Source organism: Bacillus paramycoides (assembly GCF_001884235.1).
Lineage (GTDB): Bacteria > Bacillota > Bacilli > Bacillales > Bacillaceae_G > Bacillus_A > Bacillus_A paramycoides.
Genome location: NZ_MAOI01000025.1, coordinates 1 through 57,671, shown reverse-complemented (window position 1 = coordinate 57,671; position 57,671 = coordinate 1). Strand labels below are relative to the sequence as shown.

The following is a 57,671-nucleotide window of genomic DNA, read 5'->3' as shown; positions in this document are numbered from 1 at the left end:
AAATGAAGAGGAATTAAATCTTCTTAACATTACAATTCGCTACGTAGAAAAGAATGAGAATGCGGTGCTATCTTATGCGAAAGATGATATGTTTGCGCTTGTGCTTCTAATTAATCAAGGACGTTCTGAGGATGAAATAAAGAAAACAAAAGTAGTTATTCAGAAGATGATCGATGTTACTTTAAAGCATAATGGAAGTTATTATTTGCCGTATTATTCTTATCCGGCAAAGGAGCAGCTAAAGAAAGCGTATCCTCGCATAGAAGAATTCCTTCAAAAGAAGAAAGAAGTAGACCCGGGGGAAAGATTTGTGAATTTATTTTATAAGGAGTATAGCAAATGACATATAGAAGATTTGTAGCCTCACAAAGCATTATTATGATGGCTGGTAGTATGGTATTTCCGTTTTATATACTATTGCTTCGGAATGTTGGAAATAGTTTCTCGCAGTTTGGCTGGGCGTACGGCTTATTTGCTTTAACTTCAGCCCTAGTATATCCGTTAGTTGGGAGAATTTCCGATAGAGTAGGTGATAGAAAGTTATTAATTATATACGCTTGGTCTATGGCTATATTGATGCTTTGTTTCCCAATCGCAACAGAAGTTTGGCATGTATATATTCTCCAAATTTTAATGGGTGTTTTAGGTGCTGTGCAGCGTAATACCGAGAAGACGTCGTTAGCACGAAAGGTAGCGCATAAGGAAGCGGGTTATGAAATTGGAAAGTACCATGTATGGACATCAATTGGGGGAGCAGTAGCAATTATCGTAACTGGCTACTTAGTGGATTTCTTTACGATTGGTACAATTTTTTATATTGCCTCAGTGTTGTATATGGTGAGTGGATTTGTGTTAAGTAGTAAAAAAATATAATCATTCCCATTTTTACCTGATTCCCCTTTATTTGTTATACTTATGGAGAAGACAAAAGAAAAGGGGACATTGCCTTTGATGAAATTTTTAGTTTTAGCTATTCTCACTTTGTTTTTGATTCCATGGACAAGAAGCGGTAATAAACTTCGCGCGGTGGATAAAGGGGGAGATGAGAAGGTTGTAAAGGGTAAGAAATCATCTATTTTAGTTATTCCAGTTTTATTTTGGATTGGTATTGCAATCTATGAATATTTTTGGTTAATTGATGATCGGGTAGATTCAATTCTTACTCATTATTCTGTTGCAGTAGCGATTTTGATTGGGATTGTCTTATTTTCACAAGGTAAGATAGGGAAATTAGAAGGTACTTTAAAGGGACTTCTAATGTTTGTGTTACTCGTAAGTTACGGCTATTTTGGTTATTTACATGATATAGTAATCTCGCAAAAGAAATATGATTCTGTCGTGAAGGTAGAGAAAGATATTTCAGAGCCATTTACTGAAAATGATCAACCGTTTACAGTGCCGCCTAAAACAGCGGAAAATAAAATGAAAAAGGTATTTGGTGATATTCCGAAAGTAGCTTATTTTGAGCTAGGGGAATTAACACCACAAATGGTAAATGGTGAAGCCTTGTATGTAGCACCAATTGAAGTATCAGGTTTCTTTAAAGCGCGTAAGGCAGGAACAATACCAGGTTACGTAACGATGTCAGGTACAAATCCTGATGCGGAAGCGAAATTACATCTTGGATATAAAATGAAGTATGTACCAAGCATGTTTTTCGGTAATAAGTTAGAACGTGTCGTTCGAAAAGCAGAGCCAGATTTGATTTTTAAAGGAAAGCCAAAATTTGAAGTTGATGATAAAGGGAAACCGTATTATACAATGACGTACGGTGAGTTTATTTCAGGAAGATCAGGATTTGAAGTAGAAGGCGTTGTCGTTGTTGACGCACAAACAGGTGATGTAAAGCGATATGATAAAGGGAATGCACCTAAATTTGTTGATGGTGTATTAAATCATGAAACAGCATCTACGTTAAATACGTACTTCGGGAAATATATTCACGGATTTTGGAATACGAAATTCTCACAAACTGATATGAAGATTCCGACTGAGTGGGGGACGAAGGAAGGTGTTACACCAATCTTCGGTAAGGATGGAACTCTATATTACTTTACTGATTTCACCTCTCCGAAAGAAGGAGTAGATTCTGCCCTCGGTTACTCATTAGTCGATGCACGTACAGGAAAGCTGTATTATTATAACGGAAAAGAAGTAAAGGGAATTATGGATGGTTCGGCTGCTACAGAAGTAGTGGATAATTCCTTTAAGAGAGAGAAATGGCATGGAACGATGCCGGTTATTTATAACGTATACGGTAAACCTTCTTGGATTGTACCGGTTATTGATGACGGGGGATTAGTACGTGCTCATACTGTTATATATGCTTCTAATGCAAAAGTATTTGCGACAGGTTCGACTCAAAAAGAAGCACTTGAGAATTATAAAAATGCGCTGAGCGGAAGTGGTGACTCATTTAGACCGACTTCAAATGGAAAAGAAGCGCAAAAAGAAGGTACTGTTCAACGTGTATATAAAGAAAAATCAGGTGAAAATACGATTGTGTACGTACTGTTAGAGAATGAACAAAAAGTATTTATGATACCTGTAAAAAAATTCCCATATGCTATGTTTACAGAAGTGGGGGATCCAATTCAAATCACATATTTAGATACAGGAGAGGCGATGTCATCCGTATCTAAATTTACAAATAGCAATTTGAAAAAGTAAAGCGATAGAAATTCTATCGCTTTTTTTACATTATTAAACAGGAAAATACGGGATACTTGACGTATATTTATGTTGTAACTATAATTGTTACGATTCGACATTTATATGAAAGGGTGAATGGAAAAGGTGAATGGAGTTAATCACGAAGTATATAAATCTGTAAAGACAAACAGGTTATGGATGATTCTTGTATTAGGGACACTTACGGCAATTGGGCCATTATCTATTGATATGTACTTGCCCTCTTTACCAAAGTTAACGGATGATTTACAAACGGGAGCATCTCTCGCGCAGCTGACATTAACTGCATGTTTGCTTGGGCTTTCAGTAGGACAATTATTTGTTGGTTCAATTAGTGACATTTACGGAAGGCGCAAACCTCTTATTATCGCTCTTATTATTTATGTTGCTTCTTCCTTACTCTGTGCTGTAGCACCATCTATTTGGAGTTTAGTGCTTTTACGTTTCTTACAAGGTGCTTCAGGATCTGCTGGGATTGTTATATCACGTGCAATGGTACGTGATATGTATTCAGGTTCTGAAATGACGAAATTTTTCTCACTACTTATGTTAGTAAACGGAGCGGCACCTATTTTGGCACCGATTATTGGGGGACAATTATTACAGTTCACATCATGGCGCGGCGTTTTTATCGTTCTTGGAGCAATTAGTGTATTCATGCTAATATCAGCTACTTTCGTATTACGTGAAACATTACCTCCTGAAGAAAGAGAGACAGGTGGATTGTCAGGAACGTTGGCAACATACGGAAAGCTTCTGAAAGACCGTTTGTTTATGGGATATGCATTGTCGCAAGGATTAGTAACGGCTGCAATGTTTGCTTATATATCTGGTTCACCATTTGTGTTGCAAAATATATACGGGGCATCACCGCAAGAGTTTAGTTTGTTCTTTGCGATTAACGGTATTGGTATTATTATTGCTAGCCAAATTACTGGCCGCTTAGCAGGGAAAGTCAATGAGAAAACTTTATTTGTTTTCGGTATTGTTATTGCGGCTGTTGGTGGTCTATCGTTACTACTTACAATCGTATTGGGAATAGGTCTAATTGGTGTTTTATGCTCGTTATTCCTTGTTGTATCAAGTGTTGGGGTTGTATCAACAACTGGCTTCTCGTTAGCGATGAGAAATCAAAAACAAGCAGCAGGAACAGCATCAGCTTTACTAGGTTTATTACAGTTCATTTCAGGAGCACTTGTTGCGCCGTTAGTAGGTATTGGTGGAAGTAATACAGCATTGCCGATGGGGGTTGTTATTGCACTTTGTGAAGTGGGAGCTGTGTTATGTTATTTATTTATGGCGAAACGAAGTGAAAAACAATTTGATTTGCAAAAAGGGTCAAATATAGAAGTATAGGAAAATAAAAAGTGATGACACGTTGTCATTGCTTTTTATTTTAAAATCATAAAACTGATTATTCGGTAATTTTATTGTTTTCAGTTTATTTTTTACTTATAATGGATATTGGGTCTGTCTTATATTCTATAAAGAGTATAGGGGATACAGATAATAGAATGGTATCAATAATAGGGGAGGAATATTTTTTATGTTTAAAAAGGTAAGTGCAGTAACCCTTGTATCACTTTTAGCTTTATCGCCCGTTGTAGCGTTAGCAGCACCGGAAGGTAATAATGTGAAGCAAGTAAATATGGAAAAAGTAGATCAGGGAACTGGAAATGAAAATAAGGATGCGAAATTAAAAGAACCAGAACAAAAGAAAGATCAGAATCAAGGAAATAAAGAAATTTCTAAAGAAATAGAGCAGACTATAAAACCAGAAGAAAAGAAAGAATTAAAAGAGCCAAAACCTAGTATAGAAAAGAAATTGGAACCAGTAGAAGAAAATAAACAAGGACAAAAGAAAGAGAATGTAGGACAAAAAAATGTAACACCTGCCAAACCGGTAACACCGTCAGAGCAAGTTACTAATAAACCGTTAGCGCCACCTTCTTCAAAAATAGGTGAAGATGAGGCAATAGATATATCTAATTTTAGTGGGAATGTAGTAGGAAAAGCGAAATGGGACCCGAAAGAAAATCATTATGTATTAGATATAACAGCAACAGTAACAAATAAATCTCAGGAAAAGGCAATTGACCTTTATCTTGGTATAGCTATACCAAAGGGGTTAGATGGAGATTTTAAAGATGTCCATGGAGTAGAACTTGAGGACGGTTCTAAGGCGATTGCAATTCAATTGCCAGAAATGGATGCGGGCAAAACAGTTACAAAAAATATTAAGATACCTGTTCTAGGAAATGTAGCAGGTGAAAAAGTAAGTAAAGATATCGAATTATATTTAATTGATCATGCGAATAATGAATATGAGCCTCTTGGGAAAATTAAAGGAAGTGCCAATATTGATTTCTCAGAAATGAACAAAGATATACGTTTTGAAGGGAAGGTAAAGGCAACAACATGTGTACAGAATTTAAAGGAAAATCAATTTACACTAGATTTCTTATTAACAACTCAGAATTTAACAATTGAGGACTTAAAGGGATTTGATGTGGAAATTGATGTTCCAAAAGATATTAAATTAACAATTCCTGATCATTATAAGCAAGCGGAAATTCCTGACTATTTAAAGGATGCTTCTTTACAAGAAGGGCTTCGTGAAGGGGCAATGAAGCTAGATATTAAATGGAACGGAAATATAGCGACAATCCCAGTGCAAGCAATGGAAGCAGGAGAAGGATCTGTATTGTACTTCCAAATTGTTGGTGAAACGGCTAAGAATTTAAAAGATTTAAAAGTGATCTTTACTGCAAAACGTGGAGATCAAACTGTAAAGAAACAAGTAGCGATTGAAAAAGTAGAAAATAAAGATTGTAAAAAGCAAGATGATAAAAATACAGCAGGAAATAATAATGGTGAAGGGAAAGGAACTGGAAATAATACACCTAATACAAAAGGGCCAAATTCAAATCAAGTAATCGATAAACCGAATCAAATTACCCCAACACCAGTAACACCGACACCAGTAACACCAACAAAAGTAACACCAGCACCAGTAAAAGTGAGTGATAAAGTATCTTTGCCAAAAACGGGTGCTTCACAAAATGATAATTTACTTACATTAGTGGGTGTTGTTATGCTGGCGGGAAGTGTTTTCGTATATAAACGTAGTCGTATGAATGTGAATAAATAAGAAGCGGTAAAGATACATAGTAAATTTTCCGTATAAAAAGACCTGGTAAAGTTATTACCGGGTCTTTTTATATCTATATCTATATCTATATCTTTGTTCTCTATATGTGCTTACGGCTTTGTAAGGTGGCATAGTAAAGTGGTGCAAAAGTTACTTGAATAAAGTGACGATACTGTGACAAAAATGTTGGTATATATATTAAGAAATCATCTTGAGTGCAAAATTTAGGATGTTCTCGGTATAATAAAACAAGTGGAGATAAGAGAAACTGTAATTTGTAGTAGATGTAGATAAAAGGAGAATAAGAGATGAAGAAGATTTTCGGTATTGCAATGCTTGGGAGTATGCTCCTTCTAGCAGGATGTAATGGAAATAAAGACACGAAAGATACGAAAGAACCGAAAGAAAAGGTAGAGCAATCTGCTGAACAGACAGAAGATATGAAAGTGTATCGCGAGGTACATGAAAAGTATGATGTGAAGATGAACAAAGAAATTAATAAAGCGTTACAGTTATTTGAAGTGGCAAAAGAAAAGGGCGGTAAGGAAATAACTACTGCTAAATATAAGGAAGACGTGCAAAAGGTAACAACGGGCATGTTAGAAGATATTGATCATATGCGTAAAGAAATTCGTGTACCGAAGTCGAAAGAACAAGAACATGAATTATATGTTGGCTTCTTAAATGAGTCAGAACAAGCAATGAAAAAATTGCAGAAGTTAGCAGAAGAAGAAGACTCATCGCTAATTCGTGATATAGAAATTAATTTTTCAACAGCATCGACATACTATAAACGTTTTCAAACAGAAACGGAAAAATAACCTTGCATGCGCAAGGTTATTTTTTCTTCTTATCATCTCCTTCTTCATCCCCGCATACTAATACTTTCTGCTCTTCGTGAAATTCTGAAATTGTTTGGTCGGTTCTCTTTTAGATCCAATCACTAAACTAGATTTATATGCAGGTGATGGCCCGAATAACTATGCAAAATGGCATAATAAAGAATTTGACGCTTTAGTAAAAGAAGCAGAAGCTGAACAAAATGAAGATAAACGCTTTGATTTATTGCACAAAGCAGAAGATATCATGTTTACAGATTCACCGTTAATCCCAATTATATTCCCTTCTAATTCCTACTTACAAAAGGGATCAGTACCGGGACTTCAATATTATGTTGGATCCAAGCCAGATTTAAGATATGCAAAAATAAAGAAGTAGGCAACCGCCTACTTCTTTATTTTACTTCTTTTTTATATTCTTTTTTCGTTCCATCAGAGAAGACAACTTTTAAATCGAATTTTTGATAGTCTTTATCAAGTTTGAATACATTTACTACTTGATCAATTACTTCTTGATCTGGTGTGTTTTTATCAAATTTTAATTCTTGTAGAAGAGGGCTTAATTTTGTAATAGCCTCGTCGCCTGTGAACTTTACATCTGTTTTATGGTCTTCAATTTTTGCTTCCATTTTTTTATCTGCTGCTACATTTTTATAATCAGCTTCGTAGTCTTTCTTCGTATCTTGATAGTCTGCTTTTAAATCAAATTCATTAAAGTTTAGCTTTAAATCTGCAGGAGCTTCATTCTTTGCCTCTTCTGTCGTCTTCTTATTAGAAGTTGTATCTTGTTTTGCAGGAGCTTTACATCCTGTTAATGCAGGTACTAGCATAAGAGCTAATAAAGCTGATAGTAAAATTCTCATCATAAATTCCTCCTTAATGTAACTTCGTTCTATACAAGTTTTTCCCAATTTCATGTAATTATGTATGTGTTGAAAATAAATTATTTTCTCATAGCTTCAAGGATTAATCCGCAATTTAAATCAAATAGGATTTGTATGTATACGGTAAATTGAAGTTGTGAGGAGGTACTGAAATGGATGAAGAGTATAAAGAGTTGATAAAAAAAAGCAATCGAATATATAGAGAATCATTTGCATGAAGAGCTTACGACAGAAAGAGTGGTAGCAGTATCGATGTATCATTTTCATCGTATTTTTCAAAGTTATATCGGGATGAGTGTAACGGATTTGGCAGAAAGCTTTTATGAAACGCTTTTAGAAGAGCCGGCAAATCTGCAATTTGAAGAAGTAGAAAAATAAAAAGTAGGGAGAAAAGATATGCTCAAATGTGTGAAACTGATAAGTATTAGCTTAGTAGTATCCTCGTGTATCATGGGAATCAACTATTTAATTAGTTATCTTTGGTCAGGACATATACCTTCTTTGATATGGAAAACATATTTGATGTTTATATTTATTATGAGTTTTAGTTCAATACAAAAAGAGAGCTGACAATAGTCCTTTTTGTCTTCTTATTATTAAAACAAATGCTTATCACTGTATTTGGAAATACAGGTATACTCTCCGGGATTATTTCCCGCAACATACGCAGCAAAGGGTTATTATACAATAATATTCGGCGGAGTTAGTTTAGAGAAAAATATTATTTCATTATTGTTTATTATTTTAGTTACACAACTGGTAGTAGTAATTGTTATATGTAAAAAAGGTATCCTTCATATGGATACCTTTTTTACTAGGTTTTATTATTTTGCAACTTCTGTCCATTTGTAGTTAAACTCACCGCCGAAGTCAGTTGTTACAAGTCCTTTAATAAATCCGCGTTGTAGGTAAGAACGACCTTGTTGATATAAAGGAGCAACAGCACCATCTTGTAATAAGATTTTTTCAGCTTGTTTCATTGCTTCCCAGCGAGCTTTTTCATCACCGGATAAATCTGTTTCTATGAATTTATTTTTCGATTTTTGCCCACTTGAAGTTTAACTGGCCTGCAAAGTCAACTTGCACAATTCCTTTTACATAAGAACGTTCAAGATAAGATTCTCCTTTTTGATAGAGAGGAGCGATAACAGAGTCTTTAAATAATATTTTCTCTGATGCTAGTAATGCTTCAAAGCGGGCTTTTTCATCACCAGCTAAAGTAGTTTTGACTTTCTCAATTGTGTCATCAAACTCTTTATTAGAGTAATGATCTAAATTGTAAGGATTATTTGTTGTAAATAGTTCAAGGAATGTAATTGGATCAGCAAAGTCAGGGCTCCAACCGTCAATTCCAATTTCATATTCACCTTTCAATAATAATGAAACCTGCTGCTTACGCGGCTGAGGTTTTATATTAATCGTTAAGCCATCTAGGTTTTTTTCTAATTGTCCTTTTAAAAATTCCCCTGTTTTCTTCTCAAGGTCACCATCACTTGTTAATAGTTCTAATGTTATTTTTTCAGATCCAAGTTCTTGTTTTGCCTTTTTCCATAATTCTTGTGCAGATTTTGTATCGATTTTTGTTAAATCGCCGTTTGCAGCACGGAAGTCTGTTCCATCGGGACCTTTTGCAAAATTTTTCGGAATGAGACTATAAGCTGGTATAGAGCCATCATTTAATAACGTATTTACAAAGGATTTCCGGTCAATTGTTTGAGCAATTGCTTGACGTGCAGAGACGTTTTGAAGTACTTTGTTTTGTTGATTCATACGTAGAAATTGTACACCTACGTTTGGACGTTCTTTAAAGTTTCCATCCTTTTTATACTTATCAACGAAATCAGATGTTAATTTTATGCGGTCTAATTGTTTCGATTCGAATAAATTTACTTCCGTTGATTTTTCTTTCACAACGTTGAAATTGATTTCTTCGAGTTTGACATTATCTTTATCCCAATAAGTAGGGTTTTTCTTAAATTTAAAGCTTTGTTCATGCTTCCAATCGCTTAGTGTAAAAGCTCCGTTGTACAAGATTTTATTATCTTCTAAAGCATACTTATCACCTTGTGATTTAAAGAATTCCTCGTTGATTGGTAGAAATGTTGGGAACGCCGTTAAGCTAATAAAGTATGGAACAGGACGCTCTAATTCTACTTCAAACGTATGGTCATCAACTGCTTTTACACCAAGTTGATTGGCTGGAAGCTCTTTGCTATTAATTTTTTTAGCGTTTTTAATATCAAAGAATAAAAAAGCATATTCAGAGGCTGTTGCTGGATCGACAGCTCTTTGCCAAGCGAAGACAAAATCTTTCGCTGTTACAGGTGTGCCGTTCGACCATTTTGAATCTCGTAAATGGAATGTGTATTTCGTTTTATCACCACTTACTTCATGAGATTTTGCAACACCAGGAACAGGTTTATTACCTTCACCAAGATTATATAAACCTTCAAATACGTTTCTCATTACTTGACCAGAATCAGTATCAGTAGCACGAGCCGTATCCATTGTTCGAATCTCGGTAGGGGAAGATAAGTTTAAAACTTGCTTACTAGGTGCCTCATCTTTTGCATTTGCTCCGCTCGCTTCGTTTTTATAACTACCGCAACCAGTTAATAAAATACTTACTCCTACAACTGATGCAATACCGGGTACAAACTTCTTTTTCATTTGATTTTCCTCCTAAATAATTAATAAGATTGGATGATGATGAGGGAATGAAAAATAAAAAATCCCTCTTTTCGTATTGAGAAAGAGGGATTTTTACGTACAAGTTATGCACCCGTATATAAACGAAGTCCCTCATTCTATCTTTCAAGCATAAAGCTTGCAGGAAGTGGCACAGTATTCAAAATGAACCTGTTGCCGAGGTTTCAAAGGGCCAGTCCCTCCACCTCTCTTGATACAATGAGTAAACAAATTGACTATATTCATTTTTTTGTTTCTTTGATAATTCAAAATCTTACACCTTAGAGAATGAGGTGTCAATTGAATGTAAAATAGTTTAAATTTTCAGTTTTTAAAAAAGAACCACTGCATATGTACAGTGGTTCTCCTATTTAGAAGTTAAAGTTATCTGGGTCTGGACCAACGCGATGATTTTCATTTAAAGCTTGAATTGCTTTCATATCATCAGTGCTTAATTCGAAATCAAAGATATTCGCATTTTCAATAATACGGTGTTCTTTAATAGACTTAGGAATTGTTACAACTTCATTTTGTAGATCCCAACGTAAAGTCACTTGTGCAGTTGATTTGTTATATTTTGCAGCAATTTCTTGTAATGTTAGATTATCCAGTAGTTGTCCCTGCATTAATGGTGACCAAGCTTCAAGCTGAATGCCATGCTCTTTACAGAAAGTATGCAATTCTTCTTGCGCTAAACGTGGATGGTATTCTACTTGGTTAACCATTGGCTTAATTTCTGCAATTTCAAATACGTCTTGCAGGTGGTGAATATGGAAATTACTCACACCAATAGCACGAACACGACCATCTTTATAAAGCTTCTCTAAAGCTTTCCATGATTCAGTGTACTTTCCTTTTACAGGCCAATGTACTAAGTATAAATCTAAATATTCTAGACCTAATTTTTCTAATGTAGTTTCAAATGCTTGTAATGTTGACTCGTAACCTTGATCACTATTCCACACTTTTGAAGTGATGAATAGTTCTTCACGAGGGATGCCAGATTCGCGAATTGCTTGACCAACGCCTTCTTCATTTTTATATATCGCAGCAGTATCGATGCTACGGTATCCATTTTTTATAGCTGCTTTTACAGAATCAATTACTTCTGATCCGTCTTCTACTTTAAAAACACCTAAACCGAACCAAGGCATTTTCACGCCATTATGTAATGTTGTGTAGTCGTTTAAACTTGTTAAAGTCATATTAATTCCCCCTAGCTTTTTTATTGGTTGCTTCAATTGCTTGTTGAATGACCTCTGAAAAATTATTTTCATATAGAACTTTTAAGCCTTCGGCGGTTGAACCTCCAGGTGTTGTTACTTGTTCGCGGAGCACAGCTGGATCCTGATTTTGCTGGAGCATAGCGGCAGAGCCAGCAATCATTTGAATGACAAGGTGTTTCGCTGTTTCCTCATCAATTCCATAGCTTTTCGTTGCTTCAATTAACCCTTCAGCAAAGTGGTAGAGAAAAGCAGGTGCACTACCAGTAACTGCGGTAAGTTGGTGAACTTCCTCTTCGGTACAAGATTGCGAGGTACCGATGCCTTTTAAAAGAAGTTGTAACGTTTCTTGATGTGTTTCATCTACGGAATGTCCCGTCGTATATAAGGAGATAGACTTTCCAATTTCAGCAGCTGTATTTGGCATAATCCAGGCAACAGGTGTCCCTTGAGGAAGTCTTTCTTCTAGGTAAGATGGTCCGATTCCAGCAGCAACTGTTACGACAAATTGGTCGGTTAGAAGAGGAAATAACTCCTTTAATAACTGTTCATGTGCAGCAGGCGGCATTGCTAAAACAATTGTATCTACAGATTTAATATGCTGCTTCCAATCCGTTGTAATCGATATATCATATTGAGTTTGTAATTGCGTTAGTTTTTCTACGTTGCTTCGGTTGGAAACGATAATTTCTTCGATGTATTCTTTACTAGTTTTGAGTAATCCGGAAAATATAGCTTCTGCCATACGGCCGGCACCAATAAATAAAATTCGATGTTTATTAGGCATATCCTTTATTCCTTTCTAATGAGAAAATATTATAAAAAACGATACCATTTTTAAGAGCTTCTTGTAAAAAGAAAAGGCTTTTGCTAAGCCGAAAAGTCTTAGAAAATTGGCATTTATGGATTTTGTATAACATAGTTAGCATTGTGATTTATATTTCAACTGGCTTATACGTCATGCTAATATTATCTGTTATTAATCTGTTTTTATATATTGATGGCTTGCTAGAATGGAAGAGAAACTATAAAAACAAAATCATATAAATAATTATATTTAAAAAATAATTGCAATGAAAAACCCCCTGAAGCATATACGCTTCAGGGGGTTTAAATATAGTATAAATTTATGATTTCGTCATACCAAGTAATACAGCGCCGCCGATAATTAAAACACTACCTAGTGCAATAAAGATCAATTGACGTTTTGTTTTCTTTTCACCTAAGAAGACAATCGCACCGAATGTTGAGATAACGATTCCAGTTTGAGATAATGGGAAGCTTGTTGCTACTCCGACACGTGGTAGTGAAAGAAGTAAGAATAAGTTTCCTGTTCCCCATAGTAAACCAGATAAAGCATTACGAATTGCGTATTTGTTAAATGGTTTATGTTTAGATGTCAGTACAACTGCACCAACAAACATACCAACTGCCTGTGGTAAAATAGCAGACCAACCATCAATGTTATACCAACGAATAATAATTACATATACAAGATAGCCGAAAGTAGAAACAATTAAAGTAAGAAGTCCCTTTTTCAATTGTCCTGGTGGCTGTGCATTTTCTTTATCATCTAGTGATGTGAATACAACACCAACTACGATTAATAGGATTGCAATCGTTCCCAGAACGATCGTTGTAGTAGTAGTCCACTCACGAAAAGCGATAACTCCAAAGATAGAAGTTGCAACAAGTTGCATACCAGTGGAAATAGTTACAGTAGTTGAAACACCTAGTTTTTCAACTGTTTTTAATTGGTTTACTTGTCCTAAAGCCCAGAATAAACCTGAAATAAAACCAACAATCAAGATTGTCATTGTTAAAGCTGGTTGAGTAAATACATACATAATTGTTGCGAAGAATAGAGCACCGATTGTCATACCTACCGTTTGGCTATATGCACCACCGCCCATTTTTACGCTTACTAATAAGATGTTTCCCCATGCGATTGCAGGAAGAAGCGCTAATAAAATGTCCATTACAAGACTCCCTTCGGTTTTCTATACCAATATAATTACATATCGTTCTAACGATCGGTAATGCCCCACTAATAGAGTAGAAGATTACCGATCGCTAAAACAGGATGAAGAACTTACGATATAAATGCGTTTTCATTTCTTCATTTTTTGAAACACCTCCATATAATAACAGGAAATTGACTATTTTAGAAAGTAAATTCAAATAGAATGTATATTTTAATAAAAAATAAGATTCAGTTATTTTATAGCGATATATTTTATTTCTTAGGAAATAAAGAAGCAGCCTTTGTCGAAAGCTGCTTTAGGAAGTGGTAATTCGCTTATTAATGAGTTGAATACATAATAAAAATAGAAGTGACATGCTAATCGTTATGATGACAAGTGTCCAAGCGAGTTGCATATTACTTGCATCGATAGCCATATAAATTGCCGTTGGAATCGTTTGTGTTTTGCCAGGTATATTTCCTGCAAACATTAAAGTGGCACCAAATTCACCGAGTGCGCGAACAAAGCTTAAAATCATACCGCTAAGTAGTGCGGGGAATGCAAGCGGGAGTGTAACGTGTAGAAAAACTTGATACTCACTTGCACCAAGGTCGCGCGCGCCATCTTCAATTTGTACATTTGCGATAGAAAATCCTGTTTTTGCTGATTGATACATGAGTGGAAATGCAACGACTGTAGAAGCAATGATAGCAGCAGTAGATGTAAACATAATGGACTGCTGAAATAATGATTCAATCCACTTTCCAATGGGACTGTTATTTCCAAAAATGATAATGAGAAAAAAGCCGATAACAGTTGGTGGAAGTACCATCGGTAATAAAAAGATGGTTTCTAGTAGTACTTTATATCGCCACGAGGAGCGTGCTAACGCCCGTCCAATAATCGTTCCCAAAATCGTAACGATAACGGTGGCGCATGCAGCTACTCGTAAGGATAGAAAGACAGGTGACAAAATTGTATCAAAGCTCATAGTAATTATGGCAGGATTGTAAATCCATATTTCTTAAAGATAGATTGTGCATCTTTTGACTGCAAATACTCATAGAATGAAGTCGCCTCTTTCTTATGCTTAGATTCCTTTATAACACCTAAAGGATAGTGGATTGGCTCATGAGAATCAGCTGCTGCCGCCTCTCCAATTTTTACTTTGTCTGAAACGAGAGCGTCTGTTTTGTATACGATACCGGCATCAACATTACCTGTTTCTACATATGTTAACACTTGGCGAACATCTTTTGTAAATACGATTTTATTTTGAACGTCATTCCAAAGATTTTCATGTGTGAGAGAAGCTTTTGCATATTTTCCTGCAGGTACAGATTCGGGTGTACCGAGTGCTAACTTTTTGATTTTCTCATCTTTTAAATCTTGAAATTTTGTAAGAGAACTATTTTTTGGAACGACTAGAACTAGTTCGTTTCCAAGAAGATTTTTTCCTTCTTTTTCATTAATGAATCCTTTTTTAACGAGGGTTTGGAATTTATCTTCTGCTGCAGAGAAGAATAAATCAGCAGGCGCACCTTGTTCAATTTGTTGCTGAAGTGCACCGGAAGCACCGAAGTTAAAAGAAAGCTTAATAGTTGGTTCTTTCTCTTTATATTGCTTTTCAATTTCTTTTAATGCATCTTGTAAACTTGCAGCAGCTGATATAGTAAGCTCTACTGTTTTTCCTTCTTTAGCAACTGATCTTTCTTTCTTTTCTCCGCTTGAACAAGCTGCACTGAATATAAGAAGAAAAGAAAGTATAAGTACCCCAATGGATCGTAATGTGAATTTGTTCATAAAAAAATCCCCTTTCGTTTACCATATTAATTATAACTAATTATATTTAATTATAAATAGTTATAATTGAACATATTTAGAAATATGTGATTGTTTTTAAAAACTAGGAGAAATATTCTTTTCTTTGTTACAATGAAGGGAGAAAGTGAGGAATCGTCTATGGATCATCATTCCTACACAACGGAAGAAGTAGCAAAGCGATTAAAAGTATCAAAATTAACTGTATACGACTTAATTAAAAAGGGCGAACTCCCTTCTTATAGGGTTGGTAGACAAATGCGCATTGATGCAGCGGATCTAGAACAATATATAAAGCAAATGAAAACAGGTAAGGTACAAGTTACTCCTGTAAAGAAGGACGAAATTAGTAGTTCGAATACACGCATCATTAGTGGTCAAGAACTAACGTTAGATATGCTGGCAAAACATATAGAAAATCGTTTGCCAAATTCTAATATATTAAGGGCGTATCAAGGTAGTTTAACGAGTTTAGTGAAGATGTACCAAGGAGAAGGAAGCGTCGTTAGTTTGCATTTGTTTGATGGTGAAACGGGTACATATAATGTCCCTTACGTAAAACGTATTTTAGTTGGACAACCATGTATTATGATTAATTTATTAGCAAGAAATGTTGGGTTTTATGTGCAAAAAGGAAATCCCAAAAATATAAAAACATGGGCTGATTTATCTCAGTCATCTATACGATTTGTAAATCGAGAAAAAGGTTCTGGTATTAGGGTGTTAGTGGATGAGCAATTGCGAATTCAAAAATTAAATAAAGAAGATATTAGCGGATATGAATGGGGAGAATCAAATCACCTTGGTGTTGCCTCGCAAGTTGCGAATGGAAAGGCTGATGTTGGAGTAGGATCAGAAAAGTTTTCGCAAATTGTAAACGTAGACTTTATTCCGATAAGGAAAGAACAATATGATTTAGTACTTCTGAAGAATAAAGAAAATGAGGAACTTATTGAGGTTATGAAAGAAGTTTTGCAATCTGAAGAGTTTCATAATGAATTAAAAGCAATTGGTGGATATGATATAAGCAAAACAGGCCAAATTATATATGAAACAAACTAAAAAGCTGCTTGTCTATAAGGCGAGCAGCTTTTTCTATATATAAAGGGGTTTGGGGAAACAAATTGTTAAACGAGACTTTGAGCAAGTGCGTAAATGAAAGCCGTAAGAAGAGCTGCTCCACTTGCAAGTCCGATAAAATCTGATTTGTTGAAAGTAATGTTGTTCATCATAATCTCTCCTTATTTGTTTAATGTAGTTGCAACAGCCTTTGCATCGACAAGTGCGGATAGCACCATGCCCATTGTGTTAAAAAAATTGTTTGATTTCATTTTGTTCATCATGTGTATCCGCTCCTTTTCGAATTGTTGTTGCCCTGCTTTCTGTCTTAATTATATGAAATATAGGTAGTTGCAACTATCGAATTAGCTTACGAGAGGATTACACTTTTGTAAGAAAAAAAGACATTCGTGTAAGAATGTCTTTTAAAGCATATTGATATGATGGTACTCCGTAATTGTTTTTAAAAAGCTACGCATCGAATTGGTCATGTAGCTATCTTTACGGCGTATGAAAACAGTTGAAATACTGCCGTATTTTTCGGGAATTGGATGGCAGTGTACTTTACCTGCTGTAGAAAGGTGCTGCACCGCAGATTGGGGGACAAGTGTAATCCCAAGACCGAGCGCCACACTATTTAATATTGTTTCTAATATGTTAAATTCCATAATTCTTTTTGGCAGCAAACCTTCATCTTTAAGCCATCGTTCTAGCTTGGAACGGTATCCACATCCTTGATTAAAAACGAGGAGGGGCGTCGTAGTAAATTCTTCTATATGAAAAGCTTTATTTTGTGTAACAAGCATTAATTTCTCGGTACTAACATCGTATTGTTCAATTAGTGGGTGTTTTATTGGTCCTGATATAAAAGCGCCATCTAATTGATGATCGAGTACTTCTCTAATAAGTTCTTCCGTTAGACCAGCTTGTAATGATAAATCGACATTTGGGTAGCTTTTATAGTAAGAAGATAAGATGGTAGGCAATGTACTGACTGTTTCGACTGTACCGATTTTTAATATACCAGATGGTGTTTCACTATCTAAAAATACTTGTTTTAGTTCTTCGACATCTTGCAAAATTTTATTAACATAAACAAGCATTTTTCTTCCTTCAGCTGTTAAAGTCATGCCTCGTTTATGACGATAAAAGAGCGGTGTTTTCAGCTCATTTTCTAATTGTTTAATGCGTGCTGTTACATTTGATTGTACGTAATTTAATTCTTTTGCTGCGCCGCTTACACTACCGCGATCGGCAACGCTCTGGAAGATTTGTAAGTCTCGTAATTCCATTTTATGCTCCTCCTTGATGCTAACTATCATTATAAATGATAGTTAACATCATTTTGAATCATTTTACGTGATATATTTTTTCTTTTACAATTCTCTTTGTGCAAAAAGAAAGAAGCGGGGGATTGTGGTGAGAAAAGATCAAATGATAATAGGTGCTTTAGCATGTTTAATTGCGAGTATGTCATGGGGAGCGATGTTTCCTGTTGCTGATCACGCACTAGAATACATAGATCCATTTTATTTTTCGTCTATTCGTTATGGGGCGGTAGCAATTGTACTGATTGTATTATTGCTGCTGAAAGAAGGAAAGAAAGCATTTCGCTTAGAAGGAAGAGGGAAGTTACTCGTCTTTTTTGGAACAATGGCGTTTACTGTATATAATGTATTAGTTTTTCTAGGACAAATGTTAATGGGAAAGCCAGGTGTAATGGTAGCTTCTATTATGGAAGCACTTATGCCGATGATTTCAATTTGTATTTTATGGGGATACAAGCATATAAAACCGAAAAAGTATATGATAACGAGCATGATTATCGCGTTTATAGGGGCTATATTTGTTATTACCAAAGGTGACATGAGTTTCTTTTTAACATTGAAAGATAACATGTTTTCACTAGCATTCATATTTATTGGTGTTGTAGGATGGGTTATTTATACGATGGGTGGTCAAACGTGTAGCGATTGGTCAACATTACGTTACTCAACATTAACTTGTGTATTGGGGACAGCAGTTACAGGGGTTATAACAATAATCATTACGGCACTTGGATATGTATCAGTTCCAATTATGGGAACGATTTCTATTGTGAAATATGATTTGTTATTTATGATGACGTTACCAGGTATTGTAGCGCTACTTGCTTGGAACTACGGTGTGAAAATCTTATCATCAATTAATGGGATTTTATTTATTAATTTTGTGCCAATTACTACGTTAGTTATTATGATGATGCAAGGATATAAAATAACAATGTTTGATATTGTAGGAACATTACTTGTTATTACAGCACTTATTCGTAATAACGTTTGTCAAAGAAAAGAAGAAAATATAAGTAAGCAAGTTTCACAAGAAGAGCAATTACGCCAAGCCGTTTAATAGGCAATTGGAGGATTTTACATGTTAGAAAGTTTATTGTTTTTCTTTGCTGTTGGAGTTGCTTGCGAGCTTGCAGCAATTAATCGAAATGGTCGTAAGAAGATAAAGCAACAAGCTGAACTGATACAGCTTCTAAAAGAATTAAAGGAAAGAAAAATTTAAGAAGACGACCGGGCATAGACGGTCGTCTTCTTCTATATAAAGGGGAAAGGGGACACAAAGTTTATATAAGCGTAGCAGCGTAAATAAAAGCAGTAAGAAGAACCGAGCCGCTAGCTAATCCTAAAAAATCTAATTTGTTAAAAGTGATGTTTTGCATAATAAATTCTCCTTACTTGTTTAATGTAGAAGCGACAGTTTTTGCATCGATAAGAGCGGATAATACCATGCCCATTGTATTTAAGGAATTGTTCGTTTTCATTTTGTTCATCATATAGATCCGCTCCTTTTCAAATGGTTGTTGTTACTTTCTGACCTAATTGTATAAGATATTGAAGGGAGTCACTATCGAATTAGCTTACAAGAAAATTACACTTTTGTAAGAATTGAAATTTAACAATAAATACTTATTTTTATTACCAACTCCTAAAACTTAGTGTTATAATCGTTATAAGAAAATGATTATACTTCGGATATTCAGAAAGGAACGAAACAAATGTATAAACCAATTACATTTTCGTTGAAATATATATTTAAAATGGCTGGGAAGGTAGAAGTACAAGGGAGAGAGAAATTACCGGAAGGTGGCCCTTACGTTGTTGCTTGCACACATACAAGTTTTATGGATGTTCTAATGTTAGCGGCAGGAATGTATCCAACCCAAATTCATTACATGGCAAAAAAAGAATTGTTTGAAGGTAAATTCAAAAATTGGTTTTTTAAAAATGTAAATGCATTCCCCGTAGATCGTGCGAATCCAGGGCCAAGTACACTAAAAATCCCCTCACGTTTATTAAAAGAAGGAAAAGTAGTAGGGATTTTTCCAAGTGGGACGAGGTCATCAGAAGACGTTTCATTAAAAGCGGGTGCTGTTACGATTGCAATGCGTTCTAACGTCCCGTTAGTACCAGCGGCTTATATTGGTCCATCGAGTGTAAAAGAATTGATAAAAGGAAAAAAAGCGCGATTAGTTTTTGGGGACCCAATTCAAATCGATGCTGGAGAACAAGTGGATCGAAAAACAGCTATGAAAATGATGACAGATCAATTAAATGAAAAGTTTGAAGAACTAAAGGGAATTTTGCAGACAAATTAAAAATAAGAAAAGACGACCGGGCATAGACGGTCGTCTTTTCTATTACTATTTATATAAAGGGGAAAGGGGACACAAAATTATATAAGCGTAGCAGCGTAAATGAAAGCAGTAAGAAGAATCGAGCCGCTAGCTAGTCCTAAAAAATCTAATTTGTTAAAAGTCATGTTATTCATTGTGAATTCTCCTTACTTGTTTAATGTAGAAGCAACAGATTTTGCATCGATAAGAGTGGATAATATCATGCCCATTGTATTTAAGAAATTGTTCGTTTTCATTTTGTTCATCATATAGATCCGCTCCTTTTCAAATGGTTGTTGCCCTGTTTCTGACTTAATTGTATGAAATATTACGGAGAGTCACTATCGAATTAGCTTACAGGAAAATTACACTTTTGTAAGAAAAACGAATGGAGGTGTAATGATTAGAAGATTTGACATATGTTCATGGGATTCATTAAGTTAAAAGTAGAGGTGAGTGTATGGCTAATATTAAAGATATTGCAAAGATGGCTGGGGTTTCAGTTACGACTGTTTCAAGGGTGTTAAATGATCATCCATATGTAAGCGAAGAAAAAAGGAAAGTTGTTTTAGAAATAGTTGAGAAATTGAATTACTCACAAAATGCAAATGCTGTCCATTTATCAAAAGGGAAAACGAATATTGTTGGTGTGATTTTACCTTATATTAATCACCCATGTTTTGATGCGATGGTGGGTGGAATGATGGAGGTCGCATTGGCTCGCAATTATCGAGTGCTTCTTTGCCAAACGAATTACAACAAAAAAGAAGAAATGAAAAGTTTACATATGTTGAAAACAAAGCAATTAGATGGTCTTATTATTTGTTCGCGTGCAAATGATTGGGAAACGATCGAGCCCTATGCTTCTTATGGGACAATTATTGCCTGTGAAGATAATGATATTCCGAATATCTCAAGTGTATATACAAATCATTCGGCAGCTTTTCAATTAGGAATGAATTATCTTATTGAGAAAAGTTATAAAAAAATTGGTTATTGCACGGGAAGAAAGTTAGGGCCGAGTAGTCAAAAGCGTTTTGATGTTTATAAACAGCAATTGCAATCCATAGATGAGGAAGTCATTGAAGAATGGATTTTTACAGAATGCTTTACATTGGAAGATGGTGTAAGAGTGGCTCATAGGTTAAAGGAGATGAAGAGTCGCCCTGAAGCATTAATAGTAGCAGGAGATGAAGTTGCTATTGGAATCATGACAGAAGTTGAAAAGTTAGGTATAAAAGTTCCTGAAGATTTAGCGATTATTGGCTTTGATAATCAGCCGATCTCACAAGTGCTACAATTAACAACTATTGATCAAAATTTAAAGGAGATAGGTAAAACAGCTTTTGAAATGTTTTATCGGCAAGTGAGCGACGAGAGTTCTAAACAAGAAAAGGTGGAAATTCCGTATGAACTTGTGGAACGCTCAACCGTTTAGCTGGAATCCGTTATGTGTATAATCGCATAACGGATTATTTTTTTGAAATGCCTTTGACAGGAAACGCGTTTCATACTTTATAAAAGAGTTAAACCGGTCTGTAATAATCCATGGATTCTTTTCAAGTGTTTAAAACAATGAATAGAATTTGGAGGAATATGCATGAATGAGCTTTTATCGAGTATGAAAAAATATGTAGAGGATGACGAAAAGATTTTAGCTTTTGTGGTAGGGATATTTGAGAAGGATGATTTCACTTTAGCCTACCGACATGGGATTTTCGCAGCCACTACTAGACGTCTCCTTTTTTACGGGAAATTTTCGTGCTATCCTGCAATAATTGAAGAGTATTCGTATTTGCATATAGATGACATAGATTTCCGTCCATGTTTCGAATTTACTTGTAATCATGAAATGGTTAGAGCTAAGTATATTCAGAAGGGGAACGTGGAGCGATTTGTTCGTACAGTTAGAGTAAATATGAATAATTAATCACCCCCTTGTTTAAACATAATGTCGTGGTCATTATGGGGAAAAACGCGTAATAAAAACCACTTCTAAACCTCTAGGAGATAGTGATACAATGTCAAATGGGGGGAGGTATGAACTATGGTTAATCAACGTGTGAAGGAAATCGCATTAATTACAATCGGTTCATTACTATTTGCAATTGGTATTAATTACTTCGCAATTCCAAACCGTTTATCAGAAGGCGGAATCATCGGTCTAACGGTTGTTACTTATTATTTATTTGATTGGTCACCAGGAATTGTAAATTTTGGTTTGAATGCAATTTTATTAGCTGTAGGTTATAAATTTTTTGATAAGAAAACGATGGTTTACACAATTATAGGTATTGTGGAAACATCTTTGTTTTTATATGTTACAGAGCACATTCAGTATCAAGTGAATGGTGATACATTATTAGCGGCTTTATTTGCTGGTGTATTTGTAGGTATCGGATTAGGATGTATGTTCAAAGCTGGAGGTACATCAGGAGGATCAGCAATTTTAGCACGGTTAGCAAACCAATATTTAGGTTGGAGCGTTGGGAAAGGTGTACTTATTATTGATATCGTTGTAATTGCTGGTTCTGTATTTATAATAGGACAAGAAAAGGCAATGTATACACTTGTTGCTGTATTCATCGGAGCGAAAGTGATTGATTTCATTGTAGAAGGTATGGATACAAAAACAGCTGTTACGATTATTTCGAATCAACCAGACTTAATTCGCGAGACCATTACGAACAACATGACACGCGGTGTTACTGTGTTAGAGGGGCGCGGCGGATATACTGGTAAAAATAAAGAAGTGTTATATGTTGTTATTAATAAGCAAGAGCTTGTTAAGTTAAAGCAAGTTATTAGTCGAGTCGATGAAGATGCCTTCGTTGTCATTCACGATGTACGCGATGTACTTGGCGGTGGCTTTAAAGCGAGTTAGAAGATGAGCGAGAAAATTCGTTCATCTTTTTTTTATTCTTACAAAAATGTAAGGGGAATGTAAGGGGATTGAATGGTAGACTCATTTCCTGCTCTTTAGAATGGATGTATAAGTATCCTGCAGAGGAGGAAGATCAATATTATGAAGAAAAAAATGATTACTACTGTAATAGCGATGATAGCGATAGTGGTATTGTTATTACCTACGAAACTTGGACCAGTTATTGATAAATATAATCCGCTTTATACGACGAAAGAGTACTATACAATTGTAAATACGATTGGTCAGCACGTTGGTGATGAATGGTATGAATATGAATTTATTGCATTTGATGAACGTGGAAGAGAACAAAAAATAAAGAAAACAGTGAAACATATGTTAAAGACAGACGAGGCGTTAAGAGTTTTTGCAAAAGGTCGCTATGGTGAGTCGATTGAAGAGATTGAGACTGCAAGCATTCCAATAAATGCGAAGAGCAAACTTTTGGTGATGAGATAGCAAAATATACCCCCATCTATTTTTTGTCGAAAGGTAAAATACTAGGTGGGGGTATTTTGTTGTGCATAAAAAAATGCCCTAGTTCATATAAACTAGGGCATTTTTTATATAAAGGGGAAGGGGACACACTGAAGTAGCATAAGTGAAAGATATAAGAAGAGTAGGCTACTAGCAATGTAATTTGGTTATGTGAGTGCTCTTCTTATTTGGTTCGCTTTCTAACTTTATTTTACGAAATATACGTAAGAAGAACTATCGAATTACATTACACATATCTTACAAACATGTAAGCCTCCTGTAATGTAATTCGATAGTTAGATGTTAGTAAACTAAATATAATGTAAATATAAAGTTTTAATTTTTTACTTTCTGTTTTGTAATGTTAATGAAGAACGAAAAACCAACTAACTTTGAATAGCCTTCATCTTAGCTTAAGATGAGGCCCTTTTTTTAAACCTTACAATATTGTAAGGTTTACGTAAGTTAATTCGATAGTAATTTTGTCATATTTTTTGCATAATAGATACAAATAGATAAAATAATTAGGGATATAGTAAGAAGGGAGAAGAAAGGGATGCGTAAAGAAGAAGTAGTGAAGTTTCCAATTAAAGATTTCTGTAGCTACTTTACTGTTGCCGTAGTGTGTATTGGATTATTTGATATAATAACAAACTTAGTTGTTAAATAATATAGATGAAAAACAAGAAGGGAGATCCTTTCTTGTTTTTTTTATGGGGGCATAAAGATGAAATGGATTGATAGTCATATACATGTTGATCAATACAAAGATGAAGAGAAAAGCAGATTACTTAAAGATGTGGAGAATAGTAAAGAGATAAAGGGGCTTGTTGCAGTATCTATGAATTATCAATCATGTAAGGAAATTTTATCATTAGCAAAGAAATATCCCTTTATACACCCAGCGATAGGATTTCATCCGGAGCAACCGATTCATAAAGAAGAATGTGAGCGTATATTTAAATTAATTGAAGCTCATGTTGAGGAAATCGTTGCGATTGGCGAAGTGGGACTACCGTATTATTTAAGGAAAGAAGATGCGGGTATTACTATACATTCATACATATCAGTATTGAAAAGATTTATAGAACTAGCTAGTGAGTATGATTTGCCGATTGTATTACACGCAGTTTATGAAGATGCTGACATTGTATGTGACTTACTTGAAGAATATAAAGTTTCACGTGCACATTTCCATTGGTTTAAAGGAAGTGAAGCGACAATGAAACGGATGATGAGGAATGGTTATTATATTTCTATCACGCCGGATGTTTTACATAAGGAAAAAATTAGAAAAATCGTTTCGTATTATCCGCTTGAATATATGATGGTAGAAACAGATGGACCGTGGGAATTTCAAAAAGATGTTATGACGCACCCAAGGATAATTCGAGAGGTACTAGAAGAAATCAGTGTCATAAAAAATATATCCGTTGATAAGGTTGCGGAAACAATATATGAAAATACAATTCAATTTTATCTGAAAGGATAGGAGAGTCACTCTTATCCTTTTTATTATGGATATTTTTTCTAATATTTTCTATAATTTATCATATGCTTAATTTGATGAGGGAAGTAGGGGAGAAAATGGGGCAAGTATATAAAAAAATAGCTATTACGATTATGGCCGGGGCGCTTTCATTTGCAGTGTTTGGATGTGAATCTGAAAAAAAAGTGACTAATACAAACGTAGCACAAGAAAAAAAGGAAGAACAAATTAATCCAGAAGTTGAAAAACAGATGAAAGAAAATGAGAAAAAAGGGAATACGGTTGGAAACAGCTCTAACAAGGGGAAAATGGCAGAAAGTGATGGATGGGTTTATTATGCGGTGAATGGTGATAAAAATACAGGAGGCATTTATCGTACAAAAGATCAATTTCAGACTTCAGAGCTTGTAGTGAAAGGTGTAAATGCTTCTTACATAAATATAAAAAACAAATCTTTATATTTTATTCATACGGATGAAGAGAAGAATGCGGGATTATCTTCTTTAATGAAGTATGATATACCTAGCAAAAAGCTAGATACATTAAAAGCAGATACAAATTATGTTTATATAAAAGACCAAACTTTATTTTATCCGAAAAAATATTCAGAGCATGGTGGTTTTGATATTGTAGGGATTGTAAAAATGGATTTAAAAACGGGACAGGAAGAAGAAGCGGCATTTAAAAATTCTGGTTGGTCCAGGACGATAGACGATAGTATTCTACATTGGAATAAAAATCGTGGAACACAAGTAACAAAAGATAATAAAACTTGGTCAAAAGAAGGTTATGCAACAATATCTAGCGCTACTTATAATAATGAAAAATTATATGCTGTTGTTGACTTTTCGTTACCTTTTGAAACAAATCAAGCTGAGCATGGCATATATGAAATAGACATTCAACAAAATAACGAAAAGTTATTGGTAAAGGATGCCTTGCAGATGAATGTGAAAGGGGATACTTTTTATTATTTAAAAAAGGACGGGGTGTATAAGAAGAAAATTAATGGTGGAAATGAAAAAGTAATTTATAATAAAGCGGTTGAACCAACTAAATCCTATTTATATTTTGTAGCAGGAGATATGTATCTTTATACGGATAATGGAACTATCTTAAATCTAGATACAAAGAAATCAAATGAAGTACAAGATAAGAAGCTAGCAGATGAAGTTATGTTACAGAAAGTATGGAATGCACAGAAGGAACTTACTAATATTCAAATGGCTGCACTAACAGGAAACCCAAAACGAGTAGGGGATTTTTCGTACGGGGAATTAGTGAATCCTGCTTATAATACAAAGGACACTTTAGAGACCACGCTATCTACGTACTTCTCAAAACCATTTATAGCAGAGTATATGAAGAGTAAGTACCTTAAAGAATTAAATGGGAAAATGCACTATGTTATTGGAGACCCAGGGTCAAGAGCAGGAACTAAATTTACAAAAATTATTTCTGCCGAGCTAAAGGATGGAAAAATAAAAGCGCAGGTAGAAACGTATAATGACTATGATAATGTAACGGAAAAAGTAGAAGTTGAATTTATTTATGAAAATAATCAATGGGTTATTAATAACATGCCACGTTTTGGTTTAAGCTAAAAAAACCACCAAGCATTTTGCTTGGTGGTTTTATTTTAGGATTCTAATTTTTTCGCACGTCTTAATAACAATAGAAAGACAATGATAATGAACCCAAGTATAAGGAAGAATCCATATTTTTTTACATAATCAATTACGTCATCCGTAGTGGTTGGCTTGTCGACGTGAATACCGTCTTTATTAGTAGTAATATGAATATCCTTCATTTTTACTTCATTCGTTTCTTTTTGTAAATTAATCCACTCTACGTTTGGAATGCTTTCAAGTTCCTTTAATACTTCTTTTAATGGTTGAACGCCTAAGTAAGGATGATAGAATGCGCCGATAATTCCATCGGATAGTTTAGTAATAGATAAAGCACGTTCTTTCATTTTGGCAATATCTTGTGGCTTACCTTCTTCAATAAATCCAACCGTTTCAGGCATTAATTTCATCCCATGTAAAAATGATGGTGTACTTGTATAAGCTGGTGAATGCATAGATTTCCAAGTTGTATCGTTTAGTTGTAGTTGTCCCACATAAGTAGAGAAATATTGAGAAAGTATCTCGTATCCTTTTTGAGACATTGTATAGTGTGGAGCTTCAAAAGCAACTGGATACAATTTAGCTTCTACAAGCTCTGTAATCCCTTTTTCAATATGCTCTTTAATATACTTTTCTTCAAAAGCTTTTCCGTTTTCCACGTATTTATTATAGTCCTCTGTAGATTGAAAATCGTCTTTTGTTTTTGGCTTTTCATGGTTCGGTTGCCGAATTGGTTGATCAGTTTTTACATCCCAAAATTCAAAACCTTCTCCAGTTTCACTATCATAAAATTGATGGGTGTAACCATGCATAACGATAGAGCCACCATTATCTTGCATAAATTGTAAAACATCAATTAATTCAGAGTTATCATTTAAATGTACTGTTTTTCCTGTGTCTGGATCTTTGTAAACAGGGATAACAGTAATCATATAAGGAAGCTTTTTCTCTTTTAGTAATTCAGCGATTTCTTTTAATTGCTTTACATCTGCAGCTGGATGAACGTCTTCAAGACGTAAATAAGCTGAAGTTTTATTTGTTTTAGGTTTTTGTCCGAAATAAGAAAATAACATTTCACCGACGTAATGGGACATCCAATCAAAAAGGTTTGGAGTTGCAACATAATAAGATGTTCCTTGCTGAATGATTAATGGGTGGGTTCCATTTGAACTGAAAGCATTAGCAAGAACTGTTCCATTTGTATCAAGCGTTTGAATTAACCGTTCTTCTTCTAATATGTTTTTCAGCTTATGTGCTGGATATTCAATTTTATTAACTCGTATATCATCATTTCTCAATGTAATGAAAGAAAAACGATTAGATAATTGTTCAACATTTTGTCCTAAAACTAATACTGGACCTGAGAAATTTTCTAGAAATTGTTTTGCTGCAATAGAAAAATCTTCTTTTTTCTCTCCGATATAAACAATATGTGTATAAGGTGATGATTCGGTACCTTCCTTTACTTCCTTCAAACTTTTTACTGTTATATCATTTGTAAAATGTCCTAACTGAGTATTAAGGATTTGTATATTATTTGTAATTTTATCGTCTTCTGTACTATACAAAATAAGTACTTTTGGTTTTGATGACGTTTGTGCAGAGGTGTGTATAGGGATGAGTAGTAAAATGCTGAACAAGAATATTAGGCATTTTTTCATGTTGTATGCTCCTATTCTATATATGTAATTCAATTTACAATTATATACAAAAAAATAATTGTAGTCTATGTAAGTTACATTTTTGCACGTATTTATCATATGTTTTTTCACAAAATCGGTCTAAAGCATGATGATAATATGTACAATTATTTGCTATGATTAAAGAGTAAGAGAGTGATAGAGTGTGGTAATTGTAAAGGGAAGGCTGAAAGGGGACAAATTTCAGCGGAGAAAGAGGTAGAGGTAGTGAAGAAATTCTTTGTAGGATTTTTAGTTGTTCTTGGAGTGTATTTATATTTCCAAGGTAAGTCTGAAGGAATGGATAAGCTAATGAATGAGACAAGCTATGTTGATTCAGAAGAAGCAAAACAGATGAAACAGATCATTATAGAGGAAGCAAAGAAAGTAAATCTCCCGGAATGGATACCTCTTACAATTGCCGAACATGAAAGTAGGTTAAATCCAAGAAGCGTTGGAGATAACGGGACTTCATTCGGGTTGTTTCAATTACATCGCGGTGGTGGGCTTGCGCCAGATCATTTAACAGATGAAGAGTTGAAAGATCCACGTACAAATGCACAAATTGCAATGCCGCATTTAATGAAAGGGTACAAACGTGGGGTGCAAAAAGGTTTGACTGATTTTGCATTACTAAAATATATAGCGAATACATCTGGATGGCCAGGGAATTTAGGACCAGAGTGGACGGATAACAATATGAAGTATAACGTCGGATTAGAGGATGTATACTATCGAAATAAAGGCGTAATAAAAGAGTAGGTTTTCTATACCTACTCTGTTTTTTTTGAATAGTTTAATCCTTTTGTCTTGTGAAATACTGCGATAGTTGTATTTTCACATTTTCAAGTTTTGTAGAAACTTGCGGTATTTTATATCCTACATACAATGGTGAAACTACAAACCTGGGAACAACTTTACAAATGATTTTTCCATTCAGGTGATAGAAGAATAAATTATAACTACTACACCCTTTATGGAAATCTGTTAATATGTAACATACAGTTTGCTGAATGTAATTTGCCATTTCATCTATAAATGAAATATCTTCAATGATGATGTTAAATTCAGTAAAACCGATAATGGGACGCTCTGAAATATTAAGTTCAATGCGCTCGTTTTTTTGTACAATTACCCCTTGGAAATTTTCCTTTTCTACGTTTTCTAGATAGTCTACATATTTCATTCCGATGATTTGCATATGTGCATGATGCAAACTTCCGCCTGAAAATGGGCCGTGATTTTTATATAAAATAACGGATGTGAATTCATTACTTTCCTGTAAGTCTAACCAATGTTTAATGGAGAAACGAATTAGTGATTTCATATGTTCTTCTGTATATGTTGCGATATGATCATCACAATTATCGGTTTCGATTAGCACAGTTTGAAATGTATCTTTTAATGTAGGGAATTTATTTTTTAACCAAATAATAGAGCCCTCGGTTGCTAAAATATCAGTTAAATTTTCTCTGTCGCAAAAAGGACAAGCAGCGCTTCTGTTACGAATGCTTTCTGGTTTTTGTTTGCCGATATCATTCAAAAAATAAAGTTGTTGTGTATCCATTTCTCTATACCCCTTTAAAATGTGTGTAAAACTGCCGTCTAATACATTCGGGAAAGGGAGGGGGAAATCCTTTAAAGGAAACAGAGCAAAAAATAAAAGACAAGATATCCTCATTACAATAGGGTACCTTGTCTTTTATTTTTTCTTTAATAATGTGTATGGATAATATAGAGTATTTTCATTTTGTTTCTTTTTTCTATTTTTCATTGTGTATAAAGCAATTGCTGTACTTGCGATTACAATAATGGCTTTCTTCATATTCATATACCCCTTTTTATTGTTCATTTAATTCTTGGCTAACTGCTTTCGCATCAACTAAAGCATGCAAGATCATTTTTACCATGTTCATCATATCTCTTCACTCCTTTTTATAGTTCGTTTAGTTCTTTTACAACTGCTTGTCCGTTCACTAATACCTCAAAGATTGCTTTTACGATTTCTTTCATTATGATTGTTTCCTCCTTTATTTGTCTCTCTTGTTTACATCTTTATTGTATAGGGAGGCATCTTTTCGTACTATCGCTTTCCATTACGTGAACATAACAGTTTTGTAAGATTTGATGTCACTTATTGAAATGTTTAGTCTATCTTCATTATTTTCAGAAAAATGACTATTCAAACATGAAATGGGAAAGTATAATAAAGAAGTAAGTATTAAATTCCGTACGAAAGGAGTGAATGAGATGAAATGTTCTTTAGCTACGCGCGCAAAATTTTTAGATTATATCTATATTTGTCGTGCGATTTTTCATGATGTAGTTGTTAACGGGATACGTATGCCCTTTTTTAACAATTGCATAGTAGCTATTGAACGATAGAAATCTCTTCACCCATTTTTGATAAAACGTGTGAAAAGGGAGCTATTTAGCTTCCTTTTTCTATGCCAAAAATCATGGGGAACGTTTCTTTCCCATGGTTTTTTATATTGAAAGGAGTACGGAAAATGACAATTTGTAGCGTGAACAATATAACGAAATCCTTTGGTGGAAACATCATATTTGAAAATATATCGCTTGAAATAAAGAATGGTGAACGTGTTGGTTTAGTTGGTCGTAACGGAAGTGGGAAGACGACGATCTTTCAGCTTCTAACAGGGATGGAGAATGTGGATGTAGGAGCTATCCATATGAAGAAAGGAACACGTATTGGTCATGTGGCACAAATTCCAAAGTTTGATGATGGAATAACCGTATATGATGTATTAAGTTCTGCTTTTAAAGCAGAAAAGGAATTAGAAAGGGAAATGCATGCTTTAGAAAAGAATATGGCGGAAGAGCTGGGACCATTTGCTTTAGAAAAATTAATGGAGAGATACGGAATAATTCAAGAAAGATTCGCATTTCTCGGTGGTTACGAAATAGAAGCAAATATTATGAAGGTAGCAAATGGTTTACAAGTGGCGGAACTATGCTCTCGATTATTTACGGAATTAAGTGGTGGTGAACAGACAAAGGTAAGTCTTGCGTATATGCTATTGCAGAAACCAGATTTACTTTTATTAGATGAACCAACAAATCATCTAGATTTATTTGCAGTTGAATGGTTAGAGCAGTTTTTAAAAGAATATGTTGGGACGGTTATGGTCATTTCGCATGATCGGTATTTTCTTGATGAAGTTGTAACGAAAATTTTAGATTTAGAAGATGGAGAAATTCACGTATATCATACGAACTATTCACAATTTATTAAGGAAAAAGAAGAAAGGTTGCTTCAGGAATTTCAAGCTTATCAAGAACAGCAAAAGAAAATAAAGAAAATGAAAGAAGCAATTAAGCGTCTACGTGAATGGGCAAATCAAGCGAATCCTCCGAATGAAGGATTGCATAAGAGAGCGAGAAATATGGAACGTGCATTAGAGCGTATAGAGAAATTAAAGAGACCCATTTTGGAAAGAAAACAGATGGGACTTCAGTTTGAAGGGCAAGAGAGAAGCGGAAAAGATGTCGTTGTAATGAAAGAAGTTAGTAAAGGATTTGCTGACAGAGCTTTATTCGAGAAAGTAAATTTGCATATTCGTTTTCAGGAGCGCGCAGCTATCGTTGGACGTAATGGTACAGGAAAGACTACGTTATTAAAATTACTACTAGAAGAAATACAGCAAGATGCTGGAGAAATTCGGATTGGTAGTAGTGTGAAAATCGGTTATTTATCGCAGCATGCGTATGGGAATATGAAGAACAATGTACTGGAGGCTTTCAGAGAATGTGTAGCTGTAACAGAGGGAGAGGCAAGGCATATATTAGCTCGGTTTTTATTTTATGGTCCAACTGTTTTTAAGAAAGTCACGCAACTTAGTGGTGGAGAAAAAATGAGGTTAAGGCTCGCGCAACTTATGTATCAAGACATCAATTTTTTAATTTTAGATGAGCCGACAAACCATCTTGATATTGAATCAAGGGAAGTTTTAGAGGAAGCACTTGAACAATATAATGGGACGATTTTAGCTGTTTCACATGATCGTTATTTCTTAAATAAATTATTTGAAAAGACATATTGGATTGATGAGCACAAATTATTTGAGTTTGCAGGGAATTATGCATGGGCTCGTCAAAAGTGGGAAGAAAGAATTGAGAAACAAGTAGTGAAACAGAAGCAGCAAGGGAGTAAAGCGTTAGAAATGATACCTATAAAAGAGCAGGAGTCTAGAAATTTAGAGAAAGTTGAAAACGAGTTAATGCATATAGAAGAAGATATATATGCACTTGAATGTAAAATGGAAAATGTAGTTGATGTTGAAATGCTTGAACAATTGTATGAAGAAAAAACGAAAAAAGAGTTGTTACGAGCAGATTTATATAATGAGTTAGAGAATATTGTGGAGTAAAGAAAATAGAATGAAAAAGAGCAAGTTGTTTTCTCATATTTTGAGGGAGGGCTTGCTCTTTTTTTTTGTATAACGAAGAGATAAAAATTGGTATAATTTTCTTATTGCGATGATAAGAAAATGAGCTTTATGCTACGGAAACGTGAGGAGAATTTTATGTTAGGATACGCGCGGATTGCTACAATCGTCATGATTTGTTTAGTTTACGCAAATCATGTTTCACGTGAAACAGCAAATTTACAAATTTTTGTCGGCATTGCACTTTTCATTTATATTGTGAATCATATTTTACTTGTAAAAGAAAAGGGGGGTAGGAAACTCGTTTTTTATACCTTGATCGCAAACGGTATTGTCACAGCGTTATTAGGATTTTTATTTCCCGAGACATGTTTGTATTTAATTATATTTGGAATTGATGCGATAGGATTATTTATTCATGATTGGCGTAAAAGTACGACTTATTTTTTTATCGCTTTTTTCTTTCTTTGTTGGTTTATAAATATAATGCATACGTACCAACATACAGGGAGTCTGGAATTGGAGAGTAATGCAATTAACTTTATGTTCATCGTTTTCAGTGCTTTAGCTGGAAACTTAATAAAAAAACTTACAGCTGCTCGGCAAATGGTAGATGAGCAATATGGGAAATTAGCGTTATCTCATACAGCTTTAAAAGAAGCACATGAACAATTACGGCTATATGCTAAAGAGGTGGAAGAATTGACTGCCGTTCGGGAGCGGAATGATATTGCCCGAGAAATTCATGATACAGTTGGTCATAATATGACAGCTTTACTTGTTCAGTTACAACTAGCGGAGGCTTTATGGAAACAAAAATCGGACGCTACGGAAGAGGTTTTACATACATGTCATGGGTTAGCTAGAAAATCACTTCAAGAAGTGAGAACTTCTGTGCATGCCTTAAAAGAGGAAAGTAAACTAGGGAACATAATAGAGAATATGCGTGAAATGTTACATGGATATTCTAAAGCGACGAAAGTACAAGTATCTTTTCAATTACAAGGGGATCCGGTTGTGATTCCGTTGTCACTACAGCCTACGTTACTTCGTATTATGCAAGAGTCTTTAACGAATGCAAAACGTCACGGGAAAGCTAGTTTATGTGAAGTAAGTTTAGTTTGTTCAGTGGAACAAGTTAAGTTATGTATTTCGGATAATGGTATGGGAGTCAATGAAGTAAGCCCTGGGTTTGGGTTACTTAATATGAAAGAACGTGTAGAGGAGCATGGTGGAATCATTCAATTTGAGAGTGAAATAGAAAAAGGTTTTCGCCTAAAAATCGAATTCCCGCTCCGAGAAAAAACATGGATAATAGGGGGAGCGTTATGATTCGAATTATGATTGTTGATGATCAATCACTGATTCGTGATGGATTGGCAATGATATTAAATTTACGTCCGGAACTGGAAGTGGTGGGGACGGCTAGTGATGGGGATGAAGTCGTACAAAAGGTGAAACAATTACAGCCTGAAATTATTTTGATGGATATTCGGATGCCTCGTATGAATGGTGTTGAAGGAACTCGTTTAGTTAGAGAAAAGTTTCCTCATATAAAGGTTCTTATGTTAACGACTTTTAGTGATAGTGAGCTTATTTTTGAAGCATTAGAGCAAGGAGCGAGCGGATATTTATTGAAGGACATGGAGACGGATGCAATCGTTCAAGCTATTTTAACGGTACACGGTGGAGGCGCTGTGCTTCCTCAAGATATAACAGCGCAAATTGTAAAGGAATTAAAAAAGACAAAAGTAGCAGTAGAGTGCCCCCCACCAGAACAACTAGAACAATTAACTGAGCGTGAAGTAGATGTTTTAAGGGAAATTGGGCTTGGCTTAAATAATAAAGAGATTGCTGAAAAGTTATTCATTACAGAGGGAACTGTAAAAAATCACGTTTCTAATTTAATTAGTAAGCTCGAACTGAGAGATCGAACACAAGCAGCAATATACGCAGTAAGATATGGTGTTACGACATACACATGACTTTTGGCATATATAAGTGTGAAAAAGCAGCAAAATTTGCTGCTTTTTTTATTTTGTATTTCTATCTCAAGACTGATGGAGAGAAGAAGAAATTTTTCTACAATGAAAGTGTAGATGAATGCAAAGGGGCTGAATCAATATGTTAGTCATTGATCATATTACGAAATCATTTGGCAAGAAGGAAGTTGTAAAGAGTGTTTCTTTTGAAGTGAAAAAGGGTGAAACATTTGGATTGCTTGGTCCAAATGGAGCGGGGAAGTCAACGACGATATCAATGATTTGCGGGTTAATTCCATACGATAGTGGTGATATAAAAGTTGGTGGGAAATCTGTAAAAGAGTATCCATTAGAAGCAAAAAAGAAAATCGGTATTGTCCCGCAAGACATTGCGCTGTATCCGACACTTTCAGCAAAGGAAAATTTGATTTTTTGGGGAAAGATGTACGGTTTAAATGGAAAAGCTGCAAAGGAGCGGGCAGAGGAAGTGTTAGCGTACGTCGGTTTACAGGATCGGGGAAAAGATAAAATTGAAACATTTTCAGGTGGAATGAAAAGGCGTATTAATATTGGTGCAGCACTTATGCACGAACCAGAGTTATTAATTATGGATGAACCGACAGTCGGAATTGATCCACAATCGAGAAATCATATTTTAGAGACGGTTAAAAAATTAAATGAAAAAGGTATGACGGTCATTTATACGAGTCATTACATGGAAGAAGTTGAGTATTTATGTGAGCGAATTGCCATCGTTGATCACGGAAAGGTAATTGCACTAGGAACGAAAAGAGAGTTATGCAATCGTCTGACAGATGGGTTTATAGTGAAATTGCGATTAAATCGCTATAGTACGGAACTGCTACAAAAGTTGAAAGCACTACCTGTTGTTGAGCGTATTATTTTTGACGAAGATAATAGCACGATTGACATTGGACTAAACGGTGGAGAGGCAATTGGCACGGTTGTGTCAGTAGTTGTTGAGAACAACGCTCAAATTTTAAAACTTGAAGTGCAAGAACCGAATTTAGAGGTACTCTTTTTACAATTAACAGGACGTTCACTGCGTGATTAAGGAGGTTAGTGCGAGATGAAAAGTTTCATTATTGCATGGAAAGATTTAAAAATCCGTTTAATTGATCGCCGCGGATTTATGATGATGATACTTATGCCGCTTTTATTAACAGCGATTTTAGGTTCAGCGTTAAGTAATGTATTTGATAGTGGTGGACTACCGAAAACAGTAATTGGCTATTATCAAGAGGGAACGGATGAGTTTGCAGATGTCTTTCAAAAAGATGTATTGCAGTCTAAGGAAATAAAAGATGATGTGAAAGTAAAGGCAGTTAACTCCCAGGTAGAGCTTGAAGATATGTTAAAGGAAAAGAAAATCGATGTAGGAATTGTCATCCCAAATAAATGGAGCGAACAAGTACAAGATGGAAAATTAAAAGAACCAAAGGTGCTTATAGACCCATCAAAAGATATACAAGCAAAAATTGCCGAGTCAATGATCCACTCTTTTTCAGAACGTGTTCAAACAGTCGCAGTATCTACTAAAAGTGTTGTAACAGAATTAGCAAAATCTCAGCAGGGTGATGTAGCACAAGTTGCAAAAGAGGTAAGTGGAAGTCTACAGACGATAGCAACTACAAGTGCGGATAACATCGAAAGAGGAACGATAGGTAAAAAAACAGTTGTGGCGATGCAATATTATGCAGCAGCGATGTTAGTCATGTTTTTACTATATAACATAACAGTAGGTGCAAAGTCAGTTGTAACAGAACAACGAACTGAAACGTTGGCGCGTTTGTTTAGTACACCGACGAGCTCATTTTCAATTTTATTCGGGAAGTTTTTAGGTACATTACTATTTGCCTGTATACAATTTGGAATATTTATAGTTGCTACACACTTTATGTTTCATGTGGAATGGGGCGAAGACGTGTCTCAAATAGTAGTGTTGGGAATTTCTTATGCAATTTGTGTTTCTGGTTTATCTATGTTAATTGCGGCCTTTATTCGTGAGGAAAAAACGGCAGATTTAATGGGGGGAATGGGTATTCAAATACTAGCTATATTAGGGGGATCAATGTTACCGATTTACGTATTTCCCGATACACTTCAAACAGTTGCGAATATTGCTCCGAATAAATGGGCGCTTACGAGCTTCTTAAATATTATGTCGGGAACATCTTGGGATGTGCTACTTCCTGTTATTTTAAGTTTATGTAGTGCAGGAATTATCTCCGTTATGATTGGAACGTTACGTTTACGTACGAGATAGGAGGGGAAATGATGAAGAAGGTTTGGGCACTTTGTTGGCTAGAATTAAAACAAATTTTAATTAGGCCACAAAGTTATATACTCATGTTTGGAATGCCTATTATTTTCACACTCATTTTCGGCGGGCTTTTAGGTGGAAGTGGGAATGCGAAAGTAAATATTAGTTTAGTAGATAAAGATGGTTCTGTATTATCTAGCAAGTATTACGAGGAAATAAAGAAAAGTGATTTAATTTCTATAGAGAAGGTAACGTATGAGGAAGGGAAACAGAGGATCGAAAACAAGAAATCATCTGGTATAATCATCATCCCGAAGGATTTTCAAAAGAGTATGCTAGATAGAAAGGTAGAAAATATTCAATTTCAAGCTAGTGCTGATTTTACTGGTGGAACTTCTGTAGAGCAAGTATTAGCAAGTGCATTAAAAAAGATGGAGATAGAAGTTAGTGCAGCAAGAGATTTTGAGAAGAAAAGTAACACTTCGTGGGAAACGATGTATGAAACAATTTATACAAAAGTAGATCCTGTTTCGATTCAAAAAGAATCGATTTTACATGATGATCAAAAGTTAAATAACGTTACAGGGCGAGCTGCAGGTTTTTCAATTCTATTCGTCATGATTGTCATGTTAAGTGCGACGGGAACTATTTTGAAAGCTAGACAACTTGGTGTTTGGTCTCGTTTATTAGGAGCGCCAGTTTCAAAAGTTCAAATACTAGCAGGATATATCCTTTCCTTCTTTTTAATAGGGTGGATTCAATTTGGTGTTTTAATGATATTAACGCATTCATTATTTGATGTGCAGTGGGGAAATTTATTAGGGGTTATTACACTCGTTTCAGTATTGTTATTAGCCGTCATTGGTCTAGCTTTATTATTGGCAAGTATCGTAAAAACAACAGAACAGCAGTCCGCACTAGGTAATATCGTTGTAATTTCAACATGTATGATTAGTGGTCTTTATTGGCCAATCGAAATTGAGCCGGCATGGATGCAGGTGGCGGCAAATTTTGTTCCGCAAACGTGGGCGATGCGTGGCTTTACGGAGCTAATTGTAAGGGGAGGCACATTAGCAGATATAGGAGGATATATTGGTATACTCAGTTTATTTGCAGGAGTATTTTTCGTAATTGGTTTAACGAGAATACGTTACGACTGAAAAAAAGAAAGCAGAGTTACAGCTTTAAGCGCTGAACTCTGCTTTCTTTTTGTGTATCGTCTTCTTTCATAGAGATAATAATTGCGATCCCTAACATAACGAAAAAAGCTAAAAAGAGGACGAACTTTGGGAAGAACGGGAATAGTAATAATGCCCCGACTATCATGATTGTTAATAACACATAGTGCAGGACATATTGGAATAGGTTGTCTATATTTTCGCCCCCTTTTTGGTAGTTAATTGTTATTATTCTATGCTGGGCTAGTAGATAATAGAATGAATTTTTTGCTAAGTTTACCTAAATTAAAGATTGATCAATAATTTTTAAAAAATTCTTAAAAATATTTATATAGAAAGAATTGACAAAATATAGTGAACGATATAAGCTAATAACCATAAAGTCTACCGGAAAGGTCGGAATAAGATTGTTACCCCTCAAAAACATCTATTTTTTTACATTTAAAACCGACTTTTCCGATTGGCTATAAAATGTTGCTGTGGGAGGCATACATAAGGCAAGCAGTTCATAAAGTGTAATTATTAAAAAAAAGTTAGGGTGGGGACAATGAAGACAAAGACAAAAAAATGGGCTGGTGTATTTTCAGTATTACTGAGTAGTTCGTTTGTGTTATCTGCTTGTGGGGGACAGGAAGATACGGCTTCTACAGAACCAGTTAAACAGCAAGATTTAAAGAATATAAAAATCGAAAAGATTGCTGCTACAGATAAGACGAAAGTACCTGACAAAGCAAAAAATCGAAAAGACACGTTAGTTGTTGGAATTAATAAACCAGGTGGTGTCTTTTTACCATACTTCCAGCAAAATGGTTGGGATGGAAACGTAACGTCTGTTATTTTTGCATCTCTTGTATCAACAGATAAACAAGGAAAACCAATTCCAGAATTAGCTGAGAAGTGGGATGTTTCCTCTGATCAGTTAACATATACATTCCATTTACGTAAAGATTTAAAATTTAGTGATGGTTCGCCATTAACAGCAGATGATGTAGCGTTCACATTGACGCTTTTACATGATAAGGCATATGAAGGTGAAATAGACATTTCTCAATATGCGGTTAAAGGTGGTAAAGAATATAAAGAAGGAAAAGCAACTTCTATTGAAGGCCTTCAAGTTATAGATCCACAGACAATTAAAATTACGACTGAAAAAGTTAACTCTCAAACACTAACTGCTTTAGGTGGTCCAGTGTTATCAAAAGCTTATTATGGAAAAGACTATAAACAAAATACAAGTTTAGACTATTTAAAAGAGTTATATGGAAAACCGATAGCTGCGGGCCCATATAAATTCGAAAAGTATATTCCAGGCCAAGAAGTTCGATTTGTAGCAAATGAAAATTATTATGCAGGTAAACCGAAAATTCCAAACTTCATTTATAAAATTACTGCTGGTGATACGAAACTACAATTGTTCCAAACAGGCGAAGTTGACTACACTGGCCTAGGTACTGGTGATGAAATTCTTGAGCAGGCGAAAGGTTTACAATTCGCGAACATTCAAATCGAAACGGCGGCATCATTTAGTTATATTTATATGAATAATAATAAGCCGTATTTAAAGGATAAAAAGGTTCGCCAAGCACTTATTTACGGATTAGATCGTAAAAAGTATGTTGATACAGCATTAAAAGGATACGGTACGGTAGCTAATGTACCAATTCATCCAACTTCTTGGGCCTATACGGAAGAAGGGGTTAATAAATATGAATACGACAAAGAAAAAGCGAAAAAATTATTAGATGAAGCAGGATGGAAAGTTGGTTCGGATGGAGTGCGTGAAAAAGATGGTCAAAAATTAAAGCTTTCTTATTTCGGTCCAAGTTCGGCTAAAGATAGTGATTTATTAATTCCAATTGCGAAAGAGAATTATAAAGAGATAGGTGTAGAGTTTAATCCTGAATTTATGGACTTTAATACTATGCTTTCGAAGGTAAACAAAGGTGATTATGATTTGGCTTCTGTTTCGACACCGATTACAAGTGATCCAAGTGAAACAGCTGGTGAATATTTATCTGGTGTCAATGAGAAGAGTCTTGGTTATAAAAATGCGAAAGTAGATGAGCTAATTAAAAAAGGTATTGAGACAGTTGATATTGAAAAACGTAAACCGATTTATAAAGAATTATATAAAGAGTTAAGTGATGATCCACCAGTAATTCTATTAAACTATCGTAGAACAATTACTGGATACAACGGGAATATAAAAGGAATTGACCCTGAAAAATACAATAGTATTAGTGCAAACTTGCCAGTATTATCTATTGAAAAATAACGATAAGAATGTATAAGTAGAAGACATTTTTTCATTCGGTTAGTAATGTACCGCTTTGAAAAAATGTTCTTCTATTTTAGGCATAAGATTGGAGAGAAAAAGGGTGAAAACATATATCGTTCGTAGGTTGTTACAAATGATTCCTACACTGTTGGGTACGTCAATTATTATCTTTTTTTTGTTCGCGCTTCTTCCAGGGGATTATATTGATTCAAATCCAAAGATTACACCAGAAAGGGCAGCTGAGCTTAGGGAATTATATGGATTAAATAAGCCAATCGTTGAGCGTTATTTTCATTGGTTAGGTAATGCATTGCAAGGGGATTTTGGTTTTTCGCTTCAATATCAAGAACCTGTAACGTCATTATTAAATAAATTTATTTGGAATTCTTTTATTGTAGCGGTTATTGCATTGTTCTTTATTTGGCTAATTGCACTTATTATCGGTGTATTTTCCGCGACAAAGCAACATTCCTTATTTGATAAGCTTGTAACAATTGGTGTCTTTGCAGCGATGTCATTCCCTTCATTCTTTATCGGTTTGTTTTTAATTAAAGTGTTCGCGGTTGACTTTAAGTTATTACCGATAGGCGGAATGATTGATGTTGGGAGTAACTCAACTGGGATTACTTACGTAATAGAAGTTGCAAAGCATATGGTTTTACCAGTGTTTATTTTAACTCTTCTTGGAGTGGGTTCATTAACTCGTTATTTTAGAACGAGTATGTTAGAGGTTGTGAGACAAGATTACATTCGAACGGCTAGAGCAAAAGGTTTAAAAGAGAAGACCGTTATTTATAAACATGCATTAAAAAATGCAATTTTACCGGCTATTACATTGCTTGCATTTGAGTTACCAGGATTGTTTTCAGGGGCAATTATTATTGAACAAATTTTCAACTGGCCAGGTATCGGTAATATTCAATTGGAAGCACTTAATTTCCGTGATTATACAGTATTAATGGCATTTACGATGTTTCTTTCTTGTTTGACAATTGTTTCAAACTTTTTAGCGGATGTTGTATATGCCGTTGTTGATCCACGTATTCGGTTGAAGTAAGGGGGGAGAGAGATGGAAACTGTTACAGCAATTACAGAGAAAAAAGCAAAAAAGAAAAGACGGAATGAATCATCGCCGTGGAGACAAGCTTTTAAAAGGATAAAGAAAAATAAAATGGCACTTATAGGGTTTTATGCATTAATTTTTATGTTTTTATTTTGTTTTATCGGTCCATTCTTTTCACCGTATGCATCAGGAAAAATACAAGTTACGCTAATTAACAAACCACCTAGTTTTTCTCATTGGCTTGGTACAGATCAATTAGGAAGGGATATTTTAACGAGGCTTATGCAAGCGGGGCGGATTTCGTTAACAATTGGCTTAGCCTCAATGGTTTTATCAGTTATACTAGGTGCTTTATTAGGAGCTATTGCAGGTTTTTACCGTGGTATCGTCGACAATATTATAATGCGTCTTGCCGATATTTTAATGTCGATGCCAGGATTACCGTTACTTATTATAATGGGGGCTATTTTATCAGAATGGAAAGTACCATCTGATTATCGTCTTTATGTCATTATGATTATTTTAAGTTTAGTAGGTTGGCCAGGACTTGCCCGTCTCGTACGAGGTCAAATTTTATCGCTTCGAGAACAATCGTTTATGCAAGCTGCTGACGTGCTCGGGATAAAAGATTACCGGAAAATCGTATATCATTTAATCCCAAATGTTTTGCCAATATTAATTGTTGTATCAACATTAGGTGTTGCGGGTTCTATTTTAGGGGAGTCTGCACTAAGCTACCTAGGTCTGGGTGTCGTTCCACCTACACCATCGTGGGGAAATATGATTAGTGCAGCAAACTCATTAATCGATTTCCAAAAACGTCCGTGGTTATGGATTCCGCCTGGTTTTGCAATCTTTATAACAGTCGTATCAATTAATTTACTTGGCGATGCACTTCGTGATGCATTAGATCCAAAGATGAAGCGGTAGGTGAGGAAGCATGAGTAAAGCAGTAGTAGAGCTAAAGGATTTACAAACACACTTTCAGACGGAAGAAGGTACAGTAAAGGCTGTTAATCATGTTAGCTTTTCAGTTCGAGAAGGTGAAACAGTTTGTGTAGTAGGCGAATCAGGTTGCGGGAAAAGTGTAACGGCCTTATCTATTATGGGACTTATTGCTGAATCTGGTGGCATCGTTGGTGGCGATATTCTTTATGAAGGAAAGAGCCTTTTAGGAATGAAAGAGAAAGAACTTCGTAGTTTAAGAGGAAATGATATCGCGATGATTTTCCAAGAACCGATGACATCGCTTAATCCAGTCTTCACTGTCGGAGAACAAATTGTTGAGACGTTAAGGGAGCATGAACTACTTAGCAAAAACGAAGCATACAAAAAAGCAATTGAATTAATTCGTAAAGTCGGTATAGCTCGTGCTGATGAAATTGTACATTCTTATCCTCACGAAATGAGCGGTGGAATGTTACAACGTATTATGATTGCTGTTGCGCTTAGTTGTAATCCCAAGTTATTAATTGCAGATGAACCGACAACAGCCCTTGATGTTACGATTCAAGCACAAATATTAGACTTATTAAGACAAGTAAAAGAGGAATTTAAAACGTCTATCTTATTAATTACACATGATCTAGGTGTTGTAGCGGAAATGGCCGATTACGTTGTTGTTATGTATGGTGGTAAAGTCATTGAAGAGGCCCCAGTAGTAGAGCTATTTCAAAATCCTAAACATCCATATACGAAAGGGTTGCTAAAATCAAAACCAGTAATGGGGAAACGAACAGATAAACTTTATTCTATTCCAGGGCAAGTTCCGAATTTAGTTGGCTTAGATGAGTTTTGTTACTTTAGCGGTCGTTGTGAGCATTGCATGGAAATATGCAAAAACGAAGCACCAAATCTGAATGTACATGATGAGAATCATAAAGTGGCTTGCTGGCTATATGAGGAGCGTGCGGAATAATGAGTGAACCATTATTAGAAGTGAAAAATTTAAAGACATATTTTCCGATTAAAGGCGGCGTATTTAGTAGAACGATTGGACATGTGAAAGCGGTAGATGGAGTAAGCTTTACAATCGATAAAGGAGAAGTGTTTGGCCTAGTAGGGGAATCTGGAAGTGGGAAAACGACGATAGGGAAAACAATTCTCCGTCTCATTCAAAAAACAGAAGGTGAAGTGAAATTTAAAGGTCAAGATGTTCATAGTTTATCAAAAGAGGAACTAAGAAAGCATCGTCCTAATATGCAACTTGTCTTCCAAGACCCATTTAGTTCATTAAATCCAAGAATGAGAATTGGGGAAGCACTTGGGGAACCGATGTTGGCCCACGGACTAGCAACGAAAGAAAATGTCCGTGAAAAGGTGATAGAGGTACTGGAGTTATGTGGTTTAGCTCCGTATCATATTGACCGATATCCACACGAATTTTCTGGAGGACAACGTCAACGTATCGTTATTGCAAGGGCAATGGTATTAGATCCAGAATTTATTGTAGCTGATGAACCTGTTGCGGCATTAGATGTATCTATTCAAGCACAAATCATTAATTTATTTAGTGAATTACAGGAGAAAAAGGGATTATCCTATTTATTCATTTCACATGATTTAAGTGTTGTGGAGCATTTATGTACGAAAATTGGGATTATGTATTTAGGAACGATTGTGGAAACAGCGCCTCGTGATGAATTATTTGCAAATCCACTTCATCCGTATACAAAAGCATTGTTATCAGCTGTACCAATACCAGATCCAACGGTGAAACGAGAGCGAATTATTTTAGAAGGGGATATTCCAAGTCCAGCGAATCCACCTTCAGGTTGCCGTTTTCATACACGCTGCCCATTTGCAACAGAGGTTTGTAAAAAAGCTGTACCGGAATTTCGTAATGTTGGTGAAAATCATTTTGTTGCTTGTCATCATGTGTAAGAGAAAAGGACTCTTTCAAAATGTGAAAGAGTCCTTTTTTTATTTACTTGATGAAGTTTGTTTCAATACAAATTGCTCAATTGCGTGAGCAACACCGTTTTCATTATTCGTTAATGTAACAACGTCACATAATTTTTTTACGTCCTCTTCAGCATTGCCCATTGCAACTGATAAGCCAGCTACTTGTAACATTGGCACATCATTAAAGTTATCACCGATTGCAACAGTATCTTCAATTGGTATATTGAAATAAGCTGCCATTTCTTGTAGTCCGTTTCCTTTATGACCATGCTTATCCATAATTTCTATATTAGTAGGGGCTGATGCTGTAACTGAAATGTCCGTATCTTCTTGTAAAGTTTGCAATAGCTGCGAACGATGGGCAGCATTAAATGTTAAAATGAAGAATTTAGATATTTCTAATTCTGGATTATTTACGACATCTTCTATTTTTTGGAAGTCTGTAATTAAGTTTGATTTCTTTTGTTTTTCTGTAATTCTTTCGAGATCCTCAAGTGTAACATCTAGTGTATGCTTGTTTTCTTCGAACGCTTGCATCACTTGGCCTTGCCATGTATAAGGAGAATAAACCCCTTTATTTGTGTACAACTTATATGGAAATCCTTCAGATTCTAGTAACTTTGCAAGCTTGTACACTTTATCGTTTTGTAAACAACGCGAGTTAATTACCTTTCCATCCACATAAACAATTGCCCCATTGCTTGCCCCAACTGGAAGAGAGAGTTGATATTCTTCCAATAGTTTTAAAGCATCCTCTTTTGCACGACCAGAACAAATCATTACAATATGACCGGCTTCTTTTGCAGTTTGGATAGCTTGTAAGTTCTCTTTGGAGATTTCAAGATTAGATGATAATAGTGTACCATCCATATCTAGTGCGATTAATTTCAAAATGACCACCTCTTTGTTTTCATTATACATAGTTATGAAAAGGAAACATATATACACGGCTTGAGTAAATTTTCCTATTTATATAGTTAAGAATGATTTTGTAACAAAACTAAGTAGATATAATGCTATATTTCTATTTGTAACTGTAATATTACATTAATATTACAAACATGTAAGTGTTGAAAAACGCTATAAATAAAGGTTTTTAGGATGTTCTGATAAAAAACGTAAAAAAAATGTAATAAAAATTACGTAATTATATTGCAACGTAATAATAGTTATGTTACAGTAATGTTACAAACGTTACGTAATTAATTTTAATGTAACGTTAACATAAAAACTATGAACTAATCATTTCTTAGAAATTACATATAGATAACTTATAAAAAGGAGAATGAATAATATGAACAACGAGCAAGTATTAAATGTAACAAAAGGTGACTTCTTAGGATCAGCAAGCGGAGCGGTAGTATTAACAGCATTAATCGTATTTCTATCAAGCGTATTAGTATAATAAAAGTTTTATAACGAAATAAGAGAAGGGAGAATGAAAATTATGAACAACGAGCAAGTATTAAATGTAACAAAAGGTGACTTCTTAGGATCAGCAAGCGGAGCAGTAGTATTAACAGCATTAATCGTATTTCTATCAAGCGTATTAGTATAATAGAAGTTTTGTAATAAAAATAAGAGAAGGGAGAATGAAAATTATGAACAACGAGCAAGTACTAAACGTAACAAAAGGTGACTTCTTAGGATCGGCAAGCGGAGCGGTAGTATTAACAGCATTAATCGTATTTCTATCAAGCGTATTAGTATAATAAAAGTTTTGTAACAAAAATAAGAGAAGGGAGAATGAAAATTATGAACAACGAGCAAGTATTAAACGTAACAAAAGGTGACTTCTTAGGATCGGCAAGCGGAGCGGTAGTATTAACAGCATTAATCGTATTTCTATCAAGCGTATTAGTATAATAAAAGTTTTGTAACAAAAACAAGAGAAGGGAGAATGAGGAATATGAACAAGGAACAAGTATTACAGGTAACAAAAAGGGATGTTTTAGGATCAGCAAGTGGAGCAGCCGTATTGACAGCGTTTATTGTATTCCTTACAAATGTATTAGTATGATGAATATTGATAACAATAAGTTTTTATACACCTTACGTACCATTATTCTAAAAAAATAGAGACTCTAGCATATTAGTAAATAGTTAATATGTTGGGGTCTTTTTTATTTTCCTCCCATATATCCTCTCAAGTATTGATATTACCCCCTTATCCCACATTAACTGCCCGTAAAAGCTCGATTGGTTCAACTAATAATCAGTGGGGGATGAACAGAACCCCGACTGACTAAAGTTTCATTTTATTTTAAAGAGAAAAAAGTCGAATTTTATATGTAAGAAAAAAAGAGGAATTTGACAGAAAAGATAGAAAATTTTAAAAGTCAGAATTTGTTAGCTTGCTAACTAATTTCTATCAATTAATGTTGGAAGCGTTTTCGGTTAGGTTTAAATATGGACCATTTAATCTATTTACAGGGGGATGAGGAATTTATGAAACAAAAATCTATGGATACGCTAGCTGCACAAATGGAGGATTTTTTTCCGGTACGTGATGTAGATCATATTGAATTTTACGTAGGAAATGCAAAGCAATCGAGCTATTATCTTGCGAGAGCATTTGGATTCAAAATTGTAGCTTATTCGGGATTAGAAACAGGAAACCGTGAAAAGGTATCTTATGTTCTTGTGCAAAAAAATATGCGTTTTGTTGTGTCTGGAGCTTTAAGTAGCGATAATCGCATTGCAGAGTTTGTAAAGACCCACGGTGATGGAGTAAAGGATGTGGCCCTTCTTGTTGATGATGTTGATAAAGCGTACTCTGAAGCGGTAAAACGTGGTGCTGTTGCAATTGCTCCTCCTGAAGAGTTAACAGATGAGGAAGGTACATTGAAAAAAGCAGTTATTGGTACGTATGGTGATACAATTCATACGCTTGTAGAGCGTAAAAATTATAAAGGAACATTTATGCCGGGATTTCAAAAGGTAGAGTTTAATCTTCCATTTGAAGAGTCAGGTTTAATTGCTGTAGATCATGTCGTTGGTAATGTTGAAAAAATGGAAGAATGGGTTAGCTATTACGAGAACGTCATGGGATTTAAACAAATGATTCACTTTGATGATGACGATATTAGCACAGAGTATTCGGCATTAATGTCAAAAGTTATGACGAATGGAAGCCGTATCAAGTTTCCGATTAATGAACCAGCAGACGGAAAAAGAAAATCACAAATTCAAGAATATCTAGAGTTCTATAACGGAGCGGGTGTACAGCATCTTGCTTTATTAACAAGTGACATTGTAAAAACAATTGAAGTGCTTCGTGCAAATGGCGTGGAGTTTTTAGATACGCCAGATACGTATTACGATGAGTTAACAGCACGTGTTGGGAAAATTGATGAAGAAATTGATAAATTAAAAGAATTGAAGATTTTAGTAGACCGTGATGAAGAAGGTTATTTATTACAAATCTTTACGAAACCAATTGTAGATCGTCCAACTTTATTTATTGAAATCATCCAACGTAAAGGTTCTCGTGGATTTGGTGAAGGGAACTTTAAAGCTTTATTCGAATCAATTGAAAGAGAACAAGAGCGTCGCGGGAATTTATAAAATTTATATCCACCAGCAAGAATTCCTTTGTTGGTGGAAATTTCATTTTTCATAGGGAGGAATCATGATGAAATTTGTTACATTTCGTCTCCCTTCGAAAGAAATGCGAGCTGGCTGGCTTGAAGGTGACAAAGTAATCGATATGAATCTTGCTAGTGATGGGAAATTACCTTCCTCTATGTTCGCCTTTTTAGAGAAAGCGGATGCGTATGTAGAAGTAGTGCGTAATATTAAAAATCCAGAAAAGGGTATATATCCTTTAGAGGAAGTACAACTGGCAGCGGTGATTCCTAATCCGAGTAGCATTCGAGATTTTTATGCCTTTGAACAGCATGTAAAAACAGCCCGCGGGAGAAGAGGGTTAGATGTTATACCTGAATGGTATGATATCCCGGTTTTTTATTTTACTAACCACCGTGCTGTTATTGGACCAGATGATTTTGTTACTGGTCCAAAGAAGTCTCAAAAGCTTGATTACGAGTTAGAGATTGCTTGTGTAATTGGAAAAGAAGGACGCAATATTTCTCGTGAGAAAGCGGAGGAATATATTTTTGGTTATTGTATTATGAACGACTGGAGTGCAAGAGACTTACAAGCGACAGAGATGAAAGTGGGGCTCGGCCCAGCGAAAGGGAAAGACTTTGCAACTTCATTAGGAGCGTATCTCGTTACGAAAGAGGAATTAGACGTTTATCGTAACGGTGATCGTTATGATTTAGAGATGACTGCTCATGTAAATGGGCGATTGTTATCAAAGGGGAATTTCCAAGATATTTACTATACATTTGCTGAAATGATTGAACGTGCTTCGGAAGATGTTACGTTATATCCAGGAGATGTTATCGGGTCTGGAACAGTAGGAACGGGCTGTATTTTAGAGCTTGGTACGGAAGAGTGGCTGCAAGATGGTGATGTTGTAGAACTTACGATTACTGGTTTAGGTACATTACGTAATACGGTAAAAAAAGAAATGGAAGCAGGTGATGGGCATGTATTATCGTCACATGGGGGAGCTACCTCATAAACGACATGTACAATTTCGTAAAAAAGATGGATCACTTTATCGTGAGCAGGTAATGGGGACAAAAGGTTTTTCTGGTACGCAGTCTATTTTGTATCATCATTATATGCCAACAGAAGTAGGACATGCAGCATTATCCCATTCTTGTCAGTTACAGTATGAAGAGGATGTTGCTCTTGCTCATCGTCATTTTCGCACGAAAGAAAATAAAAAAACTGGCGATGCAATAAGTGGGAGAAATTTCATACTTGGGAATGAAGACTTGTTAATTGGAGTAGTAAGTCCAACGGAAAAAATGGATTATTTCTACCGTAATGGTGATGGTGATGAAATGTTATTCGTTCATTATGGAACAGGGAAAATTGAGACGATGTTTGGAACGATTCACTATAGAAAAGGTGATTATGTAACGATTCCAATTGGAACAATTTATCGTGTCATTCCAGATGAAGGAGAGACTAAGTTTCTTGTTGTAGAGGCAAATAGCCAAATTACAACACCACATCGCTACCGCAATGAATATGGGCAATTGTTAGAACATAGTCCGTTTTGTGAAAGAGATATTCGTGGTCCGGAGAAATTGGAGACATATGATGAAAAAGGTGAGTTTGTCGTAATGACAAAGTCCAGAGGATATATGCATAAGCATGTTTTAGGGCACCACCCGTTAGATGTTGTTGGATGGGATGGATATTTATATCCGTGGGTCTTTAATGTAGAGGATTTTGAACCAATTACAGGTCGTATTCATCAACCGCCGCCAGTACATCAAACGTTCGAAGGACATAATTTTGTTATTTGCTCTTTCGTACCACGTTTATATGATTATCATCCAGAATCAATTCCGGCACCATATTATCATAGTAATGTGAATAGTGATGAAGTACTTTATTATGTAGAAGGTAACTTTATGAGCCGAAAAGGTGTAGAGGAAGGTTCTATTACGCTTCATCCAAGCGGGATTCCGCATGGACCACATCCAGGAAAAACAGAAGCGAGTATAGGGAAGAAAGAGACACTTGAACTGGCTGTTATGATAGATACATTCCGTCCGCTTCGTATTGTAAAACAAGCACATGAGACGGAAGATGAAAAGTACATGTATAGCTGGATTGAAGAAGGTTCATATACTGTGAAATAAGTAAAAAGAGGCATGCTCAATAAAGGAGCATGCCTCTTTTTTGGAATCGACATGTATAATAATACCAAAAAAATTTATGAAAAGATATATAGATGTGATCTCGTGTTTTTTTTATATTTGTCGAATTTTTCTTTGTAATAGACGATAGTCTTCTATTTAGAAAGAATGACAAAAACAATTAATTGTATATTCTGAAATATTTCCGCTTATTTCGACAAAAGTATTGACTGTAAAAAGCGTTATGAGTAAAATGAAAATGCGAATTAAAAATTTTCAGAAAATTTAAAACTTGGAGGAGCATGCTATGAAGCAAATTTTTCAAAAGAAGCCTATTGCAAAGTTAATGCAAGAAAGTAAGCAAAAGACATTAGCAAGAACATTGGGCGCATTGGATTTAACGATGCTTGGCATTGGGGCAATTGTTGGAACTGGTATTTTTGTTCTAACAGGCGTGGTAGCAGCAAAACATTCTGGACCAGCTATTATATTATCATTTGCGATAGCCGCGCTAGCTTGTGCATTTGCTGCATTTTGTTATGCTGAATTTGCTTCTTCAGTTCCTGTCTCGGGCAGTGTGTATACGTATACGTACGCGACGATGGGGGAAGTGTTCGCTTTTTTAATTGGATGGGACTTAATGCTTGAATATTTACTTGCTACATCCGCAGTAGCAAACGGATGGTCCGCTTATTTTCAATCTTTATTAAAGGGATTTGGAATTCATATTCCGACCATTCTCTCCTCGGCCCCTGGTACAGGAAAGGGTGGAATAATTGATCTACCTGCAGTTCTAATTATTTTAGTTATGACAGTTCTTTTATCTAGAGGCGTTCGTGAAAGTGCACGCGTAAATAATATTATGGTGTTTATTAAAATAGCGGTTGTTCTTATCTTTATTTTTGCTGGTTTTAATTACGTAAAACCTGAAAACTGGACACCTTTTATGCCATTTGGTTTAGATGGTGTAATGGCTGGAGCTGCTACAGTATTCTTCGCATTCATAGGGTTTGATGCAGTTTCAACAGCTGCAGAAGAAGTGAAACGGCCACAACGTGATTTACCAATCGGCATTATCGCATCGTTATTAATTTGTACAGTTCTTTATATCGTTGTTTCACTTATTTTGACAGGGATTGTTCCATACGGACAGCTAAATATATCAGATCCAGTTGCCTTTGCACTTCAATTTATTGGACAAGATAGTTTAGCGGGAGTAATTTCAGTAGGAGCAATCACAGGAATTACAACTGTAATGCTAGTTATGATGTATGGGCAAGTTCGTGTTTCCTATGCGATGAGCCGAGATGGGCTGTTGCCAAAGCGCCTTGCTAAAGTCCATCCGAAATTTAAAACACCATTTTTAAATACATGGACAACTGGAATTATTGCAGCACTTATTTCAGGATTAATAGATTTAAATGTTTTAGCACACCTTGTAAATATGGGGACATTGTCAGCCTTTGCACTTGTAGCAGTTGCAGTTATTGTCATGAGAAGAACTCACCCTGATTTACCAAGGGCATTTAAGGCGCCGCTCGTACCATTTTTACCAGCGTTAACGGTAATTTTTTGTTTATACTTAATGCTTCAGTTATCCGGAACAGCATGGATTAGTTTTGGCGTATGGATGGTTATTGGTATAGCAGTTTACTTTTTATATAGCCGAAAGCATAGCGCTTTAAATAATGATAATAAAGAAGAAGATGTAGCAAATTTATAAGTGGAAAAATCCATTCTAATTCTATTAGAATGGATTTTTTGTTTTGAAAATTTACATTTTTCTGAATATGTTATAAGATAATTGTTGGCAAATTAAAGGGGTGTAAATATGAAAAACACGTGGCGTGAGCTAAGGGAGATGGATCGTAACGTATGGATTCGATTTATCGGTGAGACATTGAATGGAATTGCGATGATGATGTTGATGCCGTTTTTTGCATTATATTTAAAAGATAAGGTAGATTCTTTACTGCAAGTTGGTGTTATTATGGCGCTTTCTCCAATTGCCGCAAGCCTTGGCTCGCTTATAGGAGGAAGAATTGCGGATATATATGGAAGAAAGCCGATTATGATATTTTCGATGGCAAGTAATGCATTATTAATGCTCGGTTTTTTATTTATAGAAGGATTTATCCCGTACGCCATTTTATCTATTTTTTTAGGGTTAAGTAATTCTCTATTTCATCCAGCGGCATCAGCAATGGTTGCGGATGTAACTGCGCCAGAAAAAAGAACAGAAGCATATGGTTTATTACGAATGGGACACAATATTGGAGCTGCAATTGGGCCGATAATGGGAGCATCGGTAGTTGTTTTATCGAAGAACCTCGTGTTTATTATTGCCTCGTCTGCTATGCTGTTTTATGCACTACTTATGTTAGTACTTATTAAAGAAACAATGCCGAAAATTACGGAAGTAACGGAAAGAAATAAAGAGAAGGAATCCGGAGCAGTTTGGAAAATTTTAATGAGAGATAAGGCGTTAATGATTTATTTGTTAGCGGGTATTATTATTTCTATGGGTTTTTCTCAAACAGAAGGTATGTTACCGCTTCACTTTGATAACGAAATGAAGAATATTTTTGGAGCTAACAATCCATACCCATATTTAATGGCATTAAATGGTCTATTAGTTGTGTTGTTTCAGTTCCAAATATCGAAATGGGCGACAGATAAACCTGTCGGAAAGACGATGTTATATGGTGCGTGTTTGTTCGGGATTGGTTTGTTTTTTATAGGGTGGTTACCGAAGTGGTTTGGGGAATTTGATACAAATACTACAATTATTTTAATGACGTTAATGTTCGTTTATGCAATATATACGTTAGGTGAGATGATTATGTCGCCTGTACAGATGACATTTGTAGCGAATTTAGCACCCGAGCATTTGAGAGGAACTTATATGGGAGCGGCGAGTTTGCAGTGGATTACAGGAAGTGCATTCGGTCCACTTCTTGGAGGTTTTTTATTAGATCGATTCCTTGGTCATTTTTTATTTACAATTTTAGGTGTAGGATGTGTAGTTGCGGGTATTGTATATGTTTCTTTAGACCGTCTTGTTGAGCAGAGGCAAAAAGAAACATTTACAAAACAGTCTTCTTAATAAAATGAAACTGTAATCAGTGTTTTTTCATTCTCCACAAATGGTGGGATAATATAGATGACATACACAAAAAGTGGATTTCTACATATTTTAGGTACATAACTAGATCAAATTGCAATCTTACTTTAAAGTTTAATTTTGTTTAGTCATGTAGAAAATTAGGTAGGAAAAGTGTAGAAAACCAATAAGTGGTGTCTTTTAATTATTTGTGGAAGTTACATTTTATTTCAAATAGGAACTACCTATTTTTATAAAAAGTGCTAAAATAGAAAAATGAAAACAATTGGTTAGGGTGATTTCATTGACAAAAATTAAATTAGGTTTATTATATGGTGGAAAATCAGCTGAGCATCAAGTTTCGTTACAAACGGCTCTTGCTGCTATTAAAGCATTAAATCAAGATAAATTCGAGATTCATCCAATTTATATTACAGAGCAAGGTCAGTGGATGCGCGGTGAGCGTATTGAAGGTGAAGTAACGACGGTTGAAGCATTACAAATGAGTGGAGAAGAAAATGCAATTTCTCCTGTATCATTAAGTGCAGAAATTATCCCAACTGCAAATTCTAAGCAAGAAGATGCAATTGATGTTATTTTCCCATTATTACATGGACCAAATGGTGAAGATGGAACAGTACAAGGATTATTAGAATTAATGAATATTCCATATGTAGGTAACGGTGTATTAGCATCAGCTGCTGGTATGGATAAAGTTGTTATGAAAAATATCTTTGCAGAAGCTGGATTGAAACAAGCGAAATATGCATCTTTCATTCGTAGTGCATGGGAAAAAGATCGTGAAACAGCGTATGAAAAAGTAGAAGAAGTGTTAGGCTATCCTTGCTTCGTAAAACCAGCAAACCTTGGTTCAAGTGTTGGTATTAATAAGTGTAAAGATCGTGAAGAGCTTGAGAATGCATTCGAAGAGGCGTTCCAATTTGACCGTAAAATTATTGTTGAAGAAAATATTGTAGGTCGTGAAGTAGAAGTTGGTGTATTAGGTAATGATGAGCCGAAATGTTCAGTTGTAGGCGAAATTGTACCGAAAAAAGATTTTTATGATTACAAATCGAAATACATCGATGGTGATACAGCGTTAATTATTCCAGCTGAAATGACAGAAGAAGAGTCTAATGTAATTAAGCGAGATGCAATTATTGCATTCCAATCATTAGATGGTTCTGGCTTAACACGAGCTGATTTCTTCTTAACGAAAGATGGAGAAGTGTATATTAACGAAGTAAACACAATGCCAGGATTCACGCCGTTTAGTATGTTCCCTCTACTATGGCAACATACTGGATTACCGTATCCAGAATTAATCGAAGAGCTAATTAACTTAGCGATTGAGCGTCACGAAGAAAAACAAAAAATTAAATATACAATCTAACAAAAAAGGAGGAAGCACTATTCGAAGGAATAGTGCTTCCTCTATGTAAGGAGTGTTTTCATGATAAAGCGAACGTTAAAACAAGTAGAACAGATGATAAATGGTACGGGACTAGCAGAGCAGTATGAGGGAATTACTATACAAGGAGTGTCTATTGATACGAGAAAAATTGAAAAAGGAAATTTATATGTTCCGATTCAAGGTGAACGTTTCGATGGACATGCTTTTGTAGATAAAGCTGTTGAAAATGGGGCTATTGCCACACTATGGATGAAAGATGTAGCAAATCCACCCGAGAATCTTCCTGTTATTTTTGTAGAAGATACGCTAGCAACTTTACAAATGTTAGCGAAAAGCTATCGTGATCAATTGGATGTAAAAGTTGTTGGTGTAACGGGTAGTAATGGTAAAACATCTACGAAAGATATTGTAACAAGTATTCTTGCGACTAAATTTAAAGTTCAAAAAACAGAAGGTAATTTCAACAATCATATCGGTTTACCTCTTACTATTTTAAACCTAGAAGAAAATACAGAAGTAGCTGTATTGGAAATGGGTATGTCTAGCCAGGGAGAAATTGAATTTCTATCTAAGTTAGCTCGTCCAGATGCGGCTATTATCACGAACATTGGTGAGGCGCACTTAATGGATTTAGGCTCTCGTGAGGCGATTGCTGAAGCGAAGTTAGAAATTGTTACAGGTTTACAAGAAGGTGGCGTGTTCGTATATAATGGAGATGAGCCGCTATTAACGAATCGTGTTCCAGAAATGAATTTAGCAGCTGAAACAGTTACATTTGGTGATGCGAGAGCAAATGATTATTATCCAACTACTGTAACATTACAGGCAACTGGAACACACTTTAAGATGAACAGGGATGAAACTTTGTCATTCTATCTGCCGGTACTAGGAAAGCATAATGTATATAATACACTTGCTTCAATGGCAATTGCGAAACATTTTGGTGTAACGTGGGAAGAAATGAAAAAAGGTTTAGTAACACTTCAAATGACAGGTATGCGTATGGAAATTGTAAAAACAGATAGTGGTTTAACAATTATCAATGATGCCTATAATGCAAGTCCAACGGCTATGGAAGCTGCGTTCCATCTAATGAATGGTTTAGATGGATTTGCAAAAAAAATTGTTGTGCTTGGTGATATGTTAGAACTAGGAAATCAAGAAGTGCAATTTCATTATGAAGTAGGTAAATTAATTGATCCAGCAAAAATCTTATATGTATTCACATATGGTAGATTAGGGGCTCAAATTGCTGAAGGAGCAAAAATTAATTTCCCTAAAGAACGTGTTACAGCGTATGATAATAAAGAAGAACTTGTAAAAGACTTACAAGCAGTAGTTGATGCAAAAGATGTTGTGCTAGTAAAAGCGTCTCGCGGTATGAAATTAGAAGAAGTTATAGCGATGTTGAAATAATTGGTGTATATAAATAGGGATGATAGCCACGAAAATAGTGGAAACTTATAATAAGCGCTTACAGTAAATGATAAAAAATAAAAGTAAAGAAAAAAGCTCTGAATATGAAATAAGGTAACAGTTGGGGTTTGCTTTTTACACATACAAAACTTATAATTGATAAAGTGTAATAACGTTTAGAAGTATTTTCGTGAAGAATATACGCCCGGTTATATACGTGAGCATTCAGGAAAAGGGCTTTTCCGCAAGTTCGGAAAACGCCTTTTTTTAAATGATAAGTATAGGATAGAAAAGGAGAAGTAACATTGACAACATTTCGAGAATTAGGATTAAGTGAGTCTTTACTGCAATCTGTTGAAAGTATGGGCTTTGAAGAGGCTACGCCGATTCAAGCTGAAACAATTCCACATGCATTGCAAGGTAAGGATATTATTGGGCAAGCGCAAACAGGTACAGGGAAAACAGCAGCATTCGGATTACCACTATTAGATAAAGTGGATACAAATAAAGAAGCAGTTCAAGGTATTGTTATCGCGCCAACGCGTGAATTAGCAATTCAAGTTGGAGAAGAGCTATACAAAATTGGTAAACATAAACGTGTTCGTATTCTACCAATTTATGGTGGTCAAGATATTAACCGCCAAATTCGTGCTCTAAAAAAACACCCACACATTATTGTTGGTACGCCGGGTCGTATTTTAGATCATATTAACCGTAAAACACTTCGCTTACAAAACGTAGAGACGGTTGTTCTTGACGAAGCGGATGAAATGTTAAACATGGGCTTCATTGAAGATATTGAAGCGATTTTAACAGATGTGCCAGAAACACATCAAACATTATTATTCTCAGCGACAATGCCAGATCCAATCCGTCGTATTGCTGAGCGTTTCATGACTGAGCCTCAACACATTAAAGTAAAAGCAAAAGAAGTAACAATGCCAAACATTCAGCAGTTCTATTTAGAAGTGCAAGAAAAGAAAAAGTTTGACGTGTTAACACGCTTGCTAGATATTCAATCTCCAGAGCTTGCAATCGTATTCGGTCGCACAAAGCGTCGTGTTGATGAATTATCAGAAGCATTAAACTTACGTGGTTATGCAGCAGAAGGTATTCATGGTGACTTAACACAAGCGAAGCGTATGTCTGTATTACGTAAATTTAAAGAAGGTGCTATTGAAGTTCTTGTTGCAACGGACGTTGCTGCACGTGGTCTTGATATTTCAGGCGTAACACACGTATACAACTTCGATATTCCACAAGATCCAGAATCATACGTTCACCGTATCGGTCGTACTGGCCGTGCAGGTAAAAAAGGTATTGCAATGTTATTTGTAACACCACGTGAATCAGGACAATTAAAAAATATCGAGCGTACAACAAAACGTAAGGTTGATCGTATGGAAGCACCGACACTTGACGAGGCATTAGAAGGTCAACAACGTTTAATCGCAGAAAAGCTTCAAAGCACAATCCAAAATGAAAACTTATCATACTACAAGCGTATTGCAGAAGAAATGTTAGAAGAGAATGACTCTGTAACAGTAGTAGCTGCTGCTTTAAAAATGATGACAAAAGAGCCGGATACAACTCCAATCGCTTTAACATCAGAACCACCAGTTGTTTCAAGAGGTGGCGGTTCTAAAAAACGCGGTGGTAACGGAGGCGGATACCGTGATGGTAACCGTAATCGTAGTCGTGATGGACGCGGTGGCGGCGATGGTCGTAACCGTGACC

General features: G+C 35.3%; 58 protein-coding genes, 5 pseudogenes and 1 riboswitch (1 of these 64 running past the window's edge). Of the genes and pseudogenes, 45 read left to right on the top strand and 18 right to left on the bottom strand.

Features of this window, described 5'->3' with window-relative positions; translation table 11 throughout:
- The 6 genes from BAU28_RS04455 to BAU28_RS04430 form a co-directional block, all read left to right on the top strand.
- A protein-coding gene (locus BAU28_RS04455) for an FAD-binding oxidoreductase (RefSeq protein ID WP_071717869.1) crosses the window boundary here: on the top strand, positions 1 to 343 show its 3' portion. The gene continues 1,094 nt to the left of window position 1, outside the view; only the last 343 of its 1,437 coding nucleotides appear in the window; its start codon lies off the left edge, out of view; it ends in the stop codon at positions 341 to 343.
- Entirely contained in the window at positions 340 to 873 is a 534-nt protein-coding gene (locus tag BAU28_RS04450; protein ID WP_071717868.1) for an MFS transporter, read from the top strand. The genes BAU28_RS04455 and BAU28_RS04450 overlap by 4 nt, the downstream gene beginning before the upstream one ends.
- A gap of 78 nt (positions 874 to 951) precedes the next feature.
- Complete coding sequence (locus BAU28_RS04445) at positions 952 to 2,670, top strand: DUF3981 domain-containing protein (protein ID WP_071717867.1); 1,719 nt, start codon at positions 952 to 954, stop codon at positions 2,668 to 2,670.
- Positions 2,671 to 2,787: 117 nt separating this feature from the next.
- Positions 2,788 to 4,047, top strand: coding sequence for a multidrug effflux MFS transporter (locus tag BAU28_RS04440; RefSeq protein WP_116500294.1), 1,260 nt, complete (start codon positions 2,788 to 2,790; stop codon positions 4,045 to 4,047).
- 190 nt (positions 4,048 to 4,237) lie between these two features.
- Complete coding sequence (locus BAU28_RS04435; RefSeq protein WP_071717866.1) at positions 4,238 to 5,842, top strand: LPXTG cell wall anchor domain-containing protein; 1,605 nt, start codon at positions 4,238 to 4,240, stop codon at positions 5,840 to 5,842.
- A gap of 308 nt (positions 5,843 to 6,150) precedes the next feature.
- Positions 6,151 to 6,663, top strand: coding sequence for a hypothetical protein (locus BAU28_RS04430; RefSeq protein WP_071717865.1), 513 nt, complete (start codon positions 6,151 to 6,153; stop codon positions 6,661 to 6,663).
- Positions 6,664 to 6,679: 16 nt separating this feature from the next.
- Here BAU28_RS04430 and BAU28_RS31670 read toward each other — a convergent pair.
- A pseudogene (locus BAU28_RS31670) lies at positions 6,680 to 6,766 on the bottom strand (DUF3951 domain-containing protein); the annotation flags it as partial.
- Here BAU28_RS31670 and BAU28_RS04425 point away from each other — a divergent pair.
- Positions 6,764 to 7,060 (top strand): annotated as a pseudogene (locus BAU28_RS04425) (peptide ABC transporter substrate-binding protein); the annotation flags it as partial. The pseudogenes BAU28_RS31670 and BAU28_RS04425 sit on opposite strands and share 3 nt — an antisense overlap.
- 16 nt (positions 7,061 to 7,076) lie before the next feature.
- On the opposite strand, the gene BAU28_RS04420 reads toward BAU28_RS04425, so the two are convergent.
- Positions 7,077 to 7,544, bottom strand: a complete 468-nt coding sequence (locus BAU28_RS04420) for a YusW family protein (protein ID WP_071717864.1) — start codon at positions 7,542 to 7,544, stop codon at positions 7,077 to 7,079.
- 173 nt (positions 7,545 to 7,717) lie between these two features.
- Between BAU28_RS04420 and BAU28_RS29005 the strand changes: the two are divergent.
- A pseudogene (locus BAU28_RS29005) lies at positions 7,718 to 7,871 on the top strand (AraC family transcriptional regulator); the annotation flags it as partial.
- A 518-nt stretch (positions 7,872 to 8,389) separates the two neighbouring features.
- On the opposite strand, the pseudogene BAU28_RS28995 reads toward BAU28_RS29005, so the two are convergent.
- The 4 genes and pseudogenes from BAU28_RS28995 to proC form a co-directional block, all read right to left on the bottom strand.
- A pseudogene (locus tag BAU28_RS28995) lies at positions 8,390 to 8,590 on the bottom strand (peptide ABC transporter substrate-binding protein); the annotation flags it as partial.
- A gap of 4 nt (positions 8,591 to 8,594) precedes the next feature.
- Positions 8,595 to 10,235 (bottom strand): peptide ABC transporter substrate-binding protein, encoded by a 1,641-nt coding sequence (locus tag BAU28_RS04410; protein WP_071717863.1) that lies wholly within the window; start codon positions 10,233 to 10,235, stop codon positions 8,595 to 8,597.
- 134 nt (positions 10,236 to 10,369) lie between these two features.
- A riboswitch (SAM riboswitch) is annotated at positions 10,370 to 10,474 on the bottom strand.
- A gap of 150 nt (positions 10,475 to 10,624) precedes the next feature.
- On the bottom strand, positions 10,625 to 11,458 hold the full coding sequence (locus BAU28_RS04405; protein ID WP_071717862.1) for an aldo/keto reductase: 834 nt from the start codon (positions 11,456 to 11,458) through the stop codon (positions 10,625 to 10,627).
- A gap of 1 nt (position 11,459) precedes the next feature.
- Positions 11,460 to 12,263: a pyrroline-5-carboxylate reductase gene (gene proC, locus BAU28_RS04400; protein WP_025151063.1), complete on the bottom strand. Its 804-nt coding sequence runs from the start codon at positions 12,261 to 12,263 to the stop codon at positions 11,460 to 11,462.
- Positions 12,264 to 12,337: 74 nt separating this feature from the next.
- Between proC and pnuC the strand changes: the two are divergent.
- Positions 12,338 to 12,537 (top strand): annotated as a pseudogene (gene pnuC / locus BAU28_RS04395) (nicotinamide riboside transporter PnuC); the annotation flags it as partial.
- A 66-nt stretch (positions 12,538 to 12,603) separates the two neighbouring features.
- Here the strand turns inward: pnuC and BAU28_RS04390 are convergent.
- From BAU28_RS04390 to modA, 3 genes are all read right to left on the bottom strand, one after another.
- Positions 12,604 to 13,455 carry a GRP family sugar transporter gene (locus tag BAU28_RS04390; protein WP_002175392.1) on the bottom strand — a complete coding sequence of 284 codons (852 nt, stop codon included), beginning with the start codon at positions 13,453 to 13,455 and terminating at the stop codon, positions 12,604 to 12,606.
- Between the two features lie 301 nt (positions 13,456 to 13,756).
- Positions 13,757 to 14,431: a molybdate ABC transporter permease subunit gene (gene modB / locus BAU28_RS04385; RefSeq protein ID WP_025151064.1), complete on the bottom strand. Its 675-nt coding sequence runs from the start codon at positions 14,429 to 14,431 to the stop codon at positions 13,757 to 13,759.
- A 5-nt stretch (positions 14,432 to 14,436) separates the two neighbouring features.
- Positions 14,437 to 15,243, bottom strand: a complete 807-nt coding sequence (gene modA / locus BAU28_RS04380) for a molybdate ABC transporter substrate-binding protein (RefSeq protein ID WP_048374648.1) — start codon at positions 15,241 to 15,243, stop codon at positions 14,437 to 14,439.
- Between the two features lie 132 nt (positions 15,244 to 15,375).
- Here modA and BAU28_RS04375 point away from each other — a divergent pair, with 132 nt between their 5' ends.
- Positions 15,376 to 16,323: a helix-turn-helix transcriptional regulator gene (locus BAU28_RS04375; protein WP_025151066.1), complete on the top strand. Its 948-nt coding sequence runs from the start codon at positions 15,376 to 15,378 to the stop codon at positions 16,321 to 16,323.
- Between the two features lie 65 nt (positions 16,324 to 16,388).
- Here the strand turns inward: BAU28_RS04375 and BAU28_RS04370 are convergent, their stop codons facing one another.
- Entirely contained in the window at positions 16,389 to 16,490 is a 102-nt protein-coding gene (locus tag BAU28_RS04370; RefSeq protein ID WP_016103331.1) for a DUF3948 family protein, read from the bottom strand.
- 255 nt (positions 16,491 to 16,745) lie between these two features.
- Positions 16,746 to 17,612, bottom strand: a complete 867-nt coding sequence (locus BAU28_RS04365; RefSeq protein WP_071717861.1) for a LysR family transcriptional regulator — start codon at positions 17,610 to 17,612, stop codon at positions 16,746 to 16,748.
- 127 nt (positions 17,613 to 17,739) lie between these two features.
- Here BAU28_RS04365 and BAU28_RS04360 point away from each other — a divergent pair, with 127 nt between their 5' ends.
- Together BAU28_RS04360 and BAU28_RS04355 are read left to right on the top strand one after the other, a co-directional pair.
- The gene (locus BAU28_RS04360) at positions 17,740 to 18,708 is read left to right on the top strand and encodes a DMT family transporter (protein ID WP_071717860.1); all 969 of its coding nucleotides are present in this window, start codon (positions 17,740 to 17,742) and stop codon (positions 18,706 to 18,708) included.
- 21 nt (positions 18,709 to 18,729) lie between these two features.
- Positions 18,730 to 18,870 (top strand): YrzO family protein, encoded by a 141-nt coding sequence (locus BAU28_RS04355; protein WP_002115427.1) that lies wholly within the window; start codon positions 18,730 to 18,732, stop codon positions 18,868 to 18,870.
- 61 nt (positions 18,871 to 18,931) lie between these two features.
- Here BAU28_RS04355 and BAU28_RS04350 read toward each other — a convergent pair whose 3' ends face one another.
- The gene (locus BAU28_RS04350; protein WP_071717859.1) at positions 18,932 to 19,027 is read right to left on the bottom strand and encodes a DUF3948 family protein; all 96 of its coding nucleotides are present in this window, start codon (positions 19,025 to 19,027) and stop codon (positions 18,932 to 18,934) included.
- A 336-nt stretch (positions 19,028 to 19,363) separates the two neighbouring features.
- Here BAU28_RS04350 and BAU28_RS04345 point away from each other — a divergent pair, with 336 nt between their 5' ends.
- Positions 19,364 to 19,963, top strand: coding sequence for a lysophospholipid acyltransferase family protein (locus BAU28_RS04345; RefSeq protein ID WP_002175384.1), 600 nt, complete (start codon positions 19,364 to 19,366; stop codon positions 19,961 to 19,963).
- Positions 19,964 to 20,040: 77 nt separating this feature from the next.
- Here the strand turns inward: BAU28_RS04345 and BAU28_RS29680 are convergent, their stop codons facing one another.
- Positions 20,041 to 20,136 (bottom strand): DUF3948 family protein, encoded by a 96-nt coding sequence (locus BAU28_RS29680; protein ID WP_002124767.1) that lies wholly within the window; start codon positions 20,134 to 20,136, stop codon positions 20,041 to 20,043.
- Between the two features lie 305 nt (positions 20,137 to 20,441).
- Between BAU28_RS29680 and BAU28_RS04335 the strand changes: the two genes are divergently transcribed.
- The 6 genes from BAU28_RS04335 to BAU28_RS04305 all read left to right on the top strand — a co-directional run bounded on the left by BAU28_RS04335 (position 20,442) and on the right by BAU28_RS04305 (position 26,474).
- On the top strand, positions 20,442 to 21,419 hold the full coding sequence (locus tag BAU28_RS04335; RefSeq protein ID WP_025151069.1) for a LacI family DNA-binding transcriptional regulator: 978 nt from the start codon (positions 20,442 to 20,444) through the stop codon (positions 21,417 to 21,419).
- 162 nt (positions 21,420 to 21,581) lie between these two features.
- Positions 21,582 to 21,911: a PH domain-containing protein gene (locus BAU28_RS04330; protein ID WP_071717858.1), complete on the top strand. Its 330-nt coding sequence runs from the start codon at positions 21,582 to 21,584 to the stop codon at positions 21,909 to 21,911.
- A 117-nt stretch (positions 21,912 to 22,028) separates the two neighbouring features.
- Positions 22,029 to 22,865 (top strand): YitT family protein, encoded by an 837-nt coding sequence (locus BAU28_RS04325; protein WP_002175380.1) that lies wholly within the window; start codon positions 22,029 to 22,031, stop codon positions 22,863 to 22,865.
- A gap of 141 nt (positions 22,866 to 23,006) precedes the next feature.
- Positions 23,007 to 23,363, top strand: coding sequence for a YxeA family protein (locus BAU28_RS04320; RefSeq protein WP_002175379.1), 357 nt, complete (start codon positions 23,007 to 23,009; stop codon positions 23,361 to 23,363).
- Positions 23,364 to 24,108: 745 nt separating this feature from the next.
- On the top strand, positions 24,109 to 24,873 hold the full coding sequence (locus BAU28_RS04310) for a TatD family hydrolase (protein ID WP_071717857.1): 765 nt from the start codon (positions 24,109 to 24,111) through the stop codon (positions 24,871 to 24,873).
- A gap of 95 nt (positions 24,874 to 24,968) precedes the next feature.
- Positions 24,969 to 26,474, top strand: a complete 1,506-nt coding sequence (locus BAU28_RS04305) for a DL-endopeptidase inhibitor IseA family protein (protein WP_071717856.1) — start codon at positions 24,969 to 24,971, stop codon at positions 26,472 to 26,474.
- A gap of 35 nt (positions 26,475 to 26,509) precedes the next feature.
- Here BAU28_RS04305 and BAU28_RS04300 read toward each other — a convergent pair whose 3' ends face one another.
- Positions 26,510 to 28,159 carry a DUF2334 domain-containing protein gene (locus BAU28_RS04300; protein WP_071717855.1) on the bottom strand — a complete coding sequence of 550 codons (1,650 nt, stop codon included), beginning with the start codon at positions 28,157 to 28,159 and terminating at the stop codon, positions 26,510 to 26,512.
- A 246-nt stretch (positions 28,160 to 28,405) separates the two neighbouring features.
- Here BAU28_RS04300 and BAU28_RS04295 point away from each other — a divergent pair, with 246 nt between their 5' ends.
- A complete protein-coding gene (locus BAU28_RS04295; protein ID WP_071717877.1) occupies positions 28,406 to 28,939 on the top strand; it encodes a transglycosylase SLT domain-containing protein in 534 nt (177 codons plus the stop codon).
- Positions 28,940 to 28,973: 34 nt separating this feature from the next.
- Here the strand turns inward: BAU28_RS04295 and BAU28_RS04290 are convergent, their stop codons facing one another.
- Both BAU28_RS04290 and BAU28_RS29675 read right to left on the bottom strand, forming a co-directional pair.
- Positions 28,974 to 29,744 carry a DUF4931 domain-containing protein gene (locus tag BAU28_RS04290; protein WP_071717854.1) on the bottom strand — a complete coding sequence of 257 codons (771 nt, stop codon included), beginning with the start codon at positions 29,742 to 29,744 and terminating at the stop codon, positions 28,974 to 28,976.
- A gap of 135 nt (positions 29,745 to 29,879) precedes the next feature.
- The gene (locus BAU28_RS29675) at positions 29,880 to 30,008 is read right to left on the bottom strand and encodes a hypothetical protein (RefSeq protein WP_002175366.1); all 129 of its coding nucleotides are present in this window, start codon (positions 30,006 to 30,008) and stop codon (positions 29,880 to 29,882) included.
- Positions 30,009 to 30,427: 419 nt separating this feature from the next.
- On the opposite strand from BAU28_RS29675, the gene BAU28_RS30665 reads away from it, so the two are divergent.
- The 7 genes from BAU28_RS30665 to BAU28_RS04255 all read left to right on the top strand — a co-directional run bounded on the left by BAU28_RS30665 (position 30,428) and on the right by BAU28_RS04255 (position 38,012).
- Entirely contained in the window at positions 30,428 to 30,562 is a 135-nt protein-coding gene (locus BAU28_RS30665; protein WP_002139888.1) for an RAxF-45 family protein, read from the top strand.
- Between the two features lie 74 nt (positions 30,563 to 30,636).
- A complete protein-coding gene (gene abc-f, locus BAU28_RS04280) occupies positions 30,637 to 32,568 on the top strand; it encodes a ribosomal protection-like ABC-F family protein (protein ID WP_116500296.1) in 1,932 nt (643 codons plus the stop codon).
- Between the two features lie 156 nt (positions 32,569 to 32,724).
- Complete coding sequence (locus BAU28_RS04275; RefSeq protein WP_071717852.1) at positions 32,725 to 33,918, top strand: sensor histidine kinase; 1,194 nt, start codon at positions 32,725 to 32,727, stop codon at positions 33,916 to 33,918.
- A complete protein-coding gene (locus BAU28_RS04270) occupies positions 33,915 to 34,571 on the top strand; it encodes a response regulator (RefSeq protein ID WP_002175363.1) in 657 nt (218 codons plus the stop codon). Before BAU28_RS04275 ends, BAU28_RS04270 begins: the two co-directional genes overlap by 4 nt.
- A gap of 139 nt (positions 34,572 to 34,710) precedes the next feature.
- Positions 34,711 to 35,643, top strand: a complete 933-nt coding sequence (locus BAU28_RS04265) for an ABC transporter ATP-binding protein (protein WP_071717851.1) — start codon at positions 34,711 to 34,713, stop codon at positions 35,641 to 35,643.
- Positions 35,644 to 35,658: 15 nt separating this feature from the next.
- Positions 35,659 to 36,855, top strand: a complete 1,197-nt coding sequence (locus BAU28_RS04260; RefSeq protein WP_071717850.1) for an ABC transporter permease — start codon at positions 35,659 to 35,661, stop codon at positions 36,853 to 36,855.
- A gap of 11 nt (positions 36,856 to 36,866) precedes the next feature.
- Positions 36,867 to 38,012, top strand: a complete 1,146-nt coding sequence (locus tag BAU28_RS04255) for an ABC transporter permease (RefSeq protein ID WP_071717849.1) — start codon at positions 36,867 to 36,869, stop codon at positions 38,010 to 38,012.
- A 16-nt stretch (positions 38,013 to 38,028) separates the two neighbouring features.
- Here the strand turns inward: BAU28_RS04255 and BAU28_RS04250 are convergent, their stop codons facing one another.
- On the bottom strand, positions 38,029 to 38,226 hold the full coding sequence (locus BAU28_RS04250) for a hypothetical protein (RefSeq protein ID WP_033719971.1): 198 nt from the start codon (positions 38,224 to 38,226) through the stop codon (positions 38,029 to 38,031).
- Between the two features lie 351 nt (positions 38,227 to 38,577).
- Here BAU28_RS04250 and BAU28_RS04245 point away from each other — a divergent pair, with 351 nt between their 5' ends.
- From BAU28_RS04245 to BAU28_RS04225, 5 genes are all read left to right on the top strand, one after another.
- Positions 38,578 to 40,305, top strand: a complete 1,728-nt coding sequence (locus BAU28_RS04245) for an ABC transporter substrate-binding protein (RefSeq protein WP_002175358.1) — start codon at positions 38,578 to 38,580, stop codon at positions 40,303 to 40,305.
- Between the two features lie 103 nt (positions 40,306 to 40,408).
- Positions 40,409 to 41,365, top strand: coding sequence for an ABC transporter permease (locus BAU28_RS04240; RefSeq protein WP_071717848.1), 957 nt, complete (start codon positions 40,409 to 40,411; stop codon positions 41,363 to 41,365).
- A gap of 12 nt (positions 41,366 to 41,377) precedes the next feature.
- Positions 41,378 to 42,301 (top strand): oligopeptide ABC transporter permease, encoded by a 924-nt coding sequence (gene opp4C, locus BAU28_RS04235; protein ID WP_025151084.1) that lies wholly within the window; start codon positions 41,378 to 41,380, stop codon positions 42,299 to 42,301.
- Between the two features lie 10 nt (positions 42,302 to 42,311).
- Positions 42,312 to 43,289 carry an ABC transporter ATP-binding protein gene (locus BAU28_RS04230; protein WP_071717847.1) on the top strand — a complete coding sequence of 326 codons (978 nt, stop codon included), beginning with the start codon at positions 42,312 to 42,314 and terminating at the stop codon, positions 43,287 to 43,289.
- Complete coding sequence (locus BAU28_RS04225) at positions 43,289 to 44,254, top strand: ABC transporter ATP-binding protein (protein WP_071717846.1); 966 nt, start codon at positions 43,289 to 43,291, stop codon at positions 44,252 to 44,254. Before BAU28_RS04230 ends, BAU28_RS04225 begins: the two co-directional genes overlap by 1 nt.
- 39 nt (positions 44,255 to 44,293) lie before the next feature.
- Here the strand turns inward: BAU28_RS04225 and BAU28_RS04220 are convergent, their stop codons facing one another.
- Entirely contained in the window at positions 44,294 to 45,166 is an 873-nt protein-coding gene (locus BAU28_RS04220) for a Cof-type HAD-IIB family hydrolase (RefSeq protein WP_071717845.1), read from the bottom strand.
- Between the two features lie 403 nt (positions 45,167 to 45,569).
- On the opposite strand from BAU28_RS04220, the gene BAU28_RS04215 reads away from it, so the two are divergent.
- The 13 genes from BAU28_RS04215 to cshA form a co-directional block, all read left to right on the top strand.
- Positions 45,570 to 45,680 carry a DUF3948 family protein gene (locus BAU28_RS04215; RefSeq protein WP_001058532.1) on the top strand — a complete coding sequence of 37 codons (111 nt, stop codon included), beginning with the start codon at positions 45,570 to 45,572 and terminating at the stop codon, positions 45,678 to 45,680.
- Positions 45,681 to 45,722: 42 nt separating this feature from the next.
- A complete protein-coding gene (locus BAU28_RS04210) occupies positions 45,723 to 45,833 on the top strand; it encodes a DUF3948 family protein (RefSeq protein WP_001058532.1) in 111 nt (36 codons plus the stop codon).
- 34 nt (positions 45,834 to 45,867) lie between these two features.
- Positions 45,868 to 45,987, top strand: a complete 120-nt coding sequence (locus tag BAU28_RS04205) for a DUF3948 family protein (RefSeq protein WP_002074222.1) — start codon at positions 45,868 to 45,870, stop codon at positions 45,985 to 45,987.
- A gap of 43 nt (positions 45,988 to 46,030) precedes the next feature.
- Entirely contained in the window at positions 46,031 to 46,141 is a 111-nt protein-coding gene (locus BAU28_RS04200; protein WP_001058532.1) for a DUF3948 family protein, read from the top strand.
- A 34-nt stretch (positions 46,142 to 46,175) separates the two neighbouring features.
- Entirely contained in the window at positions 46,176 to 46,295 is a 120-nt protein-coding gene (locus tag BAU28_RS04195) for a DUF3948 family protein (protein ID WP_048376287.1), read from the top strand.
- Between the two features lie 428 nt (positions 46,296 to 46,723).
- Positions 46,724 to 47,842, top strand: a complete 1,119-nt coding sequence (hppD, locus tag BAU28_RS04190) for a 4-hydroxyphenylpyruvate dioxygenase (RefSeq protein ID WP_025151089.1) — start codon at positions 46,724 to 46,726, stop codon at positions 47,840 to 47,842.
- Between the two features lie 67 nt (positions 47,843 to 47,909).
- Entirely contained in the window at positions 47,910 to 48,866 is a 957-nt protein-coding gene (locus BAU28_RS04185; protein ID WP_071717844.1) for a fumarylacetoacetate hydrolase family protein, read from the top strand.
- Positions 48,832 to 50,004: a homogentisate 1,2-dioxygenase gene (locus tag BAU28_RS04180; RefSeq protein ID WP_002175347.1), complete on the top strand. Its 1,173-nt coding sequence runs from the start codon at positions 48,832 to 48,834 to the stop codon at positions 50,002 to 50,004. Before BAU28_RS04185 ends, BAU28_RS04180 begins: the two co-directional genes overlap by 35 nt.
- 304 nt (positions 50,005 to 50,308) lie before the next feature.
- Positions 50,309 to 51,724 carry a branched-chain amino acid transporter BcaP gene (locus tag BAU28_RS04175; protein ID WP_071717843.1) on the top strand — a complete coding sequence of 472 codons (1,416 nt, stop codon included), beginning with the start codon at positions 50,309 to 50,311 and terminating at the stop codon, positions 51,722 to 51,724.
- Positions 51,725 to 51,832: 108 nt separating this feature from the next.
- Positions 51,833 to 53,107 carry an MDR family MFS transporter gene (locus BAU28_RS04170; protein ID WP_071717842.1) on the top strand — a complete coding sequence of 425 codons (1,275 nt, stop codon included), beginning with the start codon at positions 51,833 to 51,835 and terminating at the stop codon, positions 53,105 to 53,107.
- 301 nt (positions 53,108 to 53,408) lie between these two features.
- On the top strand, positions 53,409 to 54,497 hold the full coding sequence (locus BAU28_RS04165) for a D-alanine--D-alanine ligase (protein WP_048376295.1): 1,089 nt from the start codon (positions 53,409 to 53,411) through the stop codon (positions 54,495 to 54,497).
- 60 nt (positions 54,498 to 54,557) lie between these two features.
- A complete protein-coding gene (murF, locus tag BAU28_RS04160; protein WP_071717841.1) occupies positions 54,558 to 55,934 on the top strand; it encodes a UDP-N-acetylmuramoyl-tripeptide--D-alanyl-D-alanine ligase in 1,377 nt (458 codons plus the stop codon).
- Between the two features lie 305 nt (positions 55,935 to 56,239).
- Positions 56,240 to 57,671: degradosome RNA helicase CshA (gene cshA, locus BAU28_RS04155; RefSeq protein ID WP_071717840.1), on the top strand; the 1,432-nt coding region annotated here is incomplete at its 3' end.

Excerpts from the sequence above, each read along its gene's own strand:
- modA (WP_048374648.1), bottom strand. The coding sequence starts at position 15,243 with ATGAACAAATTCACATTACGATCCATTGGGGTACTTATACTTTCTTTT.
- BAU28_RS04345 (WP_002175384.1), top strand. The coding sequence starts at position 19,364 with ATGTATAAACCAATTACATTTTCGTTGAAATATATATTTAAAATGGCT.
- BAU28_RS04270 (WP_002175363.1), top strand. The coding sequence starts at position 33,915 with ATGATTCGAATTATGATTGTTGATGATCAATCACTGATTCGTGATGGA.
- BAU28_RS04275 (WP_071717852.1), top strand. The coding sequence starts at position 32,725 with ATGTTAGGATACGCGCGGATTGCTACAATCGTCATGATTTGTTTAGTT.
- BAU28_RS04170 (WP_071717842.1), top strand. The coding sequence starts at position 51,833 with ATGAAAAACACGTGGCGTGAGCTAAGGGAGATGGATCGTAACGTATGG.
- BAU28_RS04405 (WP_071717862.1), bottom strand. The coding sequence starts at position 11,458 with ATGACTTTAACAAGTTTAAACGACTACACAACATTACATAATGGCGTG.
- BAU28_RS04180 (WP_002175347.1), top strand. The coding sequence starts at position 48,832 with ATGTATTATCGTCACATGGGGGAGCTACCTCATAAACGACATGTACAA.
- BAU28_RS04290 (WP_071717854.1), bottom strand. The coding sequence starts at position 29,744 with ATGGATACACAACAACTTTATTTTTTGAATGATATCGGCAAACAAAAA.
- BAU28_RS04430 (WP_071717865.1), top strand. The coding sequence starts at position 6,151 with ATGAAGAAGATTTTCGGTATTGCAATGCTTGGGAGTATGCTCCTTCTA.
- BAU28_RS04350 (WP_071717859.1), bottom strand. The coding sequence starts at position 19,027 with ATGCAAAACATCACTTTTAACAAATTAGATTTTTTAGGATTAGCTAGC.
- BAU28_RS29675 (WP_002175366.1), bottom strand. The coding sequence starts at position 30,008 with ATGAATATGAAGAAAGCCATTATTGTAATCGCAAGTACAGCAATTGCT.
- abc-f (WP_116500296.1), top strand. The coding sequence starts at position 30,637 with ATGGGGAACGTTTCTTTCCCATGGTTTTTTATATTGAAAGGAGTACGG.
- BAU28_RS04265 (WP_071717851.1), top strand. The coding sequence starts at position 34,711 with ATGTTAGTCATTGATCATATTACGAAATCATTTGGCAAGAAGGAAGTT.
- BAU28_RS04410 (WP_071717863.1), bottom strand. The coding sequence starts at position 10,235 with ATGAAAAAGAAGTTTGTACCCGGTATTGCATCAGTTGTAGGAGTAAGT.
- BAU28_RS04325 (WP_002175380.1), top strand. The coding sequence starts at position 22,029 with ATGGTTAATCAACGTGTGAAGGAAATCGCATTAATTACAATCGGTTCA.
- opp4C (WP_025151084.1), top strand. The coding sequence starts at position 41,378 with ATGGAAACTGTTACAGCAATTACAGAGAAAAAAGCAAAAAAGAAAAGA.
- BAU28_RS04390 (WP_002175392.1), bottom strand. The coding sequence starts at position 13,455 with ATGGACATTTTATTAGCGCTTCTTCCTGCAATCGCATGGGGAAACATC.
- hppD (WP_025151089.1), top strand. The coding sequence starts at position 46,724 with ATGAAACAAAAATCTATGGATACGCTAGCTGCACAAATGGAGGATTTT.
- BAU28_RS04365 (WP_071717861.1), bottom strand. The coding sequence starts at position 17,612 with ATGGAATTACGAGACTTACAAATCTTCCAGAGCGTTGCCGATCGCGGT.
- proC (WP_025151063.1), bottom strand. The coding sequence starts at position 12,263 with ATGCCTAATAAACATCGAATTTTATTTATTGGTGCCGGCCGTATGGCA.
- modB (WP_025151064.1), bottom strand. The coding sequence starts at position 14,431 with ATGAGCTTTGATACAATTTTGTCACCTGTCTTTCTATCCTTACGAGTA.
- BAU28_RS04205 (WP_002074222.1), top strand. The coding sequence starts at position 45,868 with ATGAAAATTATGAACAACGAGCAAGTACTAAACGTAACAAAAGGTGAC.
- BAU28_RS04195 (WP_048376287.1), top strand. The coding sequence starts at position 46,176 with ATGAGGAATATGAACAAGGAACAAGTATTACAGGTAACAAAAAGGGAT.
- BAU28_RS29680 (WP_002124767.1), bottom strand. The coding sequence starts at position 20,136 with ATGAATAACATGACTTTTAACAAATTAGATTTTTTAGGACTAGCTAGC.
- BAU28_RS04175 (WP_071717843.1), top strand. The coding sequence starts at position 50,309 with ATGAAGCAAATTTTTCAAAAGAAGCCTATTGCAAAGTTAATGCAAGAA.
- BAU28_RS04260 (WP_071717850.1), top strand. The coding sequence starts at position 35,659 with ATGAAAAGTTTCATTATTGCATGGAAAGATTTAAAAATCCGTTTAATT.
- BAU28_RS04370 (WP_016103331.1), bottom strand. The coding sequence starts at position 16,490 with ATGAACAACATTACTTTCAACAAATCAGATTTTATCGGACTTGCAAGT.
- BAU28_RS04435 (WP_071717866.1), top strand. The coding sequence starts at position 4,238 with ATGTTTAAAAAGGTAAGTGCAGTAACCCTTGTATCACTTTTAGCTTTA.
- BAU28_RS04375 (WP_025151066.1), top strand. The coding sequence starts at position 15,376 with ATGAAGGGAGAAAGTGAGGAATCGTCTATGGATCATCATTCCTACACA.
- BAU28_RS04330 (WP_071717858.1), top strand. The coding sequence starts at position 21,582 with ATGAATGAGCTTTTATCGAGTATGAAAAAATATGTAGAGGATGACGAA.
- BAU28_RS04210 (WP_001058532.1), top strand. The coding sequence starts at position 45,723 with ATGAACAACGAGCAAGTATTAAATGTAACAAAAGGTGACTTCTTAGGA.
- BAU28_RS04355 (WP_002115427.1), top strand. The coding sequence starts at position 18,730 with ATGTTAGAAAGTTTATTGTTTTTCTTTGCTGTTGGAGTTGCTTGCGAG.
- BAU28_RS04310 (WP_071717857.1), top strand. The coding sequence starts at position 24,109 with ATGAAATGGATTGATAGTCATATACATGTTGATCAATACAAAGATGAA.
- BAU28_RS04445 (WP_071717867.1), top strand. The coding sequence starts at position 952 with ATGAAATTTTTAGTTTTAGCTATTCTCACTTTGTTTTTGATTCCATGG.
- BAU28_RS04215 (WP_001058532.1), top strand. The coding sequence starts at position 45,570 with ATGAACAACGAGCAAGTATTAAATGTAACAAAAGGTGACTTCTTAGGA.
- BAU28_RS04300 (WP_071717855.1), bottom strand. The coding sequence starts at position 28,159 with ATGAAAAAATGCCTAATATTCTTGTTCAGCATTTTACTACTCATCCCT.
- BAU28_RS04200 (WP_001058532.1), top strand. The coding sequence starts at position 46,031 with ATGAACAACGAGCAAGTATTAAACGTAACAAAAGGTGACTTCTTAGGA.
- BAU28_RS04305 (WP_071717856.1), top strand. The coding sequence starts at position 24,969 with ATGGGGCAAGTATATAAAAAAATAGCTATTACGATTATGGCCGGGGCG.
- murF (WP_071717841.1), top strand. The coding sequence starts at position 54,558 with ATGATAAAGCGAACGTTAAAACAAGTAGAACAGATGATAAATGGTACG.
- BAU28_RS04320 (WP_002175379.1), top strand. The coding sequence starts at position 23,007 with ATGAAGAAAAAAATGATTACTACTGTAATAGCGATGATAGCGATAGTG.
- BAU28_RS04255 (WP_071717849.1), top strand. The coding sequence starts at position 36,867 with ATGAAGAAGGTTTGGGCACTTTGTTGGCTAGAATTAAAACAAATTTTA.
- BAU28_RS04335 (WP_025151069.1), top strand. The coding sequence starts at position 20,442 with ATGGCTAATATTAAAGATATTGCAAAGATGGCTGGGGTTTCAGTTACG.
- BAU28_RS04440 (WP_116500294.1), top strand. The coding sequence starts at position 2,788 with ATGGAAAAGGTGAATGGAGTTAATCACGAAGTATATAAATCTGTAAAG.
- BAU28_RS04450 (WP_071717868.1), top strand. The coding sequence starts at position 340 with ATGACATATAGAAGATTTGTAGCCTCACAAAGCATTATTATGATGGCT.
- BAU28_RS30665 (WP_002139888.1), top strand. The coding sequence starts at position 30,428 with ATGAAATGTTCTTTAGCTACGCGCGCAAAATTTTTAGATTATATCTAT.
- BAU28_RS04185 (WP_071717844.1), top strand. The coding sequence starts at position 47,910 with ATGAAATTTGTTACATTTCGTCTCCCTTCGAAAGAAATGCGAGCTGGC.
- BAU28_RS04420 (WP_071717864.1), bottom strand. The coding sequence starts at position 7,544 with ATGAGAATTTTACTATCAGCTTTATTAGCTCTTATGCTAGTACCTGCA.
- BAU28_RS04225 (WP_071717846.1), top strand. The coding sequence starts at position 43,289 with ATGAGTGAACCATTATTAGAAGTGAAAAATTTAAAGACATATTTTCCG.
- BAU28_RS04245 (WP_002175358.1), top strand. The coding sequence starts at position 38,578 with ATGAAGACAAAGACAAAAAAATGGGCTGGTGTATTTTCAGTATTACTG.
- BAU28_RS04230 (WP_071717847.1), top strand. The coding sequence starts at position 42,312 with ATGAGTAAAGCAGTAGTAGAGCTAAAGGATTTACAAACACACTTTCAG.